The 54,368-nt window shown below is 64.2% G+C and carries 61 protein-coding genes and 1 riboswitch (1 of these 62 running past the window's edge); of the genes, 29 read left to right on the top strand and 32 right to left on the bottom strand.

Annotated elements, in window-relative coordinates; translation table 11 throughout:
- The 8 genes from EH240_RS26445 to EH240_RS26410 form a co-directional block, all read right to left on the bottom strand.
- Positions 1 to 992, bottom strand: the 5' portion of a protein-coding gene (locus EH240_RS26445) for an HlyD family type I secretion periplasmic adaptor subunit (RefSeq protein ID WP_125004128.1). The gene continues 328 nt to the left of window position 1, outside the view; only the first 992 of its 1,320 coding nucleotides appear in the window; its start codon is at positions 990 to 992; its stop codon lies beyond the left edge, outside the window.
- A gap of 3 nt (positions 993 to 995) precedes the next feature.
- A complete protein-coding gene (locus tag EH240_RS26440; protein WP_125004126.1) occupies positions 996 to 2,765 on the bottom strand; it encodes a type I secretion system permease/ATPase in 1,770 nt (589 codons plus the stop codon).
- Between the two features lie 53 nt (positions 2,766 to 2,818).
- Positions 2,819 to 4,246, bottom strand: a complete 1,428-nt coding sequence (eglC, locus tag EH240_RS26435) for an endo-1,3-1,4-beta-glycanase EglC (protein WP_125004124.1) — start codon at positions 4,244 to 4,246, stop codon at positions 2,819 to 2,821.
- Between the two features lie 343 nt (positions 4,247 to 4,589).
- Positions 4,590 to 5,381 carry a pyrroline-5-carboxylate reductase family protein gene (locus EH240_RS26430; protein WP_125004122.1) on the bottom strand — a complete coding sequence of 264 codons (792 nt, stop codon included), beginning with the start codon at positions 5,379 to 5,381 and terminating at the stop codon, positions 4,590 to 4,592.
- Between the two features lie 67 nt (positions 5,382 to 5,448).
- Positions 5,449 to 6,153: an SDR family oxidoreductase gene (locus EH240_RS26425; RefSeq protein ID WP_125004120.1), complete on the bottom strand. Its 705-nt coding sequence runs from the start codon at positions 6,151 to 6,153 to the stop codon at positions 5,449 to 5,451.
- A gap of 267 nt (positions 6,154 to 6,420) precedes the next feature.
- Complete coding sequence (locus EH240_RS26420) at positions 6,421 to 7,650, bottom strand: patatin-like phospholipase family protein (RefSeq protein WP_125004118.1); 1,230 nt, start codon at positions 7,648 to 7,650, stop codon at positions 6,421 to 6,423.
- 180 nt (positions 7,651 to 7,830) lie between these two features.
- Positions 7,831 to 8,274: an SRPBCC family protein gene (locus EH240_RS26415; RefSeq protein WP_125004116.1), complete on the bottom strand. Its 444-nt coding sequence runs from the start codon at positions 8,272 to 8,274 to the stop codon at positions 7,831 to 7,833.
- Positions 8,275 to 8,389: 115 nt separating this feature from the next.
- A complete protein-coding gene (locus EH240_RS26410) occupies positions 8,390 to 9,289 on the bottom strand; it encodes an SMP-30/gluconolactonase/LRE family protein (RefSeq protein ID WP_125004114.1) in 900 nt (299 codons plus the stop codon).
- Positions 9,290 to 9,396: 107 nt separating this feature from the next.
- Between EH240_RS26410 and EH240_RS26405 the strand changes: the two genes are divergently transcribed.
- The 7 genes from EH240_RS26405 to EH240_RS26375 all read left to right on the top strand — a co-directional run bounded on the left by EH240_RS26405 (position 9,397) and on the right by EH240_RS26375 (position 15,939).
- Positions 9,397 to 10,116, top strand: a complete 720-nt coding sequence (locus tag EH240_RS26405; protein ID WP_125004112.1) for a FadR/GntR family transcriptional regulator — start codon at positions 9,397 to 9,399, stop codon at positions 10,114 to 10,116.
- 1 nt (position 10,117) lies between these two features.
- A complete protein-coding gene (locus tag EH240_RS26400) occupies positions 10,118 to 11,320 on the top strand; it encodes a mandelate racemase/muconate lactonizing enzyme family protein (protein WP_125004110.1) in 1,203 nt (400 codons plus the stop codon).
- Between the two features lie 24 nt (positions 11,321 to 11,344).
- The gene (locus EH240_RS26395) at positions 11,345 to 12,322 is read left to right on the top strand and encodes a sugar ABC transporter substrate-binding protein (RefSeq protein WP_125004108.1); all 978 of its coding nucleotides are present in this window, start codon (positions 11,345 to 11,347) and stop codon (positions 12,320 to 12,322) included.
- A 269-nt stretch (positions 12,323 to 12,591) separates the two neighbouring features.
- Positions 12,592 to 13,569 carry an ABC transporter permease gene (locus EH240_RS26390; protein WP_125004106.1) on the top strand — a complete coding sequence of 326 codons (978 nt, stop codon included), beginning with the start codon at positions 12,592 to 12,594 and terminating at the stop codon, positions 13,567 to 13,569.
- A gap of 3 nt (positions 13,570 to 13,572) precedes the next feature.
- Entirely contained in the window at positions 13,573 to 14,304 is a 732-nt protein-coding gene (locus EH240_RS26385) for an ATP-binding cassette domain-containing protein (protein WP_125004104.1), read from the top strand.
- Positions 14,305 to 14,314: 10 nt separating this feature from the next.
- Entirely contained in the window at positions 14,315 to 15,070 is a 756-nt protein-coding gene (locus tag EH240_RS26380) for an SDR family oxidoreductase (RefSeq protein WP_125004102.1), read from the top strand.
- Positions 15,071 to 15,072: 2 nt separating this feature from the next.
- Positions 15,073 to 15,939 carry an aldose 1-epimerase gene (locus EH240_RS26375; RefSeq protein WP_125004100.1) on the top strand — a complete coding sequence of 289 codons (867 nt, stop codon included), beginning with the start codon at positions 15,073 to 15,075 and terminating at the stop codon, positions 15,937 to 15,939.
- Between the two features lie 81 nt (positions 15,940 to 16,020).
- On the opposite strand, the gene dinB is transcribed toward EH240_RS26375, so the two are convergent.
- Positions 16,021 to 17,283: a DNA polymerase IV gene (gene dinB / locus EH240_RS26370; RefSeq protein WP_125004098.1), complete on the bottom strand. Its 1,263-nt coding sequence runs from the start codon at positions 17,281 to 17,283 to the stop codon at positions 16,021 to 16,023.
- Between the two features lie 204 nt (positions 17,284 to 17,487).
- On the bottom strand, positions 17,488 to 17,868 hold the full coding sequence (locus EH240_RS26365; protein WP_125004096.1) for a cupin domain-containing protein: 381 nt from the start codon (positions 17,866 to 17,868) through the stop codon (positions 17,488 to 17,490).
- Between the two features lie 966 nt (positions 17,869 to 18,834).
- Between EH240_RS26365 and EH240_RS26360 the strand changes: the two genes are divergently transcribed.
- Positions 18,835 to 19,104: a polymerase gene (locus EH240_RS26360; protein WP_245436396.1), complete on the top strand. Its 270-nt coding sequence runs from the start codon at positions 18,835 to 18,837 to the stop codon at positions 19,102 to 19,104.
- A 79-nt stretch (positions 19,105 to 19,183) separates the two neighbouring features.
- Positions 19,184 to 19,420: a hypothetical protein gene (locus tag EH240_RS26355; protein ID WP_125004094.1), complete on the top strand. Its 237-nt coding sequence runs from the start codon at positions 19,184 to 19,186 to the stop codon at positions 19,418 to 19,420.
- A gap of 162 nt (positions 19,421 to 19,582) precedes the next feature.
- On the opposite strand, the gene EH240_RS26350 is transcribed toward EH240_RS26355, so the two are convergent.
- Positions 19,583 to 20,800, bottom strand: coding sequence for a TadE/TadG family type IV pilus assembly protein (locus EH240_RS26350; protein WP_125004092.1), 1,218 nt, complete (start codon positions 20,798 to 20,800; stop codon positions 19,583 to 19,585).
- A 280-nt stretch (positions 20,801 to 21,080) separates the two neighbouring features.
- Between EH240_RS26350 and EH240_RS26345 the strand changes: the two genes are divergently transcribed.
- From EH240_RS26345 to EH240_RS26325, 4 genes are all read left to right on the top strand, one after another.
- Positions 21,081 to 22,319 carry a TadE/TadG family type IV pilus assembly protein gene (locus tag EH240_RS26345; protein WP_125004090.1) on the top strand — a complete coding sequence of 413 codons (1,239 nt, stop codon included), beginning with the start codon at positions 21,081 to 21,083 and terminating at the stop codon, positions 22,317 to 22,319.
- Positions 22,320 to 22,323: 4 nt separating this feature from the next.
- Entirely contained in the window at positions 22,324 to 22,764 is a 441-nt protein-coding gene (locus EH240_RS26340; RefSeq protein WP_125004088.1) for a TadE/TadG family type IV pilus assembly protein, read from the top strand.
- Positions 22,754 to 23,164, top strand: coding sequence for a TadE/TadG family type IV pilus assembly protein (locus EH240_RS26335; protein WP_125004086.1), 411 nt, complete (start codon positions 22,754 to 22,756; stop codon positions 23,162 to 23,164). Before EH240_RS26340 ends, EH240_RS26335 begins: the two co-directional genes overlap by 11 nt.
- An 883-nt stretch (positions 23,165 to 24,047) precedes the next feature.
- Complete coding sequence (locus EH240_RS26325) at positions 24,048 to 24,842, top strand: hypothetical protein (RefSeq protein ID WP_206075323.1); 795 nt, start codon at positions 24,048 to 24,050, stop codon at positions 24,840 to 24,842.
- Positions 24,843 to 24,938: 96 nt separating this feature from the next.
- Here the strand turns inward: EH240_RS26325 and EH240_RS26320 are convergent, their stop codons facing one another.
- The gene (locus tag EH240_RS26320) at positions 24,939 to 25,133 is read right to left on the bottom strand and encodes a hypothetical protein (protein ID WP_125004082.1); all 195 of its coding nucleotides are present in this window, start codon (positions 25,131 to 25,133) and stop codon (positions 24,939 to 24,941) included.
- Positions 25,134 to 25,405: 272 nt separating this feature from the next.
- On the opposite strand from EH240_RS26320, the gene EH240_RS26315 reads away from it, so the two are divergent.
- Positions 25,406 to 25,813, top strand: a complete 408-nt coding sequence (locus EH240_RS26315; RefSeq protein ID WP_125004080.1) for a hypothetical protein — start codon at positions 25,406 to 25,408, stop codon at positions 25,811 to 25,813.
- Positions 25,814 to 26,122: 309 nt separating this feature from the next.
- Here EH240_RS26315 and EH240_RS26310 read toward each other — a convergent pair whose 3' ends face one another.
- Positions 26,123 to 26,470 (bottom strand): hypothetical protein, encoded by a 348-nt coding sequence (locus tag EH240_RS26310; RefSeq protein ID WP_245436394.1) that lies wholly within the window; start codon positions 26,468 to 26,470, stop codon positions 26,123 to 26,125.
- Between the two features lie 428 nt (positions 26,471 to 26,898).
- Positions 26,899 to 27,786 carry a DUF1236 domain-containing protein gene (locus EH240_RS26305; RefSeq protein ID WP_125004078.1) on the bottom strand — a complete coding sequence of 296 codons (888 nt, stop codon included), beginning with the start codon at positions 27,784 to 27,786 and terminating at the stop codon, positions 26,899 to 26,901.
- Positions 27,787 to 28,009: 223 nt separating this feature from the next.
- On the opposite strand from EH240_RS26305, the gene EH240_RS26300 reads away from it, so the two are divergent.
- Positions 28,010 to 28,309: a DUF1236 domain-containing protein gene (locus EH240_RS26300; RefSeq protein WP_125004076.1), complete on the top strand. Its 300-nt coding sequence runs from the start codon at positions 28,010 to 28,012 to the stop codon at positions 28,307 to 28,309.
- Positions 28,310 to 28,529: 220 nt separating this feature from the next.
- Entirely contained in the window at positions 28,530 to 28,751 is a 222-nt protein-coding gene (locus tag EH240_RS26295) for a hypothetical protein (protein WP_125004074.1), read from the top strand.
- Between the two features lie 123 nt (positions 28,752 to 28,874).
- On the opposite strand, the gene EH240_RS26290 is transcribed toward EH240_RS26295, so the two are convergent.
- Positions 28,875 to 29,186: a DUF982 domain-containing protein gene (locus EH240_RS26290; protein ID WP_167484169.1), complete on the bottom strand. Its 312-nt coding sequence runs from the start codon at positions 29,184 to 29,186 to the stop codon at positions 28,875 to 28,877.
- Between the two features lie 242 nt (positions 29,187 to 29,428).
- On the opposite strand from EH240_RS26290, the gene EH240_RS26285 reads away from it, so the two are divergent.
- From EH240_RS26285 to EH240_RS26275, 3 genes are all read left to right on the top strand, one after another.
- Entirely contained in the window at positions 29,429 to 29,728 is a 300-nt protein-coding gene (locus EH240_RS26285) for a DUF1236 domain-containing protein (protein WP_125004070.1), read from the top strand.
- 77 nt (positions 29,729 to 29,805) lie between these two features.
- Positions 29,806 to 30,015 (top strand): hypothetical protein, encoded by a 210-nt coding sequence (locus EH240_RS26280; RefSeq protein WP_125004068.1) that lies wholly within the window; start codon positions 29,806 to 29,808, stop codon positions 30,013 to 30,015.
- Positions 30,016 to 30,123: 108 nt separating this feature from the next.
- Positions 30,124 to 30,372 carry a DUF2934 domain-containing protein gene (locus EH240_RS26275; protein WP_125004066.1) on the top strand — a complete coding sequence of 83 codons (249 nt, stop codon included), beginning with the start codon at positions 30,124 to 30,126 and terminating at the stop codon, positions 30,370 to 30,372.
- 235 nt (positions 30,373 to 30,607) lie between these two features.
- On the opposite strand, the gene EH240_RS26270 is transcribed toward EH240_RS26275, so the two are convergent.
- The 3 genes from EH240_RS26270 to EH240_RS26260 all read right to left on the bottom strand — a co-directional run bounded on the left by EH240_RS26270 (position 30,608) and on the right by EH240_RS26260 (position 32,570).
- On the bottom strand, positions 30,608 to 30,811 hold the full coding sequence (locus EH240_RS26270) for a hypothetical protein (RefSeq protein WP_125004064.1): 204 nt from the start codon (positions 30,809 to 30,811) through the stop codon (positions 30,608 to 30,610).
- Between the two features lie 245 nt (positions 30,812 to 31,056).
- Positions 31,057 to 31,398: a hypothetical protein gene (locus EH240_RS26265; RefSeq protein ID WP_125004062.1), complete on the bottom strand. Its 342-nt coding sequence runs from the start codon at positions 31,396 to 31,398 to the stop codon at positions 31,057 to 31,059.
- An 86-nt stretch (positions 31,399 to 31,484) separates the two neighbouring features.
- Positions 31,485 to 32,570: a nucleotidyltransferase family protein gene (locus EH240_RS26260; protein WP_125004060.1), complete on the bottom strand. Its 1,086-nt coding sequence runs from the start codon at positions 32,568 to 32,570 to the stop codon at positions 31,485 to 31,487.
- A gap of 210 nt (positions 32,571 to 32,780) precedes the next feature.
- Positions 32,781 to 32,893, top strand: a riboswitch (TPP riboswitch).
- On the opposite strand from EH240_RS26260, the gene EH240_RS26255 reads away from it, so the two are divergent.
- The 4 genes from EH240_RS26255 (at position 32,884) to EH240_RS26240 (ending at position 36,407) form a co-directional block, all read left to right on the top strand.
- Complete coding sequence (locus EH240_RS26255) at positions 32,884 to 33,492, top strand: YkoF family thiamine/hydroxymethylpyrimidine-binding protein (RefSeq protein WP_125004058.1); 609 nt, start codon at positions 32,884 to 32,886, stop codon at positions 33,490 to 33,492. Its footprint overlaps the riboswitch before it by 10 nt.
- Positions 33,493 to 33,865: 373 nt before the next feature.
- Complete coding sequence (locus tag EH240_RS26250; protein WP_125004056.1) at positions 33,866 to 34,627, top strand: ABC transporter permease; 762 nt, start codon at positions 33,866 to 33,868, stop codon at positions 34,625 to 34,627.
- A complete protein-coding gene (locus EH240_RS26245; protein WP_125004054.1) occupies positions 34,624 to 35,397 on the top strand; it encodes an ABC transporter ATP-binding protein in 774 nt (257 codons plus the stop codon). The genes EH240_RS26250 and EH240_RS26245 overlap by 4 nt, the downstream gene beginning before the upstream one ends.
- Complete coding sequence (locus tag EH240_RS26240) at positions 35,394 to 36,407, top strand: ABC transporter substrate-binding protein (protein WP_125004052.1); 1,014 nt, start codon at positions 35,394 to 35,396, stop codon at positions 36,405 to 36,407. The genes EH240_RS26245 and EH240_RS26240 overlap by 4 nt, the downstream gene beginning before the upstream one ends.
- 75 nt (positions 36,408 to 36,482) lie before the next feature.
- On the opposite strand, the gene EH240_RS40170 is transcribed toward EH240_RS26240, so the two are convergent.
- The 5 genes from EH240_RS40170 to EH240_RS26220 all read right to left on the bottom strand — a co-directional run bounded on the left by EH240_RS40170 (position 36,483) and on the right by EH240_RS26220 (position 38,847).
- The gene (locus EH240_RS40170) at positions 36,483 to 36,707 is read right to left on the bottom strand and encodes a tetratricopeptide repeat protein (RefSeq protein WP_167484168.1); all 225 of its coding nucleotides are present in this window, start codon (positions 36,705 to 36,707) and stop codon (positions 36,483 to 36,485) included.
- Positions 36,602 to 37,363: a tetratricopeptide repeat protein gene (locus EH240_RS26230; RefSeq protein ID WP_167484167.1), complete on the bottom strand. Its 762-nt coding sequence runs from the start codon at positions 37,361 to 37,363 to the stop codon at positions 36,602 to 36,604. Before EH240_RS26230 ends, EH240_RS40170 begins: the two co-directional genes overlap by 106 nt.
- A 73-nt stretch (positions 37,364 to 37,436) precedes the next feature.
- On the bottom strand, positions 37,437 to 37,883 hold the full coding sequence (locus EH240_RS26225; RefSeq protein ID WP_125004046.1) for a DUF2167 domain-containing protein: 447 nt from the start codon (positions 37,881 to 37,883) through the stop codon (positions 37,437 to 37,439).
- 51 nt (positions 37,884 to 37,934) lie between these two features.
- Positions 37,935 to 38,060, bottom strand: a complete 126-nt coding sequence (locus EH240_RS39710) for a hypothetical protein (RefSeq protein ID WP_281035162.1) — start codon at positions 38,058 to 38,060, stop codon at positions 37,935 to 37,937.
- A 154-nt stretch (positions 38,061 to 38,214) separates the two neighbouring features.
- Positions 38,215 to 38,847 (bottom strand): LexA family transcriptional regulator, encoded by a 633-nt coding sequence (locus EH240_RS26220; RefSeq protein WP_125004044.1) that lies wholly within the window; start codon positions 38,845 to 38,847, stop codon positions 38,215 to 38,217.
- 80 nt (positions 38,848 to 38,927) lie between these two features.
- Here EH240_RS26220 and EH240_RS26215 point away from each other — a divergent pair, with 80 nt between their 5' ends.
- Both EH240_RS26215 and EH240_RS38160 read left to right on the top strand, forming a co-directional pair.
- Positions 38,928 to 39,242, top strand: a complete 315-nt coding sequence (locus tag EH240_RS26215) for a hypothetical protein (RefSeq protein ID WP_245436392.1) — start codon at positions 38,928 to 38,930, stop codon at positions 39,240 to 39,242.
- The gene (locus EH240_RS38160) at positions 39,239 to 39,520 is read left to right on the top strand and encodes a hypothetical protein (RefSeq protein ID WP_167484166.1); all 282 of its coding nucleotides are present in this window, start codon (positions 39,239 to 39,241) and stop codon (positions 39,518 to 39,520) included. The genes EH240_RS26215 and EH240_RS38160 overlap by 4 nt, the downstream gene beginning before the upstream one ends.
- Before the next feature lie 148 nt (positions 39,521 to 39,668).
- On the opposite strand, the gene EH240_RS38155 is transcribed toward EH240_RS38160, so the two are convergent.
- The 8 genes from EH240_RS38155 to EH240_RS26170 form a co-directional block, all read right to left on the bottom strand.
- Positions 39,669 to 39,824 carry a hypothetical protein gene (locus EH240_RS38155; RefSeq protein ID WP_167484165.1) on the bottom strand — a complete coding sequence of 52 codons (156 nt, stop codon included), beginning with the start codon at positions 39,822 to 39,824 and terminating at the stop codon, positions 39,669 to 39,671.
- Positions 39,825 to 40,559: 735 nt separating this feature from the next.
- Entirely contained in the window at positions 40,560 to 40,913 is a 354-nt protein-coding gene (locus EH240_RS26200) for a hypothetical protein (protein WP_125004042.1), read from the bottom strand.
- 348 nt (positions 40,914 to 41,261) lie between these two features.
- Positions 41,262 to 41,579, bottom strand: coding sequence for a hypothetical protein (locus tag EH240_RS26195; RefSeq protein ID WP_125004040.1), 318 nt, complete (start codon positions 41,577 to 41,579; stop codon positions 41,262 to 41,264).
- A gap of 271 nt (positions 41,580 to 41,850) precedes the next feature.
- The gene (locus EH240_RS26190) at positions 41,851 to 43,809 is read right to left on the bottom strand and encodes an acyltransferase family protein (RefSeq protein WP_125004038.1); all 1,959 of its coding nucleotides are present in this window, start codon (positions 43,807 to 43,809) and stop codon (positions 41,851 to 41,853) included.
- Positions 43,810 to 44,211: 402 nt separating this feature from the next.
- Positions 44,212 to 44,433 carry an alkylphosphonate utilization protein gene (locus tag EH240_RS26185; RefSeq protein ID WP_125004036.1) on the bottom strand — a complete coding sequence of 74 codons (222 nt, stop codon included), beginning with the start codon at positions 44,431 to 44,433 and terminating at the stop codon, positions 44,212 to 44,214.
- 491 nt (positions 44,434 to 44,924) lie between these two features.
- The gene (locus EH240_RS26180) at positions 44,925 to 45,410 is read right to left on the bottom strand and encodes a RidA family protein (RefSeq protein WP_125004034.1); all 486 of its coding nucleotides are present in this window, start codon (positions 45,408 to 45,410) and stop codon (positions 44,925 to 44,927) included.
- A gap of 413 nt (positions 45,411 to 45,823) precedes the next feature.
- Positions 45,824 to 46,054: a hypothetical protein gene (locus EH240_RS26175; RefSeq protein ID WP_125004032.1), complete on the bottom strand. Its 231-nt coding sequence runs from the start codon at positions 46,052 to 46,054 to the stop codon at positions 45,824 to 45,826.
- 30 nt (positions 46,055 to 46,084) lie between these two features.
- Positions 46,085 to 46,324, bottom strand: coding sequence for a hypothetical protein (locus EH240_RS26170; RefSeq protein WP_125004030.1), 240 nt, complete (start codon positions 46,322 to 46,324; stop codon positions 46,085 to 46,087).
- A 403-nt stretch (positions 46,325 to 46,727) separates the two neighbouring features.
- On the opposite strand from EH240_RS26170, the gene EH240_RS26165 reads away from it, so the two are divergent.
- Complete coding sequence (locus EH240_RS26165; protein ID WP_125004028.1) at positions 46,728 to 47,660, top strand: hypothetical protein; 933 nt, start codon at positions 46,728 to 46,730, stop codon at positions 47,658 to 47,660.
- 922 nt (positions 47,661 to 48,582) lie between these two features.
- Here EH240_RS26165 and EH240_RS26160 read toward each other — a convergent pair.
- Positions 48,583 to 49,488: a LysR family transcriptional regulator gene (locus tag EH240_RS26160; protein ID WP_125004026.1), complete on the bottom strand. Its 906-nt coding sequence runs from the start codon at positions 49,486 to 49,488 to the stop codon at positions 48,583 to 48,585.
- 134 nt (positions 49,489 to 49,622) lie between these two features.
- On the opposite strand from EH240_RS26160, the gene EH240_RS26155 reads away from it, so the two are divergent.
- The 3 genes from EH240_RS26155 to EH240_RS26140 all read left to right on the top strand — a co-directional run bounded on the left by EH240_RS26155 (position 49,623) and on the right by EH240_RS26140 (position 54,245).
- Positions 49,623 to 51,119 (top strand): MFS transporter, encoded by a 1,497-nt coding sequence (locus EH240_RS26155; protein ID WP_245436390.1) that lies wholly within the window; start codon positions 49,623 to 49,625, stop codon positions 51,117 to 51,119.
- A gap of 267 nt (positions 51,120 to 51,386) precedes the next feature.
- A complete protein-coding gene (locus tag EH240_RS26150; protein ID WP_125004022.1) occupies positions 51,387 to 52,283 on the top strand; it encodes an ankyrin repeat domain-containing protein in 897 nt (298 codons plus the stop codon).
- Between the two features lie 966 nt (positions 52,284 to 53,249).
- Positions 53,250 to 54,245: a group II intron reverse transcriptase/maturase gene (locus tag EH240_RS26140; RefSeq protein ID WP_425374836.1), complete on the top strand. Its 996-nt coding sequence runs from the start codon at positions 53,250 to 53,252 to the stop codon at positions 54,243 to 54,245.
- Positions 54,246 to 54,368: the final 123 nt, after the last annotated feature.

The following is a 54,368-nucleotide window of genomic DNA, read 5'->3' as shown; positions in this document are numbered from 1 at the left end:
GCATCGACGTTGAGGCCCGACGCCGTCGGCAGGATCTCCATGATCTTCTCGCCCGGCGCGATCACGCTGCCCCTGGAATTGTAGGTCGACGACACCACGATGCCGGCGGCCGGCGCCTTGATCGTCGTGCGCTGAAGCACCGCTTCGGCCGCCCGCATCTGCTCCTCGATGTCGGCGAGGTTGGTGCGGACCTCGTCGAGCTTGGTCAGCGCTTCCTCCACGCGCTGCGTGGTCAGCCGCTCGACTTGCACCTGGGCTTCGACGATCTGGGAGTTAGCCGCGGCGAGATTGGCCTCCAGCGCGCCGGCCTGGCCGACGAGGTCGGCCTCGCTGCGCAAAAGCTGCGAATATTCGGTGCGGTTGGTGAGGCCTTTGTCCAAAAGGCCGGTCTTGATGCCGAGCTCCTTTTTCACCACCTCGGACTGCTGCTCGATGGCAAGCTTCTGGGCGTTCAATCCCACGACCGACTCGCGATGCATGGCGACCCGCTGCGCCATGATCGATTGCTCCGACCGGAACCGGGCAAGCCTGGCGTCGAACTCCTTCTGCTGTTCGCGAAGCAGATTCTGGAAATCCTGCTGAAACGGCGCGGGTGCCGCCTCGGCGATCGGCGCCAGCCTGTCCAGTCCGTCGCGTTCGGCCTCCAGTCGCGCCGTCGTGGCCCTGAGCGCGATCGACTGCCTCGTCAGCCGGTTGAGGTCGGCCTGCGCGGCCGTCCGGTCAAGAAGGATGAGGTCCTCGCCCTGCCGCACGCGGTCGCCCTCGTGGACCAGCAGCTGCTGGACGATGCCGCCCTCGGGCTGCTGGATCAGGATGTTGCCGCCGGTCGCCGAGATCGTGCCTTGCGTGATCACCGCGCCGGACAGTGGCGCGCTCATCGCCCAATAGCCGAAGCCGCCCGCGAAGACTGCGATTGCCGCATATCCCGCAAAGGCCACGCGCCGGAAATCGGTGCGTGGCTGGCCGTTCCAGGCGAGGCTCTCGACTGTCATCGTCTATGATCCGAAGCGGATGCCGTGCGCGCGGATCGTCGGCGCGAACGAGCCTGTCACCACCGTGCCCTGCTGTGCGGGCACACTTTTGCCGGCGCCCTTGCCGGTGCCTTTGTCGGGTGCCGGCTGCCGCAGCACCTCGCTGCTTGGGCCGAAGGCTTCGATCACGCCGCCGCGCAAAAGCATCACGCGGTCGCAGGCGGCGGCGATGGAAGGACGATGCGTGATCACGATCGTCGTGACGCCCGCGGCCCGCGCGGCGGCAAGCACCGCCTCGAGCGCCGTTTCGCCGCTGCCGTCGAGATGGGCGCTCGGCTCGTCGAGGACGAGGATGCGCGGATTGCCGTAGAAGGCGCGCGCCAGCCCGATCCGCTGGCGCTCGCCGCCCGACAGCGTCCTGTCCGACGGGCCGATCCTGGTCTGGTAGCCGTCGCGCTGCGCCAGGATCAGCTCATGCGCCTGTGCGCGCCTAGCGGCCTCGATGATCGCGGCATCGTCTGCTTCCGCCTCGAAGCGGGCGACATTTTCCGCGATCGATCCGGGAAAAAGTTCCACCTCCTGCGCCAGGTAGCCGATCTTTCTTCCGAGCTGGCTTTCGTCCCAGCTCCTGAGGTCGGCGCCGTCGATCCTGACCGAGCCGCCGGTCGGCTGGGCGGCACCCACGAGCAGCCGCACCAGCGTCGATTTGCCGGCGCCGCTCGGACCGATGATCGCCACCGCTTCGCCGGCGCCGATTTGGAAATTCAGCCGCTTGAGGATGGGTTCGGTGCCGGGCTGGGCATTCGGCGCCATGAAGAAGACGTCCAGCACGGAAATCGCGCCCGACGGATCGGGCAGGGCCAGTTTCCGCGCCTGTGCCGGCTGCGCCGCAAGCGCCTTTTCCAACCTTGTCCACGCTTGGCGAGCGTCGACGATCTGCCGCCAGGAACCGATCAGCTGGTCGAGCGGCTGCAGCGCGCGCGACGACACCAGCGAGGAGGCGAAGATCATGCCGGCCGTCATCTGCCCTTCGACCACCAGCCATGCGCCGGCGCCGAGGATCGCGAGCTGTAGCATCATGCGCAGCGCCCGCGAGGCGCCGCTGAAGATCGCGTTGGCGCTCGCGGAGCGGTCGTGCAGGGCGAGCGCTTCGGCGACGTGCCGCCCCCAGGCCCGCGCGGCGTTCTCGACCATGCCCATGGCGCGCAGCGTGTCGGCATTGCGGGCGAAGGCCTGCTCCGCCTGGCTGGCGACGGCCGAGCGTTCCGCGGACAAGGCATCGTTCCTGCCGATGGCAAGCTGGTTCGCTGCCACCAGGAGAACGAGCAGCACCGTGCCGGCGAGCGTCACCCAGAACAGCACCGGATGGATGAGATAGAGCAAAGCGAGGAAGACGGGAGCGAAGGGCAGGTCGAACAGCACCGCCACGCCGCGCGACCGGATGAAGGCGCAGACCGAGGCGAGGTCGCGCAGCGGCGACAGGCCGCCGGCACGTTTGGGCGCGAGGGACGCGGCGAATGTCGTCGCGCCCAGCTTCTCATCGACGGTCGCCGCGACGCGCTGGGTGTAGACGGCGCGCACCGCGTCGAGGAAGCCGAGAAAGGCGAGCGCCATCACCGCGATGGCCGAGAGGTAGAGCAGCGTCTCGACGCTGGAGGAGGGCAGCACGCGGTCATAGACCTGCAGCAGATAGAGCGGGATTACCAAGAGCAGGATGTTGATCAGCAACGAGAAGACGCCGACATCGGCAATGGCGCGCCTGAACACCGGCCGCAAGCTCGACTGCCTGGTCATTCCCGCATTCCCGCCCGTATTCCCGCGAAGTGATCCTGAAGCATGGGCGGCTGCTATGCCGTGTGCTCGCCCGTGACGTTCAGGTGGCTCTGCTGCAGATCGTTCAGCGTGTAGGCGTGGATGTAGTCGATCTTCATCTGAGCCGGCGTCGCGAGATGGTCCGGCGGCGCGCCGGCCTGACCGCCGATCGCAAGATCGACCAGCATGTACATAGGCTTGTTCATGTCGGAGGGCGTCGCCGCTTCCGCGACCTGCACGCCGTCATAGGTCCACACCAGCTTATCGGGCGTCCACAGCAGGCCATAGGTGTGGAAGCCGGCGGTGTCCGAGACGTTCACCGTCGACCCGACCTTGGTGTGCGTTCCCGTCTCATTCGTGTGCGCGGTCATCAGAAGCGAGTTCGGGCTCTGGCCGTACATTTCCACGACGTCCAGCTCCGGCGGCCAGGAGCCGTCTTCGGGCAGCAGCCAGAAGGCCGGCCAGGCGCCGGTATTTTCGGGCAGGTCGGCTTTCATTTCGAAATAGCCATAGGTCTGCGAGAAGCTATCGTGCGTCGTCAGGATGCCCGACGTGTACTCGTAATTGTTGATCAGCGGCTTGATGTCCGCCGGCGCCTGCGCCGCGGTGATGGTGAGCACGCCGTTGTTGACGCTGAACGGATGGACGGAACTTGTCGGGCCGTAATTGGCGTCGATATACCATTGCAGCTCGTTGTTCTGGGTCAAGGTGCTGCCGTTTGGCGCCCCCCACCAGAAGTTCGTATCCCAGGTGCCGCCTTGGGCGTTGTGAAGGTTCAGCGTGTTGAACTCGTCTGAGAAGGACAGCGTCATTCCGGACTTGTCGATCGGCAGCTCGAACTGGCTGGGCTGCAGCTTGTCGATGGTTGTGTCCTTGAACTCGAGGATCTCGCCGGATCCGAGGTTCAGCATGACGTTGGGTCCCGCCTGGATCATGTTCGAGTGGATGGCGTCGAACGATGCGAACCCATAGCCGTTAAGGCGCACGGTATCCGTCGCCGCAAAATTGGCGATCAGGTCGCTTCCGTTGCCCTTTGAGACGATGAAAGTGTCGTAACCGCCGCCGCCGTCGATCAGAACGTCATTTCCCGCGCCGCCGTCCAGCGTCTGGTGCCCGGCCTTGGCGGTGATGATGTTGTCCAACCCATTTCCGAAAGCATAGTTACCGGCCTTGGTGACGACGAGATTCTCGACGTTGTCGGGGAGCTTGTAGCTCATCCATGTGCTGATTGTGTCGATACCTGCACTGCCGGCCTCCGCCACCTTGTTGCTCGCCGCATAGAGGTAATAGATGTCGTCGCCGTAGCCACCGTGCATGGTGACGTTCACACCGGATGCTCCGTAGAAGGAGTCATTTCCGGAGCTGCCGTACAAGTCCGGTCCGGAGCCTGACGCCGAGTACCAATGGGTGGAAGCGCCGCTATAGGGAAGAGCAACGCCTACTGCGTTGACGATGGTGGTCATCGGTCACTCCCTCCGTGCTGCCTGGCTCCTGGAACACGCTATGCGCGTTCCGTCGACCAGTTCCAACCAACTTCTAATTCAAGTGATAGTTCCAAGGAATAACCAAATAGTACAGAGGAAAAATTTTCCTTTATCGATTAATTCTTCAGAATAGATAGAATAAGACAGCGCTAATGCAATTTTAACGTGAAGCCTAGTCAATTTTATACAATATTGCTGAATTCTGCCGAATTGTTAGGCAGACCGTTGCGGACGAATGCATTTGCTGCGGGCTCGGCCGTCTCATCTGAGCAACGGTTCGAAATCGGCGGATGGATGGCTGACGTGGCGGACCGTCACCCGCTCACGCCTTGCCCATCGCGATCGACTTCAGGAGCGCCGCCGCCAGCCCCTTCGCCACCGCCTCGTCGAAGCCCGCCTCCCGCATCGTCTCGATCGCGGCCGCTGTCGTGCCGCGATAGCCGAGGAAGGCTTCCACCGTGTCGGCGGGAGAGGTGTCGTTGAGCTCGAGCAGCCGGCCGGTTCCGGCAAGCACGGTGTTGACGGCGCGCCGCGCGACGTCGGCCGACAGGCCGAAGGCAATCGCGTCGCGCATCATGGCGTCCGCCAAGAGGGCGGGGAAGGCGGGGCCGGAGCCCGTGAGGCCGGTGAGGTAGTCGATGTCGCGCTCGGTCGCCACCTCGTCCTGCACCCCGCAGGCGTCGAAGATCGCGCGCAAGATGGCGCGGTCCGCTTCGGTCGCATCGCTGCTCGCGATCCACGGCGTGTAGGATTTTGCGACCTCGGCCGCCGCGTTTGGCAGCGTGCGCGCGACGCGGCTTGTGCCGTGCTTCTCGCCGATCTCGGCCATACGGATGCCGGCCATCACCGAGATGACCAACTTGCCTGTTGCGTCCAGCCCGAGCGACGGCCAGTCCTGCGGCCGCACCGAAAGCATGATGACGTCCGAGCGGTCGGCGAGCGCCTGGTTGTCGTCGGTCAAGAATGCGCCGGAGAAGCGGCCGGGCTTGGCGCTGCGATAGGACAGGGTAAGGTCTTCCGCCCGCACCACCCCGGCCGAAAGCGCAGCACCCGCGATGGCGCCGCCCAGCCAGCCCGCGCCGCCGACAATGCCCAGCTTGAATGAAGCGTTCATGTCGCTGCTTCCCGGTGTTCTTCTCGCCGAACCTCAGGGTAGTAGAGGCAGGCCGCCATTCAAGCGCTCAGAACCCCCGCATCAGGCCGCCGTCGACGCGGATGTTCTCGCCGGTGATGTAGGCCGCACCTTCTGAAGCGAGGAAGGAGATCGTCGCCGCCACTTCTTCTGAAGTGCCGTAGCGCTTCATCGGCACGCTCCGGCGACGCTCCTCGGTCGCCGGCAGGCTGTCGATCCATCCCGGCAGCACATTGTTGATGCGGATGTTGTCGGCCGCATAGGTGTCGGCGAAGATCTTGGTGAAGGCGGCGAGCCCGGCGCGCGCCACCGCCGAGGTCGGGAAGGCCACGCTCGGCTCGAACGCCCACGCGGTCGAGATGTTGATGATCGCGCCGCCCTTTTGCTTCTGCATCACCGGCGTCACCAGCCGCGCCGGGCGCACGACGTTCAGGAAATAGGTGTCGATGCCCTTGTGCCAGTCCTCGTCGCTGATCTCGATGATTTGCGCGCGCGGCCCGTGGCCTGCGCTGTTGACCAAGACGTCGATGCGGCCCCAGCGCGCAATCGCGCCGTCGGTGAGGCGCTTCAGGTCCTCGTTCGACTGGTTGGAGCCGGTGACGCCGAAGCCGCCGAGCTCTTTCCCCAGCGCCTCGCCCTTGCCGGAGGAGGAGAGCACGCCGACCTTGAAGCCGTCCGCCGCCAGCCGCTTCGCCGCCGCCGCCCCCATGCCGCTGCCGCCCGCCGTCACCAGAGCTACCTTTTCCGCTGCCATGTCGCAATCCATTCGTTGGGGCGGGGAGGCCGCCTGTTGATGAATGCGCCTCTGTTAGCACGGACCGCTGCGAGGCACGAACCCGTTTGGATTGCGCCACGACGGTGATTTGGTGAAAGCGGCGGAGCGCGTGATCTCCCCCCTTTGTGGGCCCGTGTGGGGGAGATGCCCGGCAGGGCAGAGGGGGGCGCTGTCCCGCCAGCGAATGCGCACCTGGGTTCCTCTCCCCACTTTGTGCGGGCGAGGAAACCAAGTCTCCCAATGCCCTCAAATCTTGAAAACACTCATCAGCGCCTTCGACACCACCGCGCAGCGGCCGGGCTTCACATCGCCTGTTTTCAGCAGCACGCCTTTGCCCGCCGGCGGCGCCGGCGCGTACCAGCTCCGCAGCGCCTGGTCGCTGGCGCAATAGCCCCAGTTCACCAGGTCGACCGTTTCCTTGGCCCCGAGGAAATGCAGCGACGTGCCGATATCGGCGGGCGCGATTGCCGCGCTCTGCACGAATGTCGGCTCCGCAGTGTCCGGCTTGCTGGTGATCGACCAGTAGACGCCGCGGGTGGCGGCATAGTCGGGCCGGGCCGCGTCATTGGGCAGGGCCTCGGCATCCTTCGCCGCCTGGAAGCGGGCGACGAGATCACGCCGCCGCAGCGAGCGCACCTGGTTGTCTGTGGTGTCGAGCACCCGCTTCAACTGCGAGAACCAGTTCCAGTAGCCAGAGCCCGACGCCTGCCAGGGCGCGCCGGCGTCGCTGACCAGCAGCCAGCGGCAGCGCTTCAGCGCCGGCTCGATGCCGTGATTGTCGTAGACGCCGCCATCGGTGAGCACGGCGCGCCCGGCCGGGATCGGCGGGCCGACGCTCGCGTCGAGCCTGTCGTTCTCCCACTCGAATTGCGTGAGATCGAGCCTGAGCGGCGACAGGAACGGCGGGAAGGCGGATGACGCCGCGACCGCGGTCGCGACGGGCAAGTCCGCATGCTTGGCCACGCCGATCCGATAATCGGCGATGTAGCGGTTGGACATGCGAAACAGCGAGCCGGTGCTGAGATTGCTGGAGCAGAACACGAACCAGGGACGTCCGATCAGGCTCTTCAGCGTCGGCCCCGAGCCGTCGAACAGGTGGCGCTCGTAGGAGGCCGCGACTTCGCGCGCCGCGCTCGAAAACGGGTTGAGCACGCCCTTGAGGATCGAAGGCGCGTCGAGGAAGACCTGCGAGAAAGCGAGGATCTTCGTGAGGTAAAGCTCGTGGAAATTGCTGGCGACGCCATTGGCGAAGGTGAGGCGCGGCCAGAGAACCGCCAGCAACCCGGCGGCGATCGAGCCGCCGGAGACCGAGCTCACCATGTCGATTTTCGCAAGCAGGCCTGCCTCGTTCAGCCGGCAGAGCACGCCGGCATGGAACAGCATGGCGCGATAGCCGCCGCCCGACAGGCAGAGGCCGAGATCGTAATGCTCGATCTTGTCGTCGCTCGGTGATGATCCGGCCGGATTCGGCTCCATCGCGGCCCCCCTGCCTGTCCGTTCGGCGCATTCGAGCTCGGCTTTGCTCAATCCAGCCCAACGCAGCCATTCTGGCAAGCGGGGGAAACGCGTAACTTCACAAATTGGAAATCGGGCCGCGTGCCGGCCGGGACATACTTCGATGTCGCGGCCGGCCGCAATAGGCATCGCAACCGGTTGTTACTGATTGATCTCCGGCTCGACGAGCCTTGCCAGGTTCTTGAGCGATTCCTGCCAGCCGAGATAGCAGGCCTCGGCCGGAATGGCGTCCGGTATGCCGGCCTGGGTGATCTCCATCTCCGTGCCGACCGAGACCTTCTTCAGGCTCACGGTCACCTGCATCTCGCCGGGCAGGTTGGGATCGTCGAACTTGTCCGTGTAACGGACGAGCTCGCCCGGAACCAGCTCGACATAGTCGCCGCCGAAGGCGTGGCTGTCGCCCGTGGTGAAGTTGCGGAAGGACATCCTGAACGTGCCGCCGACCTTTGCTTCCAGGTGATGTACCGTGCAGGTGAAGCCGTTCGGCGGCAGCCATTTCGCCAGCGCGTCCGCCTCGATGAAGGCGCGATAGACTTTCTCGGGCTTGGTTGCCAGGACGCGGTGCAGGCGGACGGTGCTGGGCATATCGTTTCTCCTCTGATTGCCGGTCTATGTTCCTATGACGAACGAGGCTTGGCCAGTCCGACAGCGATGGAGAACTTTTTTGAACGCTGCTGCCGATCTCCCTCTCGCGGCAAGATTACCCAAACCGATTGCCCGGCACGCCCCGCACTCCCGGACGTAGCGCGAACAGGCCGCCCTCGTGCGGGTTTGCGCCGAGATGCTCCGCGCTCATCGTGAAGCGGGCGGAGGTGACGAACAGCGTATCGAGGTTTGGGCCGCCGAAGGCGCAGCTCGTCGGCCAGCTGCAGGGCAGCTCGACAATCCGGTCCAGCCTGCCGTCGGGCGCGATGCGGGCAAGGCAGCGTCCGCCCACCACCCGGCAGTTCCAGACATAACCCTCGGCGTCGAGGCAGGAGCCGTCCGGCAGGCCGCGCTCGAAACCGGCGAAGAAGGGGCGCGTTTCGCCGAGCCGTTCCGCCTCCCTGTCCCAGTCATAACTATAGAGCGCGTTTTTCATCGTGTCGGCGGTGATAAAGCGCCCGTCAGGCAGCCACACCATGGTATTGGTGATGCCGAACCGGTCTTCACTCAGGCTTCTCACATTGCCGTCCGGATCGACCCGGTAGAGCCGGCCCTCATCGCTTGTGATCGCCATCGGCGCGTCGTCCGGACCAATGTTGTTGGCCATCGTGCCGATCCAGAACGAGCCGTCCGGCGCGACCACGCCCTCGTTGAGCCGTGTTCCCGGCCGGTCGGGCTCGATCGCCGCGATCGTCTGGAACGGCCCGCCGAAATCCCACAGTGCAATGTCCTTGCGCAGGCCGACAATCGCGCCGCCGTCCTTGCGCAGGCCGACCGAGGTGACAAGGTCGCTCGTCGCCCAGCTTTCATGTGCTCGGCTCGACGGGTCCAGCTGATGGACCCTGCGGCCGATGATGTCGACCCAGACCAGCCTTTCACGGCGCTCGTCCCACACCAGACTTTCGCCGACAACGTCGCGCGCGTCGAAGATCAGGCTGGCTTTCATTTCGAGCATGAGGGTGCCTCCGGGCACACATCCAGAAATCGGCTTGACATATATCTTTTGCCTGAACTATGAGCAATTCAATAACAACCTGTCATACAGGTTTTCGAGGGAGCGGAATGCAAGAGCAGACGGACCCACCGGGTGAGCCGAGTCCTGGCCTGGTCAGCACGGCGATCCAGGCGATCACCCAGCACATCCGCTCGGAAGGCTTGGCGCCGGGCGATCCGCTGCCCAGCGAGGCTGCCATGACGCGCCAGCTCAACGTCTCCCGCACCGTCGTGCGCGAGGCCTTCCGCTCGCTTTCGGCCATGCGCCTGATCGACCTGAGCGCCGGTCGCCGCGCCACCGTCGCCAAGCTCGACACCGGCGCCATGTCGATGGTCATCGAGCACGGCATCACCACCCAGCAGATCAGCGTCCAGCAGGTCTATGACGTCAGGCGTACCATCGAGATGCGCACCGTCGCGCTGGCGGCGCTCCGCCGCACCAAAACGGAGGCCGCTGCTATCGCCGACGCAGCTCGGCTGATGCGCGAGAATTTCAAGAATCCCGAGACCGTCATGGAGCACGACATCGCCTTCCACGAGGCGATCGCGGCCGCCTCGCACAATCCGGTGTTTTCGCTGATCGTCACCGCCTTCAGCGGCGTGACGCGACGCACCTGGGTCATCGGCTGGCGCACCCGCTCGTCCGACGAGGACCAGCTCAAGATGATCAAGGGCCACGAGGACATCGCCGACGCTATCCTCAAGGGCGATCCGCGGCTGGCGGCCGAGCACATGGCGCAACATTTCGACAAGAGCGTCAAGGCGCTGCTCGATGCGGGGATTGCCTGACATGAAGATCCGCGCCATCGAGACCGTCCGCATCGAGGAGCGGCCCAACCTGCTCTGGGTCGAGGTCCATACCGACGCTGACATCACCGGCCTCGGCGAGACCTTCTACCTGTCGCGCACTGTCGAGGAATATCTGCACGAATATGTCGCGCCCAGGGTGATCGGCCGCGATCCGCTTGCTATCGACCTTTTGGCCGCTGATCTGGTCGGCTATCTCGGCTTCCGTTCCAGCGGCGCCGAGGTGCGCGGCAATTCCGCTTTCGACATCGCGCTGTGGGACATTTTCGGCAAGGCCACCGGCCAGCCGATTGCCCAGCTTCTGGGCGGCTTCAGCCGTCGCTCGATCCGCACCTACAACACCTGCGCCGGCACCGAATACATCAAGGACGCCAAGGGCCAGACCACCGCCAATTACGGCATCGGCGCGAAACGGGACTACGACGACCTCAACGCCTTCCTCACCCGCGCCGGCGAACTGGCCGAGGAGTTGCTCGAGGACGGCATCACCGCCATGAAGATCTGGCCGTTCGACCACGCAGCCGAAAAGACGCGAGGCAACGACATCTCGGCGGCCGACCTGAAGGCGGCGCTCGAACCCTTTGAGAAGATTCGCAAAGCCGTCGGCGACCGGATGGACGTCATGGTCGAGTTCCACTCGATGTGGCAGCTCCTGCCGGCCATGCGGATCGCCGAGGCGCTGAGGCCCTACGCCACCTACTGGCACGAGGACCCCATCCGCATGGACAGCCTCGGCGACCTGAAGCGCTATGCCGCGGCGAGCCCCGCGCCGATCTCGGCCTCGGAGACGCTGGGCAGCCGCTGGGCTTTTCGCGACCTTCTGGAAACCGGTGCTGCCGGCATCGTCATGCTCGACATCTCCTGGTGCGGCGGCCTGTCAGAGGCGCGCAAGATCGCCGCCATGGCCGAGGCCTGGCGGCTGCCGGTGGCGCCGCATGACTGCACCGGTCCGGTCGTGCTCGCCGCCTCGACGCATCTGTCGCTGAACGCGCCCAACGCGCTCGTCCAGGAAAGCGTGCGCGCCTTCTACCGCACTTGGTACCGCGACCTGGTGACGGCACTGCCCGAGGTGAAGGACGGCATGATCACCGTGCCGCCGGGGCCGGGGCTGGGGCTGGCGCTCAGTCCCGATCTTGGCAAGGCCTACACCGTCCACCGCCGCGTCAGCGACAAGGCGGACATCTAGAAAGATCCAAAGGGAGGAACAGACATGAGAAAACTGACTGCAATGCTTCTGCTCGGCGCAGCCCTTGTCGGCGGGCAATCCGTGGCCAGAGCCGACGGCCTCAACATCGTCTTCACGCATCATTCGTCGGCCTCGAATACTTTTTGGCAGGCGGTGAAGAAAGGTTTCGACGATGGCTGCGCCAAGGTCGAGGCGACCTGCAACATGGTCTTCACCCAGACCGAGGGCTCCATCGAGCAGCAGGTCGCCAACATGCGCGCCGCCCTTGCCGCCAAGCCCGACGCGCTGCTCACCTCCATCGTCGACGACCATGCCTTCGACGACGTCATCAAGGAGGCGCGCGACGCCGGCGTGCTGGTCATCGCGGTCAATGTCGACGACACCGAAGGCGCCAAGGGCAATGCGCGCCTGGCCTTCGTCGGCCAAGGCTTCAAGCCCGCCGGTTATTCGCTCGCCAAGGCGATTTCCGAGAACTTCCCGAAGGACGGCCCGATCAAAGTGCTGGTCGGCATTTCGGCTCCCGGCCAGAACTGGTCGGAAACCCGCGGCGCCGGCGTCATGCAGTTCCTCGAGGAATACAAGGCCGCCCATGCCGACCGCGATGTATCGTGGGAGCGCATCGACAGCGGCACCGACCTCGCCATCACCTCCGACCGCGTCGGTGCCTATCTCAACGCGCATCCCGACACCACGGCCTATTTCGACACCGGCTTCTGGTGCGCCGGCGTGGCGCGGGTGCTGGCTGATCGCGGCGTGGCGCCCGGCAAGGTCCTGCTCGGCGGCTTCGACCTCGTGCCCGAAGTGCTGCAGCAGATGCAGAAGGGCTATGTCCAGGCGCTGGTCGACCAGCAGCCCTACATGCAGGGCTTCATGCCGGTGATGGAGGCCTATCTCAACAAGAAGGTCGGTCTGGCTCCTTCCGACATCGATACCGGCCAGGGCATCGTGCGGCAGAAGGACGCCGACGCCATCATGGCGCTTTCCGCGCAAGGCATGCGCTGAGACCGTTTGGAAACTCCACTCCTGCGGCCATCTGAAGGCGTTTCTGCGCTTCCGGTGCTCACGTACTCAAATGTACGCTCCGCTCCGGTTCTCGAAAACACCTTCATATGACTCGCAGGAGCGAGTTTCGAAACGGTCTCCGAGCGTGAGAGCAATTCCAGGAAAAGTGCGCAGCGGTTTCCCGTCCGGAATTGCGTAGAACAAGAACCTCAAGCCTTTGATCGGCGTTGCCGGTCATCTTGGAAATCTCGAACCGCCGGAGCCCCTCGTTGAAGCGCCTGTTCAAGACCTATCTCGAAAAGCCGGAGCTGGCCGGGCTGATCCTTCTGGTGCTGCTCATCGCCCTGTTCCAGGTACGCTCGCACGGCGTGTTCCTCAACCAGGACAACCTGCGCGGCATCCTCGGCATCCTGCCGGAGGCCGGCCTCGTCGCCATCGGCGTCACCATCCTGATGATCAGCGGCGAGTTCGACCTCTCCGTCGGCTCGGTCTTCGCGCTGATGCCGATGACGATGGCGGTGCTGATGGTGCACGGCGCACCGTTCCCGCTGGCGCTGCTCGCCGGGCTGCTCGTCTGCGCGGCCATTGGCTTGATCAACGGCTACGTCACCATCCGCTTTGCCATACCGAGCTTCATCACCACGCTCGGCATGCTGTTCATGGCGCGCTCGCTCACCGTCGTCGTCTCCGGCGGCTTTCCGCCGCTGCTGCCTGCCGACCTGCCCAACTGGCTGTTCACCTCCTTCGTCGGGCCGGGCAACATGTTCCGCATGTCGTTCCTGTGGTTCGCGGCGGTTGCCGTGCTCACCTCGCTGATGCTGTCGCGCACCAATTTCGGCAACTGGATAAAGGCCACGGGCGGCTTCCTGCCTGCGGCCGCCGCCATGGGCATCCCGACCGCCAGGGTCAAAGTCGTCTGCTTCATGCTCTGCTCTGTGCTCTCCGGCTTCGCCGGCATGTTGCAGGTGCTGCGGCTTGGCTCGCCGCTGCCCTCGATCGGCGAGGGGATGGAACTGCAGGCGGTGGCGTCCGCCGTCATCGGCGGCGCCTCGCTCGCCGGGGGCATCGGCACCGTCATGGGCGGCATCATCGGCACCACGCTGATCCGCGTCATCGACAACGGCCTTGTGCTGAGCCACGTCGATGCCAACTGGTTCAAGTTCGCCATCGGGTTCCTCACCATCTTCGCCGTCGTTGCCAACGCCTGGATGCGCAAGCGCGCCAAGGCCATCAAGATGGAGGGCTGAAGCATGAGCGACGCCATCATCTCCGTGCGCAACCTCCACAAATGGTATTCCGGCGTGCATGCCCTCAAAGGCGTCACGCTCGACTTCCGGCGCGGCGAGGCGCTTGGCCTCGTCGGCGACAACGGCGCCGGCAAGTCGACCCTCATCAACATCCTGTCCGGCGTCCACCGCGCCGACAAGGGCGAAATCCAGGTCGAGGGCAGGCCGGTCAGCATCGCGACGCCGCGCGATGCGATGGCTCTCGGCATCGAGACCATCTACCAGTACAACTCCATGGTCCCCACCATGTCGATCGCCAGGAACCTGTTCATCGGCCGCGAGCCGACGCGCTTCTCGGTCCTCGGCGTCGGCATCCTCGACCAGAAGAAGATGGCCGAGGAGAGCGTACGCGCGATCGCCAATGTCGATCTGCATCTGCGCTCGCCCGACGCGCTCGTCGGCGAGCTCTCCGGCGGCCAGCGCCAAGGTGTTGCGATTGCGCGCGCCATGCATTTCAAGTCGAAGGTGATGATCCTCGACGAGCCGACCAACCACCTTTCGGTCAAGGAGACGAACAAGGTGATCGGCTTCGTGCGCGGCCTGAAGGAGCAGGGGGTGACGGGCGTCTTCATCAGCCACAACATGCACCACGTCTTCGAATGCTGCGACCGCATCGTGGCGATGGCGCGCGGCGAGATCGTGCTGGATAAGCGCATCGAGGACACCTCGATCGACGAAGTCCACGGCGTATTGTGAGGTGGCGGCGATGAAGGTGCTTGGCGATCGTATCGTGCTGTTGACGGGCGGGCTGGGCTCGCTCGGCCGGGCGCAGGCGGTGACGCTGGCGCGGGCCGGCGCGCGCGTCCTGGTGCTCGATCGACCGGACATCGGAGACGCCGCGCAGATTGTGGCCGCGCTTGCCGGGCAGGCCAAGGGCGATATCGCCTTCGTCGGCTGCGATCTCAACCGCCTTGCCGAAGCGGAAGCGACTGTTGCGGCGCTGGCGGCGAAGGAAGGCGGCATCGACATCCTGATCAACAACGCGGCGCTCATCATCAATCGGCCCTTCGAGGAGTTTTCGCTCACCGAGTATGAGGAACAGATCCGCGTCAATTCCTCGGCCGCCTTCGCGCTTGTGCGCGCCTGCGCGCCGGGCATGAAGGCCAAGGCCTACGGCAAGATCGTCAACTTCTGCTCGATCACGCTCAACGGCCGCTGGGACGGTTACGTGCCCTATGTCGCTTCGAAGGGCGCCATGCTCGGCCTCACCAAATCGCTGGCGCGCGAGCTCGGCCCGCATGGCATCAGGGTCAACGCCGTGTCGCCGGGCGCGGTGGTCTCGGAGGCCGAGGAGCGCGTCTTCGGCGACCGGTTGAAGCAGTACAATGACTGGATCCTCGAGAACCAAAGCCTGAAGAAGCGCATCGAGCCTGAGAATGTCGCCGAACTCGTGCTGTTCCTGGTCTCGCCGGTCTCCGACATGATCAGCGGCCAGAACATCGCCATCGACGGCGGCTGGTGAGCATGGCCGGCGCGATCGAGCTGAATGACGGGCAGTCAAGGCTGGTTTTGGCGCCGGAGAACGGCGCGGCGATCGCCCGTTATGACGCGCTGGTGATTGGCAGCGCGCCGGTTCCGCTGCTCAAGCCAGGCGACGGCACCGGCACGTCCGGCTGCCAGCTGTTGGTGCCGTGGTCGAACCGCATTTCCGGCGGCGGCTTTTTCTTCGAAGGCCGTTTCCATGCCGTCGAGCCGAACGTGCCGGGCGAGACCTTCCCGATCCATGGCGACGGTTTCCAGAAACCGTGGCGGCTTGCCCACCGCACCGACACCGAGGCGGAGCTGGTGCTCGAAGACGGCGCGATCGGTCCTTACCGCTACAGGGCCACCGTCACCTACGCGCTGCGCGACGGCGCGCTCGACGCGTGGCTGACGGTGGAGAACCGCGCCGGCATGCGCCTGCCTTACGGCCTCGGCTTCCATCCCTGGTTCCCACGCGGCGACACAACCCTGCTGGAGGCGAAGGCCAGGCGCGTCTGGCTGGAGGACGAGCGCCATTTGCCTGTCGGCGTCGTGCCGGTGAGCGAGCATCCGGCTTGGGATTTCGAGCGCCCTATCCCGCTGCCGCCGGATTGGGTGAACAACGCCTTCGACGGATGGAATGGCCACGCCAGGATCGTGCAAATGGAAGAGGGGATCGCGATCACGCTCACCGCCCCGCCGGAGCTTGATGTCTACATCCTCTATTCGCCGTCGCCCGATGCCGGCTTCTTTTGCTTCGAGCCGGTATCGCATCCCGTCGATGCGCATCACGGAGAGGGGCTGACGGAGCTCGACCATGGGCAAACGATGAGCGCGGCGATGCGGCTGGATTGGGCGGTGATGGGATGAGCGCGCTCTGAGGACGCAGGGCGGCGGAGCGTAATCTCCCCCTCAAAGGGGGAGATTACGCGCGCCCGCCGCCTTCGCCAATTACAACTCCTTCTCCGCCAACTCCCGGAATGCATCCGGCACCGAGCGCGCCGCTTCCAGCGCCACGGTGCCGTAGCCGACCGCCTCCTTGCCGAAGCGCCGGCGGATCTTGTCGACGGCGCGGTCGGCGCCGAAGCGGGCCAGCCCCCGGCGGCTGCCCGGCTTCAGCTTTTCGTCCGCGAGCCCGAGCGGCAGCTCGAGCTGCAGCTCGGCATGCTCCTCCAGATGCGAGACCGAGATCGCCAGCAGCGAGATTTCCCTCTCGCCCGGATGGGCGGCGAGCACTCCGCGCACCAGCTCCTCGGCGATTTCGGCGAGCATCGTGGTGGCCTGGATCGGCTGTTCCAGCGTCACCGAGCGTGTGACCGCGCGCATATCGGCAAAGCGCACGCGCACCGTCACCGTGCGGCCGGGCCGGTCCTTAGTGCGCAGGCGGCTGGCGACGTGGTCAGCCAGATGCAAGAGCGTCGGCACGAAGACGCCGGGCAACGCGGGCTTGCGGCCGAGCGCCGATTGCGCGCCGGCGGAAATCGCGCGGCGATGCGTCTCCAGCCGGCGCGGGTCGCGGTTCCAGGCGAGCGCTGCAAGTTTTTGGCCGGCGGCGTGGCCGATCAGCCGCTCCAGCACGCCGCTATGCGTGCGCGCCAATTGCCCGATCGTCTCGACGCCGATCTCGGCGAGCCTAGCCTTGGTCGCCGGCCCGACGCCCCACATCAGCGACACCGGCAGGTCATGCAGGAAGGCGAGCTCGGTGCCGAGTTCGACCACCACCAGCCCGTCGGGCTTGGCCACCTGCGAGGCGATCTTGGCGAGATGCTTCGTCCGCGCCACGCCGATCGAGATCGGCAGGCCGAGCTCGGCCTTCACGCGACGGCGGATGGTTTTGGCGATCTCCTCCGGCGGCCCGAACAGATGCGTGCAGCCGGCGACATCGGCAAAAGCCTCGTCGATCGAGATGCGCTCGACCACCGGCGTGAAATCGTCGAGCACCTTGATCGCGGCATCGCCGAGGCGCTGGTATTCGCCGAAGCGCCCGCCAACGAAGATCAGTTGAGGGCAAAGCTCGCGCGCCTTGCGGCCGGGCATGCCGCCGCGCACGCCGAAGATCTTGGCCTCATAGGAGGCGGCAAGCACCACGCCGCCGCCGACCGCGATCGGCTTGCCGCGCAGTGACGGATCGAGAAGCTGCTCGACCGAGGCGTAGAAGGCGTCGAGATCGGCATGCAGGATGGTGGCGGCAAAAGCAGCGTCCGTTGCGAGCATCCCGCGCTCCCGTCTCCGGCCCGATACCGCGCCGCAGCATTAGTAAAGGCTTTTGTAAGAGGTGTTTGCCGGAACATAAAGAGAACAAAACCAGTCTCTTGTCAACCCGCCGCACTGGGCGTGAGAACGGTTGCAACCGCACGCAACCGGCGCGTTTTGAGCGGTTGCGTCGCCGATCTCCCCTCGAGGGGGAGATTAGCTTGGCTACGCCGGCTTGGCATACTGCTCGGCGCTGAGCACCTCGATGCACTGGAACGGCTGATTGCCTTCCACCCAGGCGTCATGGCCGGGCGGAATGGTGTAGGACGTGCCGGCCTCGATGGTCTTCTGCGTCCCGTCATCCATGCGCACGGTGATCGTCCCGGACACGCAATAGCCGACATGCGAGACCTGGCAGCTCTCGGTCTTGACCACCGGCTTCACGCATTCGGACCATCTCCAGCCCGGCTCCATGTTCATCCGCCCGAGCGTGAAGCCCGGCAGCCGCACGATTTCGACACGCGTCTTGGCGGGCGAGCGGACCTCGTCGGGATTGTTGTGCGACTTGGATTCGAGTTTGGTGACGTTCATTGCAGCTTCGGCCATGACATCCTCCCTTGCTTCAAGCGGAGCCCGACGCTGCGATCGTCGGCGACCGCTGCCGGATTCATACGCCTTTCAATGAGGGATTGCTAATGTGATTGCCGGGCGCAGCAGGAAATCGATTTTGTCGGGTGACCGGTATTGCAAGCATATCCTGCCGGTGATTTGCTGTTTTTTGCGCTGGCACGACGGTGACTGAGGGGTCACCCCGTTTCTCGCCCCATTGGGGAGAATCCTATGAACCCTCGGCAACTTGTCTGGACGATCTCGTCATCGCCGTCGCGATACCCAACCGGAACAATCTCGAGTTCGCTCACGTGCGCGCCGCACGCCGGGCGGGCCGGGACGTAGCCGCGGCGCGGGAGGGCTATCGGGCGGAGGCAATCAACTAAAAAAGGGAGGAAACCGATGCTTCATCAGGGTGTAAGAACGCAAACCCGTCCCCCGGTCGGGGCAGTGCGCGGCACGCCGCCGTCGCTTCGTCCGTGCTGCGACAGCTATGTCTGTCCGGTCTGCGAGCAAGTCGTCGAACTGACGGATTTTCGCCAGGTCGTCTGGCATCAAAGGCCGGGCCATCAGCCGATGGAAATGAACGACTGAGCGGCCCTGCCGGCGAGAAAAAGAGCCCGCGCCTTTCTGAAAAAATGCGCGGGCAGTGTTGGAGTAGCCACTCAGTCAACGCGCTCCCGGGCAACTGGTTGCGCCTCGCCGAAGCGATCGGCCGTCGCCGGCGTGCAGGGCCAAAGGCGATCGTTTCGCCACTGGGGCTACGGTCCCATGGCGCAGGTGGGACTGAGGTCTCACCCTGCGACGCAGAGGCCCGAACCGTCAGATTTCTGGAAACAAGCACGGCGGGCAATTCATTGCTTCACAGGCCGTCGAGCAAAGTCCCTTCATCGGCGGTCGACAACGGGGTGACCCGCCATCTCCTGCGATGTGGCGGGCGCCTCCCGAGCAATTCCAGGAAAAGTGCGCAGCGAACCGCTCTGGGAGACATCCATCAAGCCCGGCGAATTCATCGCGAACCTGTTCGCTGCTCTATTGCTGGCAGGATTGATCGCCGGCGTCTTCCTCGTCTTCGGCAGGCCGCTCTGGCCGGAACGCCAAGCCTCGATGGTGGTCCTTTTCCCGGTCGATGCGACCACGACCGGCTCGGTGCGCGGCGCCTGCTTCGAGCCTTGCCTGCCGCTCCGCTTCGATCTCAAGCGGGCGCCGCCCAGGCCGTCGTCGAAATCGTGACCGCGACGACGCCGGGCGGAACCCGGCCGCCCGTCACGTCGTTGATTCCCGCGAAGGGATGCCGCGGGCGGAGGCCGTTATGGACAGCTTCGAACTCATCGATCTTCTCTGCGTCGTCGATGCCTGCGTGAGCGATCGCGCGGCCGGGCACCTCATCTCGATGTCGAAAGCCGTCGAGGAACTGCGCGTTCTGACCGGCGACTTCGTCTCATCGGACGAAGCGGCGGCGAACGCCCTGAGCCAGGTGGCGCTGGAGCGCGGCTGCGCGGTGCTCTTCGACGAGCAGCCGGGCGCCGATATCGTCGGCGAGTTGTGATCTCCCCCCTTGAGGGGGAGATGTCGCCGAAGGCGACAGAGAGGGGCGCCGCGCGTGAAGCGCCTACCTCTTCTGCGACGAGAGATGGCGCCGGCGCTCCATGCGAGACGACCCCTCTGGCCGCTTCGCGGCCATCTCCCCTGCGAGGTCCCGCGAGTGGCGCTATTTCACCAGGGTGATCATCCTGCCGGCATACATCTCGCGATTGCCGAGTTCGGCCGTGCAGTCCGATTTGACGGCCGAATTCCCCGTCATCTCCACGGTTTTGCCGACCAGCCGCAGGCAACTGCCTTGCGCATTCATGTCGGAGTTGCCGGCGTAGGAGATGGGCGCGTCGGGGGCGTAGATGAAGCCGCTCACCACCGAGCCGGATCCGCCGTTGATCGTCAGCGCGGACGTGTTGCCGTGGTCCTGGAAGATGGTGATGCCCGCATAAGGGCCGCTGGTCGGCGGCGAGAGATCCACCTGATCATTGGCGTTGATGTAGAGCTGCGAGCCTTCCATCAGGAAGATCGTCACGCCATGGCCGGTGAGGCTGCCATTGCCGCCGGGCTTTATGGTGACGTTGCGCATGAGGTAGACGCCCGGGTTGAGCGTGATCTTTCCCGACAAGGTCTTGTCGCAATAGGTACCCTGCGAGAGCGTGATCGTCTTGCCGTTGGGCATCGACTGGCAGAGCCCGTAGGCGGGCGGAGTGACGTTGGCCAGCGGATCGAAGGAGGCGTACTGGTTGGTGAGCGGTGCGTCGCATGAAAGCGTGGCGTTGGGTGGTGTGATCCCCGAGGTCGAGCCGACCGTCGAGACGCATCCGGCGCTGACGATCGCCGAGCCGCCGCGGTTGACGGCGTCGGCCGCGTCCGAGTTGGCCGCGATCACGCAGCCGTTCATCGAGACGTTGGTCGAGCCCTGCAGGTTGACGGCGGCACCCACATGCGGATCGAGCGCCAAGACGCATGCCTGCGCCCCGGGCTTGACCTGGATGGAGGCGGAGCGGATCGCTTGCCAGGCGGGCGCGCCGCTGACGAAAGCTGGGCGGGTGATGCTGGACGACAGCGAAATGGTGTAGGCGCTGGGATTACCGCTGGCCGTTGCCTGGAAGGCGGCGAGGCTGCCCGAATATTCCCCGGCGTCGGCGGCGCTCATATTGGCCGCGAAGAAAGTCAGGCCAAGCTGGCGCACGTCGCCGGCCGACATGCTCGGCTGGTATTTCGTGCCCACCGCGAGCCCGGCCGCGTCCAGCGAGTTCTGCAGTTGCGCGGCGTCGTCGCTCGTGCCCGCCACGTCGACGGCGCCGGCCACGACCAGCATCAGCGGCACCGCGGCGATCGCGGTCGCCAGCGCGAAGTTACCGCGCGTCGAAGCCCAGAACCGTCCAATCATAGCAGCACCCTCGCCGGAAATGGCAGAGAAATACCGCAGCCGTCTCTACGACCGATTTCCGAAAAAGATAAAATGCAGCAAATGCTAAAATGGCAGGCTTCTCCGCAGATTGCGCCTTAAGTCTGATGAGTATTGGGCCTTAAGTCTTAGCTCGGTCACCGCAGGAGGTGCGAAAGCGCTTTCTGGGGTCCGAAAATCGCAAGTCGAGCGAAAAAATTATCCATTCGTTTATCGGCGGGTGCTGAACGTGACGGCTGGGATAGCTTGGGTACGCTCCGCCATGGCCTTATTCGGTCGAATTTTCGGACAATTCGTCTCTCGTCGCCTGCGAAGCGGCGAGGGCGGCAATGTCGCCATCATCTTCGCGCTCGCCTTGCCCATTGTCGTCGGCGGCGCGGGGCTCGGCGTCGAGACGTCCTACTGGTATTATTCGAGCCTGAAGCTGCAGGCGACGGCTGACGCCGCCGCCTATGCCGGCGCGCTGGAGAAGATCGCGGGATCCGATACGGCGGCGATCACCACGGCCGCTACCCAGTCGGCGACCGAGAATGGGCTTGGCACTGGCACCATCGTTGTCCACACGCCGCCCACCTCGGGGCCGAACGTGGCCAACAAGGCGGTCGAGGTGATCCTCAACCAGAACCTGGACCGGATGTTCACCTCGATCTTCACGCAGACCAAGGTGCCCGAGCAGGCGCGGGCGGTGGCGCTCATCACCGATGGCGCCTATGCCTGCAACACGGCGTTCAATCTGTCGGCCGCGCAGGCGGTGAGCATTTCCGGCAACACCAGCCTCAAGCAGATCGGCTGCGTCATCAACGCGAATTCGAACGCCAACGATGCCATCAAGGTGCAGGGCTCGGCGACCCTCCAGACTGACTGCCTGATAGCGGTTGGTGGCGTTTCGCTTGGCACCACACCCACGATGGTCTGCAAGGCACCGATCACCCAGGCCCTGCCGGCGGCTGATCCTTACGCCGACCTGCCGTCGCCCGCGGCCTCGAGCCAGTGCTCGAAAGTCAACGGCAGCAAAACGTCGCAAACACTCCAGGCCGGCACCTACTGCAACGGCATGGACCTCAAGGGCAATGTCACGCTTTCTCCCGGCGTCTATGTCGTCCAGGGCAATTTGAAGATCAACGCAGGCGCGGTCGTTTCAGGAACCGGCGTGACCATCTTCATGGCCGGCAGCAACACCGTCAGCATGAACGGCAATGCCACGGTGACGCTGAGTGCGCAGACCTCGGGCACCTATTCCGGCGTGCTGTTCTACGGCGACAGGACCGGCACCAGCGCGCAGAGCACCTTCAACGGCACCGCGGACTCGCTTTTGACCGGCGCCATCTATTTCCCCAAGCAGCAGGTCAGCTATCTCGGCAACTTCTCGGGGACCGGCGGCTGCACGCAGGTCCTCGCGGACACGATCCAGTGGTCCGGCAGTACGACCATCAAGCAGGACTGCACCAGCCTTGGGATGAAGAATATTCCGGCTGCCCAAGCCGTGCGGATCGTCGAGTAGCGGCATGAGCCCATTCGTGATCCGCTTCCGCAAGAACCGCTCCGGCGCCGCCGCGGTGGAATTCGCGCTGGTGCTGCCGATACTGTGCACCGCTCTCTTCGGCATCGCTGATGGCTGGTCCTATGTCACCAGCTCGATGGCGATGCGGGCGGGCGTGAAGACGGCGGCAAACTTGCTGCTGGCCGGCGCCACCGACGACAGCGCCGTCCAGGCCGCGGCGGTGGCGAGTTGGGAAAAGAAACCTTCCGATGCGGCGATCGTGGTTACCCGCAGCTACAAGTGCGGGACGACCATGGTCACTTCGACGGACATATGCGCTGGTCCGAAGCTGCCTTCGATCTACGTTCAGGTCCAGGCGTCGGGCACCTGGGTTCCGCCCTTCACCTTCGGCGTCTTCCCGCATAACAGCGCCCTCGGCCATCAGCAGGTGGTCCGTGTTCGCTAAACAAGGACCTCGGGCTTTCGCCGGCAGTGCCTCGGGCGGAGCCGCGATTGAATTCGCGCTGATCGCGCCTTTCCTGATCATGCTCCTGTTCGGCATCTTCGCCTTCGGCTGGTCGATGAACAGCGAGTCCAGCGTGCGCTACGCGCTCGAGGCGTCCGCGCGCTCCCTGCAGCTCAACAACACGCTGACCCAGTCCCAGATCCAGGCGATCGCGACGCAGAAGCTGCAGGCGCTTGGCCTGCAGAACGTCAGCGTCACCATCACCACCGATCCGTCGAGCGGCGGCTTCAAGATGGCGCATGTCAACGCCAGCTACGCCTTCGTCATCGCCTTTCCCTACTTCAGCGATTTCCCGATCAATTATTCGACGACGGTGACGGTGCCGCTGGTCGGCAGCTAGTTCCTCGACACAGGGATTTTGACAGGTTGCAGGCTTGTCGGCGGGCAAGATTTTCACCGCTCTTTTTTCGTGAAATCATCGCAAGCGCAGGCTGAAGCCTCTCCAACCTCGTCATCCCAGGGCGAAGCAGGAGCGAAGCGACGCGCGCAGACCCTAGGATGCCATGCCGTGATCTCGACCGAAGGGTGCAGCGGGGGCAGAATTCTGCATCGCAGCGGCGCTCTGAAGTCACGGCATGGATCCTTGGGTCTACGCGGTACGCTTCGCTTCCCGCTCCGCCCAAGGATGACGACGGGTTGGGCCTTTCGGCCAATCACCAAGGCATGCGGTCTGCCAACGCAAGCATAGCCGACCGGTCAAAATTTCTGTGCTAGGGAACCAGAGCATTTCCAGGAAAAGTGCGGAGCGGTTTTCCGTCCGGCGTTGCGTAAGGCAAAGAGCAGTCCCAAGAAAGATATATAAAAGTATATATTGGTGTTCGTCCGGGATTGCCTGAAGACAAACCGTTTGTGCGCTCGATCGGCCAGAAGCTGACGGCTCCCATGCTCGACGCCCAAAAGCGGCTCAGTTCTTTGCAAAAACCAATGCATAAACAAGGATCTGAGTCCCTTCGGCCTCGCAGGCCGCACGGCGCTGGGCCCATGGTCCGATGAGGCATGGGCCTTCATTGTTCCAGAGGGCGGGCCCGGGCTTAGCCCTTTTATTTATGAAATGATTTCAATAAGTTAATGCGAGATTTCGGCCAAAACCGCAGCGGTATGCCCGGTTTGCTCCCTTGCCGCGACGGTATTTGTCTAAAAGTTACTCCAAGCCATTAGGAAATTCTCATAAGACGCGGCTTAGCGGTTGGGCAGTGATGGCGATTCACCTGCGGAGAAACACGATGACGATCCGAAAGACACTTCTGGCTTCACTTGCCATTCTGGCGCTCGCGGCTGCTCCAGCACTTGCCGATGCCGGCGGCAATGGCGGCGGCCACGGCAATGGCGGCAGCCATGGCGGCGGCAACGGCAATGGCGGCGGCAACGGTGGCGGCAATGGCGGCGGCAAGGGCAACGGCGGCGCCTCGCACGGCAAGTCGGCGTCGGCTAAAGGCCAGGTGGCCAAGGCGGACGACACGACCGACGAAACCACGGATGACACGGTCGCGGCCGCGACGCCTAAGGAAAAGAACATCCATGCCAAGCTCGGTCGGCTGAACTCGCTGCAGCGAAACATCAACGCCTACATGAACTCCAAGAGCAAGAAGTTCGCCTCCATCCAGGCCTATGTGACGCAGGCGGCCGCAGCCCAGAACGCGCAGGCCAAGCTCGACGCGGCGAACGCCCAGCTGGCCGCCGACCAGGCCACGCTCGCCGGCCTCACTACGCAGCTCGCCGACCTCAATGCGACTGACACAACCGGCTTCACGCCCGAACAGCAGGCGGCTCTCGACGCGCAGATCGCCGACGTTCAGTCGCAGATCGACGCCCAGAACACGACGATCACCGGAGACACCCAGGCAGTCGCGGATGCCCAGGCCGCGGCAGACGCCGCTGTCGCTCCCGATGACGCCTCGCTCGACGCCGCCCTGCAGGACATGGCCAACAAGCCGGTCGATCAGGAGGTGACGGACTGGGCCAAGGGCGTGCTGGCCGACAAGATCGACCAGGCCGCCGCGGCGACGTCCACGCCGTAAGGCGAGAGGGTGGACTGCCCTGCCGCCGGGCATCCGCTCGGCGGCATTTTGTTTGGACGGGATGGCAATCCGCGCGTGTGGCGCTTGCCGCCAGTTCTAGGCCTTCTTTCGTCTCAGGAGCGTTACCAGCACGGTTCGCATTGACGAATGCTCCGGGCTGTCAAGCTCCACGATCCAATCGTTATCGCGTTTGTGCCAGGGGAATTTCGCGCTCCGCAATGCTTGCCGAAACGCGTCAGGGTCAACGCCGATGGACCTGGCCATATCGGCGGCGTTTGTCAGCTTGGGCATGAAGCCTCCTGTGCTGTCCGTCAAGCATAGGCGCTTTCACCAACGGGTTCAAACGATGGCCGGCCGATCGGCAAAAGCTGCGCCTCCCTGGCTGCCACTCAAGGGTTTTTCAGAAACGTCGTATTACGATATAATTCGTTGCAAAGGGGCATGCGATATCTTTTGATATGCGGTCGCGCCTTGTTGGAGCCTCAATAGCGTCATGGCTAATATGCCTTGTTTCGTGTAGGCTTAGCAGAGTCGGGTAACAAGGGCATTGGGAGAACAACAACATGCCACGGGTTTCGGAGCTTTTCTTCAAGACGGCCATCGTCTTTCTCATCCTGGGCGTTGCGGCCGGGCTGCAGATGGCGATTTCGGGCGACCACGGCGCCTTCCCGGCGCATGCCCACATCAACCTTCTCGGCTGGGTCACCAGCGCGATCTTCGGCGGCTACTATGCGCTCAATCCGGCCAAGGCCGAGCGCCGCATCGCCGTGATCCATTACGGTCTCTATACGGTCGGCATCGTGATCATGCTGCCGGCGCTCTACTGGATGCTGGCGGCAGGCCATCCGGAGATCGAGCCGGTCGTGGCGATCGGCTCGCTGATCGTCGCCGCCGCGGTGCTGATCTTTGGCTTCGTCGTCTTCTCGTCTTCGGAGACGGTGCGCTCGGCCACGGCCGCTCCGGCGCGTTGACCCCGCACGGCAAGCGCGTCGCCCTGTTTCAGTGCGGCGCGCTAAATTGCTCTAACCGATCGCACGCGTTGGAGATTGGCCAAAACGCCTCTTCCGTCAATCCTGGGGCGGAGCAAGGAGCGAAGCGACGCGGCGCAGACCCCAGGATCCATGCCGTAACCTCAAGGCGTTGCAACGGCGCAGAATTCTGCTCCGCTGCATTCTTCGGTCGGGGTCACGGCATGGATCCTTGGGTCTTCGCTCCGCTTCGCGTCGCTACGCCCAAGGATGACGACGTTGGGGAGGCTTCCGCCGGATACCGGAACTGCTTTACGGCATCAGTGTCGGGAACAGCCGCGCAAGCAGCGCGTGGATGATGCCGTCGCGCTCGAACGGACCGGGCAGCTCGGCCGGCGCCGATGTGGTGCCGGCTTTGGCCTCGTCCGTCACGCGGGTCTCACCGTGCACAAGCCATAACACGGCCACGAAGTAGCCCGCTTGCAACGCCACGCCCGCCAGGAATGTCCAGCCCAGCGACTCCCAAACCGACCCGGTGGATGCGTAAGTCCAACCGAGAACCACCAGGAGCGTTGCCGTCATTCCCACAAGAAACTGCGGAAAATACATTTGCCCAACCGAGCGCCGCGACCGCATGCGATCATCGGCGATCTCGCCCATTTGTCTACCCGCCCCGACCCTTGCACCTTTTCCGGTGGGATCGCAAGACTGAACAATACTGCAAGGGAGCCTCCATCTTATGGGCCTTTCGGCCGATGCCGTACGGACCTGCGGCCCCCTGGCTACCGCTTGAGAAACCATGCCGGGACCGATCGGTTCCCGTCATCGCATTGATCAACGATTTGGACCACGGCGCCTGCAAGGCGCGCGCCCGAAGGTGGTGGGTTTCATGACCCGGGCTCCCGTGCATTTCGCCCGAGGCAAAAAGAGGCCGCCGAGCCTTGCGGCACGGCGGACTTTTTTTCTTCGCGATAAAGCATGTCTCCCGAAAGTGTGCAGCGGTTTCGGGACAAAGACATGCTTAAAATCGAAGACCTAAAGCAGGTCGCGTGAATCCTTTTTCACGTGACATGCTTTAGGGTCCGGGATCAGGCCTCCAGGATCACCACGATCTCGTAGCTGTCCGGATCGACGATGACGATGCGTCCGTCGGCCAGCACGAAATACAAGTAACCTTCGTAGGCCGGGACGATCTCGACGATGCGGTGCGGCAGTCGATGCAGGCGGATCTTGTGCCGCGGCACCTCGACGCCGATCGAGATGTTGAAGCTGACATCGCGAACCGGCTGCACGTTGGTCTCGTGGATGATCTGCGTGATCTGCGTCTTCTGCTCGACAGTCACGTTGTTGATCGAGGCCGTCTTGTCCTGGTCGGTCTGCACGTTGGTGTTGCCCTGGGCATTCTGCTCGGTAGTCTTACCGGTCTTGCCCTGGGCATTCTGCTGGGTCTGCATTTTAGTGGTGCCCTGGGCGTTCTGCTCAGTGCTGGTGCCGGTCTTGCTCTGGGCATTCTGCTCAGTGGTCTTCATCTTGGTCTTGCCCTGGGCCTGTTCGTTCATCTTGGAACCCTTCGGGCAGTTGGTCATACCAGTCGGGCACTTAGCCTTGCCCTGCACCTGTTCCTCGGTGCCGGCCTGACCCTGAGCCTGCTCGGTGGTCTTCATCTTGGCCTTGCCCTGCGCCTGTTCCTCGGTGCTGGTGCCGGCCTGACCCTGAGCCTGCTCGGTGGTCTTCATCTTGGCCTTACCCTGCGCCTGCTCCTCGGTGCTGGCGCCGGCCTTGCCCTGGGCATTCTGCTCGGTCTGCGACTTCATCTTGCCCTGGGCCCGCTCGCCTGCCTTGCCGCCCTTCTGGCAGTCGGCCTGGCCGGCAACACAGTTGTCGCCGCCGCTCGGCTGCGCGGACTCGGTCTGGGCCATCGCGGCGCCGCAACCGACGCCGAGCGCGATCATGCTTGTGATCAGAAGATGTTTCATCTGGTTTCTCCTCGGAAAGTCGGTCCCTTCGTTCCCGTAAACCCGAGGTGAAAAACATTGTTCCGAATTTTTGCCCCGCAAGCCCGGGTTACGTTTTGTGAAAATGCCGACGGCAATTTTGCAGGAACAAGGCTTGGCTGTCGGCGTTTGGCCAGTGCCGATTGCTGTGGAGATCGCAGGCGCAGCGTAGAACTACTCACGTCACCCACGAAAGGAAACGACCATGAAGATGCACATCACCACAGCCGCCGCGGCCCTTCTGCTTTTGGCCGGTGCTGGGGCCGTGGCCGCGCAGGACGTTGTCATCGAGCCCGAGCAGGAAACCGTCATCAAGGAGTATGTGCACAAGCAGCCGCTGGCCTCGGTGAAGATTCCCGGCGTTGAGCTCAGCATAGGCAGCACCCTTCCCGACACGGTCGAGCTGCACGAAGTGCCGAACGTCAAATACCGCTACGTCGTCGTCGACAACCAGACGGTCATCGTCGACCCCGGCACCCGCAAGATCGTGAAGGTGCTGCAGTAACCGTCTGGCAATTCCGCTAACCGAATGGTCCCGTCGCCCGGCTCGGCGGCGGGCCATGAGCAAGTATTATTTCGTTACTATACGCTAACGGAACCTTCCGTCCGGGTACGCGTTGCCGCCTCTGGGTTCGCGGTGCCTCATAAGCAACATAAGCCATTGGCAGGATGCGGATTCGGGCGGCGGCAAACAGGCATGGGCTGGGGGAGGAGGACTGACCAACATGTCGAATCGAGAAATCGGAACATCCCGCTCGCTCGGGATGCGTGTCGCCGATCTGAAAGCCAGGATGCGGGACGCCCGGATCACCGAACACGAGATGAAGACCTTCCAGAAGGTCGCGGCCATCATGGGGGGCGGCGATGGCTCCCTACGCATCGATGCGGACGACCTGATCGCCGCATCCTTCGTCACCGAGGCGCTCAGCGAAACGTCGCCTAACTGACGCAGCTTCCCCGCCATTCGATATCGACCGGCTGCCGTCCAGCGCGTGGACGGCAGCGCGCGCCGTTGCGCGCGAGCCACATCGGTGCCGCAAACTCTGGGATCCGACGCCTGCCGATCTTTCTCACGGCCGCGGCCGGTTCTCGCGCCTGGCCCTGACGCGCCTGATCTTGGCTTCGCGCAGCGCCGTCACCGGATCGATGCCGGTCCACAAGATGCCGGCTTTCTCTGCGAATGACAGGAAAGCCTGCCGTGTTTCCGCGAGTTTCATCTCTCCGGTTCGCGCCGCCTCGCAGGCCTGCACCGCCGCGACATAGCACTCGCCGCGCATTGCCGGCGGCCATTCCATGAGGAAATTCTCCATCGCGGCCAACGAAGCGATCTCACGCTTGAAACCGGCGCCGACGGCGATCGCAACCGGGCGGCGAAGGGGCATGTCGCTTCTGACGAGACCTCCACTCATGGCGGCCTTCAGCTTGTCAAATCGTGCAATGCAAATAATGCGAAAGCCGCCGCAACAGTTCCCGTCGATTCCGCGCGCAGGATCGATTAGCGTCTGCTGTCGGAACAAGAGCGTTGCGCACGCGTTTGTTCCGGGAGCTCCTATTTTCGATACGCCGATGTTTCCGCTCTTCGCGGAGGCACTGCGGAGCTCGCCAACGCAACAGGAGATTTACGATGAAAACCACCCTTATTCCTGCTGTCGCCGGCCTAGCTCTGGTGGCCGGCATCGGCTTCGCGGCTGCGGACGAGATCATCGTCACCCCTGAGCAGCAGACAGTCGTCAAGGAGTACGTCCACAAGCACCCGATCGCCTCGGTCAATGTGCTGGGGCTGGAGCTTGGCGTCGGCTCGACGGTGCCTGACACCGTCGAATTGCAGACGGTACCGGACGTTCAGTACAGATATACTATCGTCAACGACCACACGGTTCTTGTCGACCCGGGCACACGCAGAGTGATACAGGTTATCGAGTAGCCTTATGTGCTTACGAGCCCCCGATCCTCCCGCCATGCCGGCGGGGGGATGCCGGCTCCTTGAAAGGAGTCGCAGCCATGCACTATCCCCATGTCGAATTAGTCGATTGCGCAAAAGCCGTAGACAAGCTTCTGGCCGAACATCGCACAGGTCTGCTGTCGATGAAGGAGGCGGTCACCATCCTGCGCGAGCGCACCGGAACTGAACGCTCTGACGCCGATTTGGCCGCATTGATTACAAAAAAGGCAGCGCATCTGGGCATCGCCGTCGTCGTCGACGAGCACTGAAGAAATCACTGCAGAAGTTCAGGCACCCATGCGTCGATGCGCAAGACGCCACCGGAAAATTCGGCTAATGTTTCCGTCGGGGCAGGGCCCTATGCAAAGGAGGCGACAGTGACGGACGACAGGCAGGAACGCATTCGCCGGCGGGCGCATGAGATTTGGGAACAGGCAGGCCGGCCGGAAGGCTCGCATATCGAGCACTGGGAGCAAGCGATCGCCGAGATCGATGGCGAGAAGCCGAAACCCGAGGCCGCGCCGAAGAAGGCGGCTGCCGCCAAGGCAGACAAGCCGAAAGCGGTGAAGGCGGAAAAACCCAAGGCCCCCGCCAAGACAGCCGCCAAGCCTAAAGCCAAAACCTGATTTCCGGCGGCCCGGGCGGCCGCTGGCTCACCCGACAACCAGGTGAAAGAGCGCGGAGAGCCGCACCCTTTCCTTCCCTTGTGGGAGAAGGTGGATCGGCGCGAAGCGCCGAGACGGATGAGGGTGCTCCAGCTTGGCAATTATGCTTGAAATTGCCCCAGCCTCATTCCTCCCAAACCCTCATCCGTCGCCTTCGGCCACACCTTCTCCCACAAGAAAGAGAGAAGGGGAGATTCTAGCGCACCCCTTGCTTCCTGGCGAATTGCGAGACCGCGCAGAGGAAGGCCAGCGCTGCGGTATCGCAGGCAGCGCGCGACGGACCCTTGGCGAACAGGACCGCATCCGCGACCGGGATCGGCAGGCCATGTTTCCTGGCGAATGAGGCTACTTCGTAAGGCTGATCGTCGGGCTGTATGCCGATGTCGATTTGCTGGTCCATCAAACGAGTTCCTCCCTGGAATGCGACTATGCCTCCTTACCCGAGCGGAATTTAACTACCGGCCGCTCGCCCACGTCCACCAATTGGCAATTGTGTGAAACGATGCATTTTTCGAGCCACCGAGCCGAGGGTTGCAGAGGGTATGATTATTCGCGTTTTGGGAGCGGCGACTGTGTTTCGCCGCGTTCCTTCGCGCCCTGTCCTGCCGGCGTTCGGTCTTACCTTCTCTTGGAGAAAGGGAGCGCTCACTCCCAGGCATCGCTCGACGTTGCAAACCGCACGCCGGCCGCAATCATCGCGCACTCGCATTCGCTGATCAGCCTGAGGTTCCTCAGATACCGCGTTTCCGGCAGCCAGGCGGCGCATGCCTCGACATAGGCGCGGCCGTGCACCAGCGTGCCGGTCGACAGACGCTCCTCCTTCTCGGCGATCACCTTGAGATATTGCCGGATGAAGCGGATGTCGTCGGCGATGTCCTGGCTGGCCATGCGCCAGGCGCCGGCCAGGCGCTCGCGCTCGGCGGACGGCAATGGCGACACAATTGGACGGGAAAGGTCGGCGAAAGCGGCATGGTTCGCGGTGTCCAAGCAAGTCTCCTCAAGCAAGGGCAGTATCGTACTTTATGTACGAATGGCGGTCAAGCAGGACTCGTACAATTTGAACGATAACTCACTTAAAGCTGCACCGTGAAACCGTCGAGGTCGATTTGCGCTTCGTCGAGCGCCTTGCCTAGGACAAGGTCCACCATCTCGCGCCTGTCCGGCTGAAGCAGTTGCAACCCTTTACGCAGCGCCTCACGCCACGCCTCGCCCCGTTCCCACGCTTCCGCGAAGGCATGGGCGAGGTCGTCCCGCCGACGCGTAACGTCGAGCGCCTCGACCAGCAGGCTCGCCTGATGCAGGTCCTTCTCCCGCTTCGCAGCGGCGCTTCGCTCGCGTCGCGCCGCGACGATCAGCTTGTGGACGGCGAAGCGCTCGGGCGAGGGGACAAGCAAGGGCACGCCGGAGCGATGCAAGAGCACCGTCCTGACCGGATCGCGGATCAGGAAATCGAGGAAACGCAAGGGCTGCGCCGAGGCGCCGCCCAGCGACGGCATCGGGCTGGCATGGTCGGCATGGTCGTCGCTTCCGCGGTTCGGAGTCAGGAATTCTATCCGGTAGCGCGAGGCGTTCTCATACTGCGTCGTGCGCCCGGCATCTCTCCGGTGCGGGATTTCGCGGAAAGTCGGATCGACTGCCTTCAGCACATCGATGACCGGCGGCAGGCTGTCTTCCACTTCGCTCGAGACGGAATGGAATTTTGCGAAGTCGGCATCGCCCGTCTGCAGCGCGGCCCCGGGCAGTTTGACGCCGAGATGCCCGGCATAGGTCTGGAAGGCGACGGTGCCGATGAGCACCGTACGCAGGCGCAAGAGCCCGGCCTTTTCCAGCGCCTCGACGACATCGCCGGTGAACGTGTCGGGTGCCGTCAGGCCGGCGTCGCGCACCAGCGTGGAAACCAGCTTGCGGCGGCTCCTGAGATCGCTCTTGATGTCCTTGAAGGCCGCGACGCGCTTGGCGATTTCCGGGTCTTCGGCGGGGCCGACATAGCGCCTGGACTTCTGCGGGCGGGTCTCTTCGAAATACCAGTAGTCGCGGCCCTTGACCGGCACGCGCACGAAATTGCCCGCCGTCGAGAAATCGGTCTCGAAGGAAGCATCCAGGCTGCGCTGCACCAGTTCGGCATAGAGGGTGCGATAGGCGAGATCGATCGCCTTCATGACCTGCTCCCTGGGGAGATGGAATTATAAGATTTTCAATATTTTCTTATAACTATATTCTGTCAGGCTGATGCACAAGGGTGTTATAAGAAGATTGTGAAAGCCTTATAATGAGAATGCTCCACAAGGGGAGGGAGGCTGGCCCAATTCACATTTCCTGCCACACCGGCAAAAAAGACTTCCCCCTTCGCCCGAACAGTGGTTTAACGCGCCCATCCACAGGGGTGCTCCGTACGGTCGGGGCTGAGATGGAGGCGGCAAGCCTTCGGACCCTAAAGCTGATCTGGATAATACCAGCGGAGCGAGGCGGGCCATGTTTTCAGGCGCACAGATTTCCCTTTATCCCATGGCCGACGATTTCGTCGGCGTCATCCTTGGCGCGCTCGGCGCGCTCGATCCCTACCGCGACAGGCTGAGGATCGAGACCGACGACATCTCGACGCTTCTGGTTGGGCCGCCCGAAGTGCTGTTCCCGGCCATGCGCGACCTATTCGTGGCGGCGGCCAGGAACGGCAGGCACTGCGTGCTCTCGGCCGCCGTCTCGCGCGGCTGCCCTGGCGAGCCCGACGATCCGATCTGCCGCTCCGACGAGATCGCCGGCCCAGCGATCCCGCTGGACGAGCGCAAGGTCGCGGCGATCCGCGCCGTCCAGGCCACACCTTCGACCGGCCAGCCGGCGACGGCGCAGTTCTCGCTCTATGTGATGGGCGCCGGTGACCACATGGACGAGATCTACGGTTGCATCGATTTTCTAAAACAGTCCGGCGTCTTCGAGCGATCCAAGCATTTCTGCACCAAATTGCGCGGCGATGCCGGCGCGATCTTTGCCACGCTCGCCGAAGCCTTCTGCCGCTTCGGCCCCGGCGCCGGCCACGTGACCCTCGACATCACCATTTCGGCGAACAGCCCGACCGCGGTTTGAGCCGCGTTTAGGCGCCGTCGAGGATATTGTCGTGGCTGTTTCGTCTGAACCGTTGCGTGGGAGAGATATCGCTGGTCCCATCTCACAAGAGAAAGGGGAACCTTCGGCGATTGGCGAAAGCCGTGGTGACGGCCGATCTACCCCCTTGCGGGGGAGATGCCTGGCAAGGCAGAGGGGGGTGCTGTCCCGCCGGCTTGGCAGGTGGTTGCGTGCGCGGCGTTCGTCCATTGCTCCCCGCAAGTCTCGCAAGACGGCGTTCCTTCGCGCCCCCCTCTGTCCTGCCGGACATCTCCCCCGCAAGGGCCCGCAAGGGGGGAGATCGGCTGTCGCCACCGCCATCACCAAGCTGGCCCCCGCCGTCCTCTCCCTCGCGATGCTCCTCACCGCCTGGGAGCTCTACGCCCGCTTCGGCGATATCGCCCCGACCATCCTGCCGGCGCCGTCGCGCGTGCTGGCGCAGGCCTGGGAGAGCCGAGCGGCACTGGCCGAAAACACGCTGCCCACCATCAGCGCCACGCTCGCCGGCTTCGCTTGCTCGCTCCTCGCCGCCTTCGTGCTTTCGGCGCTGGTCGACTTCCTGCCGAGGCTGCGGCGCGCGTTGTTCCCGATCCTGATCGCCAGCCAGACCTTGCCACTGGTGGCGATCGCGCCGCTGGTGGTGCTGTGGTTCGGCTTCGGGCTCTTGCCGAAGATCCTGCTGATCGCGCTCGTCACCTTCTTCCCGATGATGGTCGCGCTGGTCGAGGGCTATGCGGCGACCGAAAAGGAGATCAGCCAGATGCTCGCCGCCATGGGGGCGGGGCGCTGGCGCATATTTTGGCTGGCGCGGCTGCCGTCGGCGCTGCCCTATTTCTTCGCCGGCTTGAGGATCTCCATCACCTATGCGGTGGTCGGCGCGATCTTCGCCGAATATGCCGGAGCGGCGAAGGGGCTGGGCATCTACATGCTCAGCGCCAAGAACAATTTCCGGCCCGACCTCGTGCTTGCCGCGGTCGCCGTCAGCTCGGCGCTGACGCTCGCACTGTTCGGCCTCGCCGTGCTGGTGCAGCGCCTCGCCATGCCCTGGGAAAACGCAAAGAGCGAGAGGGCGGGGCGCGACGATAAGGCCGAGCCTTCCGGGGAGGGCCGGCCATGACCCGGCTGGAACTCCGCGACGTGCGCAAAAACTTCGGCGCGCTCGAGGTGCTGGCCGGAATCTCGCTTGATGTCGCTGCGGGCGAGTTCGTCTCGATCCTCGGACCGTCGGGCGCCGGCAAGTCGACGCTGTTCCAGCTCCTCACCGGCGCGATCCGCGGCGAGGGCGAGATGCGCTTCGACGGCGCGCCGCTCGATGGCGCCCGTTTCGCCTTCATGCCGCAGCGCGATGCGCTGATGCCGTGGCGGCGCGTCATCGACAACGCCACGCTGGGGCTGGAGGTCCAGGGCATGAAGCGGCGGGCCGCGCGCGAGCGTGTCGCGCCTATGTTCGCCGAGTTTGGTCTTGCCGGCTTCGAGCGCGCCTGGCCGGCCGAGCTTTCCGGCGGCATGCGCCAGCGCGCCGCTTTGCTGCGCACCGTGGTGCAGCAGCGCGACATGCTGCTGCTCGACGAGCCGTTCGGCGCGCTCGATGCGCTGACCCGTGCGGCCATGCAGCGCTGGCTGGAGACGATGTGGCGAAGCCATCGCTGGACGGCGCTGCTCATCACCCATGACGTGCGCGAGGCGGTGCTTCTGTCCGACCGCATCTATGTGCTTTCGGCGCGCCCCGCCCGCGTCGTCAGCGAGGTCGCGGTGCCGCTGCCGCGCCCGCGCACCGAAAGTGCCGAGCTTGCCCGCGAGGCCGCCGCGATCGAGGCCGGCATCCTCGACACGCTGCTTGGCCTGGCCGATCCCAATTCCCGATCATCTGATGGAGAGACGAAATGACCGACTTCACCCGCCGCCAGGCGCTGCTTCTGGCTTTAGCCGCCGGCCTGCCGCTTCCCGCTCGCGCCAAGGCGGTCGCCGCGCAAAAGATCACGGTGGCGCTCGACTGGACCGCCAACACCAATCATGTCGGCCTGTTCGTCGCCCGCGACAAAGCGCTTTACCGGGATGCCGGGCTCGACGTCGAAATCCTGCCTTATGGCGACACCGGCTCCGGCACGCTGGTTGCCAGTGGCATTGCCGATTTCGGCATCTCCGGTTCGCTCGGCCTGTTCACGCAGAAGAGTGCCGGCGCCGACCTCAAAGCCGTCTACGCCGTCGTCCAGTCGGAGACCGGCCGCGTCGTCTTCAACGCCGACCGCGCCGCGATCAAGAGCCCAAAGAATCTCGACGGCCTGACCTATGGCGGCTTCGGCAGCGCCTGGGAGAACGCGCTGATCTCGACCATCATCCGCCACGACGGCGGCAAGGGCGTCTTCAACACGGTGACGCTCGGCACCTCGGCCTATGAGGCGCTGGCCAACGGCGCGGTCGACTTCACCCTCGAAGTCTCCACCTGGGAAGGCGTCGAGGCGGAGCTGAAAGGCCTCAAGCAGCGCAGCTTTCGCTATGCCGATTACGGCGTGCCGGACGAGCACACCACGCTGATCGTCTCCAGCAACGCCTTCCTTGGCGCCAACCCGAGGGTGGCCGCTGCTTTCGTCGAAGCGACGCGGCGCGGCTATGAGTTCGCCGTCGACAACGCGAAGGAGGCCGGCGACCTTTTGATCGCCGCCAACAAGGACACGCTCACCAACCCGGCGCTGGTGCACGCCTCGCTGAAGGCGCTGAACGACGGGCATTTCCTGAAGAGCGCCGCGGGCGCCATCGGCACGATGGACAAGGCCAAGATGGAGGCCATGGGAGGGTATCTGTTCGCTTCGGGGATACTGCTCGATGGCAACGGCAAGGCGCTGAAGGAGAAGCCGGATTTCTCTGGCTATTTCAGCAATGAGTTTTTGGTGGGGTAGGTGAGTCTAGGAAGCCATAGGTCGGCAGGACAGAGGGGGCGCGAAGGAACGCGAGCTTGCGGGCCTCGCGGCGCGCTACTTTCCTTGGAGGCCGACCGCCATCTTCCGGTCCGCCTCGGCGCGATCGCGGTTCCCCTTCGCCTTCCAGGACTCGCCTCGGGCGTTGTAGAAATCGGCGGATTTCTGGTTGAGCGCTATCGCCTGGTCGTAGTCGACGATGGCCTGGTCGTGGTCGCCCTTGTGCGCCCAGGCGCGGCCCAGCGCGTAATATGCATCGGCCAGATTCGGATCGAGGTCCACGGCGAGTCGTAGTCGGCGATCGCACGGTCGCCGTCGCCCTTGAAAGACCATGCAAGACCGCGACCGAAATACGCGTAGGCGGTACTCGGATCGAGGCTGACTGCCACGGTGAAATCGGCGATGGCGTGGTCGTAGTCGCCCTTGTGGAGCCAGCTCAGGCCACGATTTTCATAGACCCGGAAGAGCGTCGCATCGAGGTTGATGGCCTGGCTGTAGTCGGCGATAGCGCGCACGTAATTGCCCTCGGATGCCCAGGCAACGCCTCTGTTCTCGTAAACACCGGCGCCGTTGAAACCGAAGCTGATTGCCTGACCGAAATCGGCGATAGCCCGTCTATTGTCACCCTTGTCCGACCAGAAAATGCCGCGATTGTAGTAGGCGACGGCATATTTTGGATTGATGTTTATCGCAGCGTCGCTATCGCTGATGGCGCGGTCATAATCACCTTTTGCCGCCCAGGCATAGGCGCGCTTGAAGTAAGCGATTGCGCGTTTGTCGGGACTGTCAGCCCTGTCCTCGACAATACGTGTGCAGGCTTCTAGCCGGCGGGCCGGGTCGGCCGGATTGCCGATGCAGGCTGCATAGGTGAGATTGGCGGCGATCCCCATGGCGCCACGGACGTCGAGCGCGACAAGGCCGGCCAGCAGCAACAACAACGGCAGGCGCCATCTTCGCACAAGCCGTATCAGCGGGCTTTCATCCGCCCGGCTTGCCATTTGCCGGCCCAGATCAGCTGTCAGCCTTGTTGCGGCTGAACAGTTTTTTGAGCCAGATCAGCGGCAGCAACAGCAGCAAGGCACCCTTCTTCAACACCACCAGGACGAGCGCGATGAGGCCGATGCCGGCGGCCTTGCCGAATTTGACGCCGAGCATCGCCGCCAGAACGCCGAGCGCGCCGTAGCCGGCCACTTTGTCGCCGCTGGAATGTTCGAAATAGGAGGAGCCGGCCTTTGGCTTGTAGGCGGCGGCCGATGCCTCGACGATCTTGTGCACGGATTCCGCTGCTATGTTGCCGTTCACCGGCACGATCTTCATCGGGACATAGCCCTGCCTGTCGAAGATCGAGACGGAGATGTTGATCGTCCTGTCGCCGCCCCAGTTCAGGATGTTGGCGTAGTAGAGAATGTTCCTGGCCTTGTCGATTTGCGGATAGACCAGCCAGCCGTCGAAACGGATCTCCTGTCCGCTCCGCTCCGCCGGCCGGAGTGATCGTGCCCCTGGCGGCGCTCAGCGGCTGGCGAAATTCTGCGGATGATAGTCCGCATCCTCGGCATTGACGACGGCCGGCTCCGCCAGCAAACAGGCCTGCGCCAACAGGACGAAATGCAGATTTTCCCTGATCGATTTGTTCATAACCCCCTCCCGGCAAACGGAACCACATCCCACGCATCCGTGATCTAAGGGGATTTTGACAACAAGTACAAGTCCGAAAGTTCTTTTTTTGTTCTTCGCGGAAGCGGCGACGCTACTGCGAGGCGCTTTCTCCTCCTCGAGGGGATATTATCCCTCACATATCGATCATCGACCGCTTCACCCGCCCGATGATCGTGATCGCGCCCTCCAACTCCGGCGGCGGGATGTCGAGATAGGACGCCGGCTGGAAGGGCGGGATGTCGTTGGGGCGGTAGCGCTTGTAGGTGGCGCGGCCGGTCTCGTCCGAAATGACGTAGCAGCCATTGGTCACCAGCCGCTTGTCGCGCAGGTTGACGAAGATGATCGAATCCGGCGGCGAGATCTTGTTCATCGACGGCCCATCGACGCGCAGCGCGATCCACTCGCCTTCCTCGAGATCGGCGGTCGGAATGGTCGGATAGTCGGAGAGGTTGACGACGCTGTCCTGGCTGCCGAGCTCGCCGGCGCTGATCCATGAGACGATCGGCACGTCGATGGTGACGGGCGAGGGGGCAAGGTGCGCCGGGCTGGCCTCGGCGCTGTCGCCATCGAACAAGAGCCAGCCGGGGTCGACATTGAACAGCCGGCCGTATTTCTCCGCCGCCTTGCGCGACAGCGGCCGGTTGCCGTTCTCATGGCTGATGAGCGTGTTCTTGTTGATGTCGCGCAGCGCCCGCGCCGCATCGCTGGGCGAGGCATAGCCCGCCTGGGCGCGCGCCTGCTGCAATCTGTGCCGGGAATCCATCATCGTACAAAATGCCTGAAAATTTTGGTCCAAAGTGTACGATATTGCTTGCGCGCTTTTCGTACATAACGTACGCTTAGCGCATGAATGAGAATCCCGCAAGCATTTCCGCATTGCCAGTGATTCCGGCGCAGCCCACGAGCATCTCGGGACCGCCCACGAATATTTCGGGGCTGCCCACGAGCATCCCGGGGCTTATCGACCGCTGGCAGAGCATCGGCGCTTTCGCCGCCGATGTCGGCTGCGGCTACGAGGCGGCCCGCCAGATGCGCCGTCGCGGCCGCATCGCGCCGCAGCACTGGCCGAATGTTGTCGCGGCGAGCCGCAGGCTGGGCATAGCCGGCGTCAGCTACGAATGGCTGGCCGGCCATCGTGCATCGCTGGAGGAGGCGGCATGAACGCGCTTTCCTCGACTTTCGAATTTGAATCGTCCGGGCCGTCCTCCTCCCCGGTCCGGACGCATTCCGGGGCGCTTGCCCCGGATCCGGTCGAACCGCCCGCACCCCGGTTCACCGGAACGGCCGGAGCCGTTCCTCCCCCGGCTCCGGCCCCCAATTCGGGCGGCACAAGCGGCATCCGCACCGAGGACGGCACCGTCATCCTGTTCGATCGGGCGACGGGCCGGGCGGTGTCGGGCCTGACGCGGGCTGCGCCGAGGCCGCTCTTCTTCGACTGACCGGCGCGGCGCCCGGCGCCGCCTGACCTCAACCCTTTCCCTGACCTCAAGATGCGGCCTCGCGGCCGAACCCTCGCGCTTGGCGGAAGCCAAGCCCTTCGCAAGCCCAAGCCTTTCGCAAGCAACTGGAATGAGACATGGCCGCTGCCTACACTGAAAAGGAAATCGACGAGATCGCCGCCTGGCTGAAGGAGGGGCTTTCGGCCTCGCGCATCGCCGGCCGCTTCAGCGCGCTGCGCGGCAGCCCGGTCTCGCGCAACGCCATCATCGGCATCGTGCACCGCAACGCCGGCCTGCTCGCCATCGGCTTCGCCAACCCCAAGGGCGGCCGTGCCGGCGGCCGGCCGCGGAAGCACGCTGCGCGGCCGGATCGGCCGGGCCGGCGGGGCAGGGTGACGGCTGCAGGGATCACGCTTTCGGAACCGGCGGCGCTTTCCAGACACGCCGAGCTGATGGAAGGCGCCGGCGCCGCAGCCGCCAATCTCCCCCGCAATCTTACGCGAGAAAGTGGGGGAGATGCCCGGAAGGGCAGAGGGGGCGCTGTCCCGCCGGCCTGCCGGTCAATGGAGCCTCAGCGAAGGCGGATGACACCATCGAGGCCCGCGTCGCGCTCAAACCCAAAAAGCCACGCAAACCCGCGCGCACGCTGCCGCCGGCTTGGCTCACACCGGGCAACCGCGAAAAATCCGAGGCCCAGCTCTACAAGCTGCCTGCACCGCCGCCCCCGGTTGCGCCCGGCCGTCAGCCGCATGTCGCGGCGATGCGCTTCCTCGATTGCCTCTTCGGCCGCTGCCGCGCGCCGGTCGACCTCGCTCTGCGGGATCCGGAGCATGATCCGCCGGGCGCGCGGCCCGGCCCAGACATGCTCTGCTGCGGCCTACCGACATCGGCCACGCGGAGTTATTGCGCGCATCATCATGCGCGGTTCCACGGCCATCGCGGGAGGGGGATGTGAGAGGCGGGGCGATGAACGCGCCGTCGGCGAAGTTGCCAATCTCCCCCCTTGCGGGTCCCTCGTGGGGGAGATCGCCGAGCCTCGTCAATAGCGGCAAACCCGCACGCGTTCCAGCACGCGGTGGTGATGGTGCCAGTGCCTCACCCACCTCACATGGCAATGGCGGTAGTGGTGGTGCCGGTAGTAGCGGTACGGATAACGCATCATGTAGCGGGGATAGTGGCCGCCGTAATAGCGCGGGCCGTAGTAGCGCGAGCCGTAATAGCGGCCGCCATAGTCGTAGAACGGATCGCCGTAATACGGGCCGTAAAAGGGGCCGAAGCCGCCGAACGGACCGAAAAAGCCGCCGCCAAGACCGAAGAACTGTGCATCAGCAGGCGCGACCGTGGCTGCCGCGGAGGCGATGGCAATCACCGTAGCGAGTAGCAGTTTTCTCATGGCAACCTCCTCCTAAGGCTGATCATCGGATAAACGCCCCGCAGGAAGCCTATGTTCCCGATCGCTAATATTCCCGCCCGGCGTAACTTCCCACTTAGGGAAGATGGCCGTGAAGCGGTTGCCAGTAGAGAGCCAACCGAGGGCTAATGCATGTCGCGCAAAAGTGTGCAACGGTTTTGCGAAAACGACATGCATAAAAAACAAAGGCCTAAATCGCGTCGCCTGAATCCGTTCCGTGCTTTAGAGCGCCAGGGTTGCACCGATAAGCGGTTCGGGCGTGTGGAATGCACCTCGCGCACGGCGACATCTCCCCTGCAGGGGAGATGAGCCGGTCACAGCGCTAGTCGGTCAGCGCTCGCAGATGCGGATTTTCTCGATAACGCGGCGGTGATGGCGCCAGTGCTTCACGATCCTGATCCGGCAATTATCGCCATAATACCGGTTATGATAGCGAACCACATAACGCTCGCGATAGGGAGTGTAGTAGTCGTCATCATAGACGTCCCGGTAATAGCGGTGAGGGTAATACCCGCCATAGTAGTCTCCGTAATAAGGATCGTAGGACGGGCCGACGCCAATGCCGAACTCGACACTACCGGCACTCGCCGGCGCGATCGCAAACGCCGAGGCGATGGCGATCATCGAAGCAAGCAGAAGCTTTTTCATCGCTGCCTCCTTTTCGATGCATGCCCCTTCAGCGTATTAACGGTTTCGGGGCAGGCGATGTTCCCGGGAAAAGGTGCGCGGGTTATCTCCCCGTAGGGGGAGATGTCGCCGAAGGTGACAGAGGGGGCGCCGCGCGTGAAGCGCCAGCGCCTTGCGGCGCGTGAAAACGCCAGCGCCTTCCGCGACGACGAGAGAGGGCGTCGGCGATCTACGTGAGACGACCCTCTGGCCGCTTCACGGCCATCTCCCCTCGATGGGGGAGATCAGGCGCCTACCTCCCCACCTTCGAAATCACCCTTTTCTCTACCTCCGGCTCCAGCGATTCCGCGAACGGCGTCGCCAGGTGGTGCTGGTCGCGGAAGGCGAGCTTGCCGTCGATGAAGACGTGGCAGGTGGTGGTGTTGCAGAAGCGGTCGGTGAGGTCGACGTAAGATGCATTAGGCACGCTGGTGACGATCTCGCGCTCGACCGCGGCCATCGCGTCGTTGGCGGCATAGCTGCGCGTCTGGTCGCAAAGCGAAGGCGCCTTGTCGCGCCACAGCGCGCGCGCCACGCAGGTGTCGACGTTCTCGTCGTTGAACGGCACGTCGCGGATGAAGGCGATCTTGAGTCCGGCCTTGCTCAAGGTCGTCAGTGTCGAGCGCAGGCCGGCCCGCCACACGGCGTCCGGCGTGTCCGGCTCGCCCTTGCCGGCCGCCATCTTGCGCGAGGAGGTCAGCGACAGCTCCGAGATCACCACCAGCGAAGGCTTCGCGGCGATGATCTCCTTGATCGCCTGCTCGCGCCATTGGTCGCATTCGCGGTAGTTGCGGTTGAGCTTGGTGACATAGAAGGAGAAGCGCGAGGGCCGGCACGAGCTCTTCAGCCAGGTCTCGACGCGGTAGCCGTTCTTCTTTCCGGCCTCGATCAGCGGGGTCGACCAGTGATCGGCATGGGAATCGCCGAACAGCGCGATCATGCGCCGGCCGTTGCCGAACACGCAGGGCTTCGGCGTCACCGTGTCATAGCCCTCCACGCAGGCCTTGGCGCGCGCGGTGGCGGGTTGGGCCGCGCTAGCCGCGATGCTGCGCTGCTCGGGGTCGAGGTCGCGCACGGCGAACGCTGCGTTGCCGTAGGCGGCTGCGACGCCGGTGCCGGTCAGGAGGAGGGCCGGCACCAGCGCCCGCGCCGCATTGGCCATAAGCCAGCCGTTGCGGCGGATCGGATTCTCGATGAGATGGTAGGTGAGCGCCGAAAGCGCCAGCGTCAGCCCGAGGCAGACGAGGCGTTGGGGAAAAGTCAGCTCCTCCACCAGCATGCCGGCATAGACGATGACCGGCCAGTGCCACAGATAGAGCGAATAGGAAAGTTTTCCGATCCATTGCAAGGGCGGCAGCGCCAGGGCGGCATTCACGCCGTCCCTGACGCCGGCCGCGCCCGCCAGCAAGAGGAGGACAGTGCCGGCAACCGGTATGAGCGCCAGGAAGCCGGGGAAGGGAGCCTCCTCGCTGAAGGTGAGGTAAGCGAAGCCGATCAGGGCCAGCCCGCAGAGGCTGAGCGCCAGGGCAAGCCGCGGGTGCTTCTGGAGCAGCCACGCCGGGGCCATCGCAGCCAGCCCGCCGGCGGCGAACTCCCAGGCGCGCAGCGGCGCGAAATAAAAGGCCCAGGGCTGCGACACGGTCGTCAGCCAGGCGCAGACCGCGAAGGAAACGAGGCCGGCAATGCCGATCGCAAGCATGATTGCCCGCTTGCCGGGCCTCAGCCAGGTCGCCAGCATCAGGAGCGCCGGCCAGGCGAGATAGAACTGCTCCTCCACCGACAGCGACCAGTAATGGATGAAGGGGTTGTTGGCGGCGTCGTTGGCAAAATAGTCGAACGACCAGCGGATCAGCCACAGATTGATCACATAGGCCGACGCCCACATCGCGCCCTTGGAATAGAGCGCCTGCTCCTCCGGCGAGAGGATGATCGCGCCCGCAGCAAGCGTCGCGGCGATGACGAAGAGCGCCGCCGGCAAGAGCCTGCGCGCTCGCCGGGCATAGAAGCGCAGGAGGTCGAGCCGGCCGGTCCCGGAGATCTCGCCGACCAGATGGCGGGTGATCAGGTAGCCGGAAATGACGAAGAAGATGTCGACGCCGGCAAAGCCGCCGGGCAGCGCGGTGAGGCCGAAGTGGAAGGCGACGACACCCGCCACGGCCAGCGCGCGCAACCCTTCGATGTCGGGCCGAAAATCCGGCGATGGTGCTGACACGGAAGACGAACCTCGCAATGGTCGTTCGTATCCCGCCTTGCGTAAAGAGTTGCCGCTATGCCTCCATATCGCAATGCAACAAATCTAACGCAGTGCAACATAAGGGGAGGTGGTGAGGGCGACGAGAAAGGGTGGCGCGGCGCCGAAGCTGCCGATCTCCCCCCTTGCGGGGGAGATGCCCGGCAGGGCAGAGGGGGGTGCGAAGGAACGCCAGCTTTCCTGCTCTGCCTGACAAGATCCCATGTCTCAGGAAGGTATGTCGAATGCCGGTAGGCTGGCGGGACAGCACCCCCCTCTGTCCTGCCGGACATCTCCCCCGCAAGGGGGAGATTGCCCGTCGCCCGCGCCGCGCCAATCGCCAGCGCTGCGCTGGAAAATCACCACCTCGGTCCCGGCCCGCAATCACGCCTTCTTCAAAAACTCCGTCTTCAGCACCAGGCCCTTCACCTGCTTGGTGTTGCATTCGATCTCGCCGGGGTTGCCGTTGAGGCGGATGTTCTTCACCAGCGTGCCGCGCTTGATCGTCTCGGACGTGCCCTTGACCTTGAGGTCCTTGATCAGGGTCACGGAGTCGCCATCCTTCAGCGGCGTGCCGTTGCTGTCTCTTACGATGGCGTCTGTCATGGCGGGTCCTTCATCGGTTGGATGGCCTGCGCCCGCCTATCGCGCCGGCGATGGCCTGGTCAAGCCGCTCTTATGGATCGCGCTTTCTTCAAAGACCGGTGGGTCGGACGAGGAAGACGCCCGCGTTCCTTCGCACCCCTCTGTCCTGCCGGACATCTCGCCCTCAAGGATCAATGCCTTGTCTGGCCGGGCGTAGAGCTTGTCAACAAGCAGACCGTACCCCTTGGGCCGAAAGCACAGGAAGGATCGCCATCAGCGAGATGCGATCCGATGAAGCGACCGTACCAGGCCAAGAACGCGACGAAGACCAGCATAAAGGCAACTGCCAGCGCGATGCCACAAGCATCTCCGCGTTGCAGACGTGGCCAGATAAACCTTCGATAACGCTGCACGGCAAGATCCCTCTCGCCGAACATGTAGGTACAGGCTTGGTGGCCGCAAGCGGAGCAGAGCGACACGGTTTCGGGATCATTGCACCGAGATATGGCGCATCACCCCTCGATCATCACCTCGGCCTCGATCTCGACCGGAAGATCGAAGGGCAGGGCAGCAACACCGATTGCCGTGCGGGCGTGGCGGCCGACTTCAGGTCCGAAGACTTCGAGGATGAGGTCCGAAAAGCCGTTCATCACCGCGGGCGTCTGGGTGAAGCCCGGCGCCGAATTGACCATGCCGTGCACGCGGCACCAGCCTGTGATCCGGTCGAGGCTGCCGAGTTCGCGCCTGAGGCTGGAGAGCATCGACAGCCCGACCTTGCGGGCCGATGCCTGCGCCTCTTCCAGCGACACGCTGTCGCCGACGGCACCGAACGGGCCGGCGAGCGAGCCGTCCGGTTCCTGCGGCCCGTGGCCGGAGATGTAGGCGCGGTTGCCGCGCACATTCACCCAGGGAAAGGGCAGCACCATGCCCGGCGGCAGTTTCAGCGGCGGCGGCAAGGCGATACCGAGCGCAGTAAGCTTTTCCTCGGCACCCGGCATGGCACGGCCTCCCTCAGAGCCTTGTCGCGCGTCGCGCCCGGCCGCGACCGCGCCGACCTTTCCGGGTCACCGTCCTTTCGTCAAGAGTGACTTGGCCCGAGACATTGGAGCTTGGCCCGAAAAACTTGGCCCGCGCGGGCCGCAGCTTTGCGATCCGCGCGAGCGGGCGCCGGCCCCCGCCGGCGGCGCCAAGCCACCCGACCCTCAGGCTGGCCGGTGCGGCTCGACCAGGTCGGCCTTTGCCGGCCGTGTCTTTTTCCTCGCATCCTCTTCGCGGATGACCGCGATGCGGCATGCTGGAATCACCCCGAGAGCATGTCTGCCGAAAGTGCGCAGCGGTTTCGGGACAAAGACATGCTTAAAAATCAAAGACCTAAAGCAGGTCGCGTGAATCCTTTTTCACGCGACCTGCTTTAGAAATGCAGGTCCAATGGCGGCGGATAGGCCTGACCCGGTTCGGCGGCATTTGCCGTCCGGCCGGCCAAAGGCACGATGCCGCCGGTGGCCTTTTCATCGAGCAGCGGCCGGTGTTTCTCGGTGCTGGACTTTGTCGTGGTCACCAGGATCTTCGTCTCGGCCTCCGCGGCTTGCGACAGCCCAATTGTGAGGAGAAGCGCCGATAGCGCTGACAGGGTGATTTTCATGACAGTGTTCCCCTTGGTTCTGTGGCCTCCTCATCGCTTGAAACCGGACGCGTCGAGCAGGGCGACCTGCTTGCCGTCGATATAGAAGCGTATCGCGTGCGCCTCGTTGTCTATGGCGATGCGCGTGGGCTCGAGGGCCTGCGGCGCGGGCGCCTTGACATATCTCGACGGCGATCCTCCGGCCGGCGCATATGCGAAGAGCAGCGCCAATGCGATGCATCCCGCGGTAAATACAATGAAGGTGAGTCTGGAAGAGGCGGTTGAGGTCATCTGATGATTCCTTCTTGATGAGGTGGCATTACGGTTCGGTTGTTCCCGTCTTTCGAAGCCGGGTTTCGCCGTTGCTCGGCATCGAGCGTGTCACTGCTCTACGAAGGAAGGGGAGCTCAAGCCCCACATTCAGCGCGTTTTCCTGACGGTCTGCCCCTTGCCCATGGCGAGCTTAGCGCTGGTCGATGGCGCGAAAAGGGGCTACATGCGGAACGGCATGGAATTCTCTGGAATTCCTGGAATATTAGTCGGTAGAAATAAAGCGACAAGGCGCGGACCCGGCGAGATGGCTTGCCTGGTCAGGTTGCAGCCCACAGCGAGCTTGCGGCGGCCATGAAAGCATGATCTTCGCTCGAACAAGAGGCCGATCCCGATTCCATCGGGATGGAACAGGTGCAGCCGGATGGCACTGAACATCGCGCAGAAGTTACGACTGACTTCGGTCGTGCTGGGAACCGCCAGCCGCAAGGACCTGGCGGCGGCGTTCCGTGCCGTCAACCCGAAGACGGCTTTCGATGTCGGCCGCGCCGACAAATGGCTGCAAGGCCGCGCGCAGCCTCGCGAGCACAGCGTCTATGACGATTGGGCGAAAGTGCTGCGCCTCGAGCAGCCCGGCGCCTGGATCGCCGAGAGCGATCTGCCGAGCTTCGCGGCCGCGATCGCCGCCCGCCACGGCATCGAAGCGGCGGAGCTCGAACGCCGCGCCCACGCGCAGTCCGAGGCGTCGCCCGGGCATGACGACAAGGGCATCGGACTGGCGCTCGCCGGGACCTATGCCTGCTATTCGCGCGCCTGGTCGCCCTATTATCGCGGCCAGCTCATCAGGGGCCGCCTGTCGATCGAGGCGGGGCCCGGCGCGCATGCCTTCACCGCCACATATCGCGAGACCTTGCCGACCGGGCAGTTGCAGCTCGGCGGACCGGTCACGCCGGCAAAGCGCAGCCTCTATCTGCACCTGAAGGAGGTGGGCGGCGAGTCGCAGTTCTTCCTTTGCCTGTTTCCGCATACGCAGCCGGTGAGCGTGCTCGGCGGCTATATGGTCGGCACCGCCATCATCGGCCCGGAGGCACAGCCCTCGCTCACCAGGATCCTGTTGGTGCGTCTGCGCGATGCGCCCGCCGCCGAACAATGGGGCGGGTACCTGCCGCCCGGCACCTCGATCGCCGCCGACCTTGCAAGCCTCGGCATCGTCATGGAGCATCCGGAAGCGATCGACAGCCAGCTCGGACAGTTCCTCAATGCCGACAGCGACGGCGGCGTCAACCAGATCCCGCCGTCCGAGTACCGCGCCATCCTCGACGTGTTCGACCGCCATTGGCTGCAGCACGCGGGCTAAGAGCGTGGAGGTTGACAGCGCGGCCGGATCGCGCTCACCTCGACCGATCGTTGGGCCACACAGGAACGGACGATGAAGAAGCGTTACGAGAAGCCCAGGCTGCGAAAGCGCTACAAGCTCTCGGCGGCGACTGCAGCGGTGCCGGCATCAGGCTTCACTTTTTGAGGCTTCGTCGGGTGCTGGCTTAGGTGACGTAGACCCGGCCTTCTTCTCGCGTCGCGCCCGGCCAGGAGCGGGCGGCACACCACGCAGGTGCCCGCCCGTCCGGCGCCGCCGCCAAGCTGCTGAAACCCCGTCCCGTCCCCAACAGCAACGGTCATGGCGTGACCAGTGCTTTGCGAAGTGCCATTGGCGGGCCTTGCTGTCAACGCCGCCCGGGGCGCCTCGCGCAGTGGCGTCTTTGCCGTTGCGCTAGGCCCGAAATCGGCCTGCCGCGATCACACCATTTGCCTTTGGAGGAAGCCCGAAAATGGCGGATTTCCGGGCTTTTCGGCCCTTGCGGAAGGCGACGCCGGCTTTGCCGCCTATGCATTTGAATAGGCTCGTTTTTCACCGGTTGAGGCTTTTTGAGGTTCCCCTTTTACCCCTGACTTTTTTTGGGTGTATTTCCGTAGCGCAACGTCGGCGTCAAATCGCCCCTTCGAGGACCCCTCTGTGAACCGCTTCGTGATACCCTGAAGCCGGCATGCTATGATGCGCCATGCCAGCGGAGGAGGGTGCGATGGGCGATCGGTTGCTCGAAGTGCTTGCCAGGCGCAAGTCCTGGCTGGACAGGGTGGCGCTCGGGCTTCTCATCTTTGTCGCGACGCTGATTGCCGGTCTTATGGGCGGCGCCGGCGCGCAAGAGGTGACGGTGCGCAACCTCGAGCCCTTGTGCGATGCTCCGCGATTTCATTTGTCGATAGGAGCGGATCGCGACGGGTCAAAGTTTCCAGTGCCGCCCGCCGCAGACCTCGCGCACAACACCCCGCAGCCAGCGATGCGCGGGGTCGGCGTCGAGGCGCGGGTGCCATAGCAGCGAGATGGTGAGCTCGGCGAGCTTCACCGGCAGGGCGAAGGTAAACAGGCCTTCGCGCAGCTTGCCCGTATAGCGCTCGGGCACGGTGGCGATGAGGTCGGAGCCGCGCGCCAGCGCCAGCGCCTCCGAAAAGCCCCCGACCACGGTCGCGATTGTCCGCGTCAGCCCGGCGGGCTCCAGCGCGTCGTCCACCGGCCCGCGGTCGAGGCCGCGGCGCGAGATCAATATGTGCCGGCCGGCGGCGAAGCGGGCGGCGGTGATCTTGCCTTCGCTTATAGGGTGGCCCATGCGCACCACGCCGACGAAACGGTCGCGGAACAAAGCCTGCGCCCGCACCTCCGGGCCGGTCGAGCCGCCGATCACGCCGGTCTCGAGGTCGGCGCCGCCCTCGCGCATCGGCGCGCTGTCCTTGTCGGGTTTCGGCACGAAGCGGATCTGCACGCCGGGCGCTTCTTCGGCGACGCGCGCGATAAGGGCAGGGCCGAAATTCTCGACGAAACCGTCGCTGTTGCGCAGCGTGAAGCAGCGCGCAAGGCGTTTCAGGTCGAGCCCCTCGGCGGGACGCAGCACGGCTTCCGCTTCCTTCACCAGCCGGCCGGCTTGCATACTGAGCTCGATGGCGCGCGGCGTCGGCACCAGGCCGCGCCCGGCGCGCACCAGCAGCGGATCGCCTGTCGCCTCGCGCAGTTTTGCGAGCGCCCGGCTCGTCGCCGAAGGGCTGAGCTTCAGCCGCCGCGCTGCCTTGGCGACGCTGCCTTCGGCAAGCAGCACATCCAGCGTGACGAGCAGGTTGAGATCGGGTCGGGACATGGCGCGACCATAGCACGGTCCAGGCTTTGTGACATGGCGTTTGATGCACCGATGAAGTGCAAATGCTGCGCGTTCCGCCATATCAGGCAGGCGCCTATCTTCCCGGCAGGTTTCACCCGCGCCGGAGAACGACCATGGCCGACATCGCAGACCCACGCATCGCATCGGCGAGCCGCTCGGCAACCGGCGCGCTGGCCAGCCTGTCGCTTGCCATGCTCTTGTCCTCGCTCAGCACCAGCATCGCCAATGTCGCGCTGCCGACGCTGAGCACCGCCTTCGCTGCGTCCTTCCCGGCGGTGCAATGGGTGGTGCTTGCCTATCTGCTCGCCATCACCGCGCTCATTGTCAGCGTCGGGCGGCTGGGCGATCTCGTCGGGCGCCGACAGCTGCTGGCGGCGGGTCTCGCGCTGTTCAGCGCCGCTTCGCTGGCAGCGGCGCTCGCGCCGACCCTGCCGCTGCTGATCGCCGCGCGCGCCGCGCAAGGCCTCGGCGCGGCGGTGATGATGGCGCTGACCATTGCCTTCGTCGGCGAGACGGTGCCGAAAGAGCGCACCGGCAGCGCCATGGGCCTGCTCGGCACCATGTCGGCGATCGGCACCGCGCTCGGGCCGTCGCTCGGCGGCGTGCTGATCGCTTCCCTCGGCTGGCGTTCGATCTTCCTCGTCAACGCCGCGCTCGGCGTCGTAGCTGCATTTGCCGCCCAGCGCTTTCTGCCAGCGGGCGAGGCGAGAGAAGATCGCGGCGCGATGAGGGCCGGCGCTCGCTTCGATACGCTCGGCACGGCACTGCTTTCGCTGACGCTCGCCGCCTACGCGCTGGCGATGACTTTTGCGCGCGGCCATTTCGGCGGCCTGAACACCGCGTTGCTTGGGATGGCCGTCCTCGGCGCCGGCCTGTTCCTCTATGCCGAGGGCAAGGTGGCCTCGCCTCTGGTCAAGCCAGCGCTGTTCCGCGACCCGGTGCTGGCGCCGAGCCTTGCCATGAACGTGCTGGTCTCGACGGTGATGATGGCGACCCTTGTGGTCGGACCGTTCTTCCTGTCGCGCGCGCTGGGCCTGGGCGAGGCGCTGGTCGGCGCCGTCCTGTCGATCGGCCCGGTCGTGTCGGCGCTCTGCGGCGTGGCGGCGGGCCGCGCCGTCGACCGGTTGGGCGCATCCGCGATGGTCGTCGCCGGATTGGCGCTGATGGTGATCGGCTGCATTGCCCTGTCGGTGCTGCCCGCGCTGTTCGGCGTCGCCGGTTACGCCACAGCGATCGTGCTGCTGACGCCTGGCTACCAGCTCTTCCAGGCGGCCAACAACACCGCCGTCATGGCCGATGTCGACAGCAACGAGCGCGGCGTGGTCTCGGGCATGCTGAGCCTGTCGCGCAATCTCGGCCTGATCACCGGCACGGCGGTGATGGGCGCGGTGTTCGCCTTTGCGGTGGGCACCGGCGAGGTCGGCGGGGCGGCGCCTGAAGCAGTCGCCGGCGGCATGCGGGTTACATTCGCCGTGGCGGCGGGATTGGTCATGGCGGCGGTGGCCGTTGCGTTGGTCGGCGCGCGTAATCTCCCCCCTCGAGGGGAGATGGCCGGCAGGCCAGAGGGGGTCGTCTCACGTAGATCGCCAGCGGGCAGTGCATCAGTTTGAGCAGAGTAGCGATTCGCCCCTAGATCGCGAACGGGCGATTGAGGCTGCAGCGGGCATTTGCGGAAAGCCGCCGGGAGGCCATGCTAGCGGTTGAAGCGGCTTTCGAGCGGCATATGGCTTGTAATCCCATCCATATATGAGACAATGCTAATATAGAGCCGTGCGTTTTGCACTCCTTTCGGGTCACACGCTATGGCGCGGTACTCCGCGCGGTAATGTCGCAATGGCATAGCCGCCACGCTCGCCCAGCAGCAGGAGGCAACTTCGATGCGCGCAGGGATGCTGTTATTGATATGTTTCTGTTTGATCCCGCTGACATCGCAGGCGGGAGCCATTCATGACGCTGCCAAGAAGGGCGACACGGTTGCCATTACGGCGGCCCTTGATGCGGGCGCGAACGTCAACGACCCTGATGGCTATGCAACGCCGCTCTACTATGCAGTCAGCAGGCAGCATCTCGATGCAGCCAAACTGCTGATCGAGCGCGGTGCAGACGTCAACGCCGGATCGAAGATAGGGGGGGCCCCCTTGATGGCGGCCGTTGCAAAAAACAAGCTCGAATTCATCACGCTGCTGTTGGCGCATGGCGCCGATCCCAACTCAACTCAAGGAGATCAGGCTGCCATACACGTGGCCGTCAAGCATGGCTGCCTGGACTGTGTCAAGGCACTGGTCACAGCGGGGGCTGATGTCAACGCCCGAGGCACGGACCTCGTCGCACGGACACCAATCCATCTTGCCAGGTTCTTCGACTATTCCGAGATATCTGAATATCTCATGGCGAATGGTGTCGTGCTGCCGAAGCCCGGACCGATTGCTCCAAAGTTGGCTTCCGCCGATGTCGAGAAGGGCCGGGCATACTTCGGCAGAAATTGTGACGGGTGCCACAGCAGCGAACCAGGCCAGGGTGCCAAGCAGGGTCCAAACTTGTGGGAGGTCGTCGGCCGCGACAAGGCATCCTCGCCCGAAGCCAAATACTCCAAAACGCTACTGGCTTGGGCGGGCGTGTGGACCTACGAGGACCTGAACACCTACCTTTACGGCCCCACGCTCACCACGCCTGGCGTGTTCATGGAAATATCCGGTGTTCCCGACGAGACCGAGCGCGTTGATCTGATTGCCTACTTGCGAACGCTCAGTGACAAGCCGCTCCCTCTGCCCTAAAGTCTCATGCAAATCCGCTCCGTCAACCAGATAATCGCCACCAAAGAGGAAGCGCTCAAGATCATCAAGGATGCCCAGCCTGTTAAACTGCCGGCCCGTTCCAGTGATCGCTTGAAGCGCCGCTAGGCTCAGATTTCAAACTGATGCATTACGTGTGCCGCGAACACACCAACAGAGAAGGAGGTGTGGAGCTGCAAGAGAGATGAGGGCAGGCCCCTCGGAGCCGGCGATCGGGCGCAGGCTCCAAACCACTGTGAGCTGCTGGCGTTAAGAGCGCTGGTGGTGAGCGTCGCAGGAAAAGGCGGGGGTAAATCCCGTCAGGTGAGATCCGGAGAGACGAGCGCAAGCGAACCGCTGATGACGTGCCGAAATTCACAGGGCGATGTCGAAACCAGAGGGAAGGTAGTGGCCTCTGGGACCAGTTTGGGCGGCGCCCTGGAGCCCGGCCCGAGCGGCATCCGGCTTGGAGGCGGCGTGAACCCGGATCAGGCTCTTTTGTGGAACGCGGGAACCTGTCGCCCCGATGTTAAGGGAGAAGCTCAAGCGGGAAATCCCCACAAGGGCGAGAGTACCGATGCGGGGCACAGGGACGGAGCAGTCCGTAGTAGGGGTGAAGGCTCTGTAATGGGGCTGGACCGAAGGGGCTGCAGTATCCCGCCAAGGTCAGGCGGCCAACCGGCGACGGGAGGAGCCGCATGACCAAGGCAAAGCCGTTTGACATCCCGAAGCGGGAAGTCTGGGAGGCTTTCAAGAAGGTGAAGGCCAACCAAGGAGCGGCTGGAGTAGACGGACAGTCGATTGCTGACTTTGAGGTTGATCTAACTGGCAACCTCTACAAGCTCTGGAACCGGCTGTCCTCGGGAAGCTATCTCCCCCAACCGGTGCGGCGGGTGGACATTCCGAAGGCGGCGGGCGGAACGCGGCCGTTGGGCATACCAACGGTGTCGGATCGCATCGCGCAAGAAGTTGTCCGACGGTATCTGGAGCCTCGACTGGTACCCGTTGTTCCATGTCGACTCCTACGGCTACCGGCCCGGCCGCTCGGCGATCGACGCCGTGCGCACGGCCCGTCAGCGCTGCTGGCGACACGACTGGGTGCTCGACCTCGACATAAAGGCGTTCTTCGACACGATTCCACACGATCTGCTCCTCAAGGCTGTGCGGGCACATACCGACTGCCGCTGGGTACTGCTCTATGTGGAGCGCTGGTTGATGGCGCCGGTGCAAAGGGAAGATGGCTGCATCGAGCCACGGGAGGCTGGAACCCCGCAGGGATCGGTCGTGAGTCCGATCCTGGCGAATCTGTTCCTGCATTACGCGTTCGACCTGTGGATGACACGGACCCATCCGGCTGTTCCATTTGAGCGGTACGCGGATGACGTGATCTGCCACTGCCGAACCCAATCCGCGGCCGAAGCCTTGCGCGCCGCTCTAGTGGAGCGGTTCGCGACGTGTGGGTTGGCGCTCCACCCGCAGAAGACAAAAATCGTCTACTGCGCAGACACCAACCGCAGCGAGCGCTATCCCACGGTCCAGTTCGACTTCCTCGGCTACTCGTTCCGGCCGCGGTTTACGGCATGGCCCAATGGGACATACGGCGTCTCATTCTTGCCAGCGGCGTCCCCAGGGGCGCTAAAGGCGATGCGTCGGGAAGTTCGGCAATGGGGTCTCCAAAACCGGACCGACACAGCCCTTGAGGATCTCGCCCGGCGGATCAATCCCTACGTCCGTGGATGGATCAACTACTACAGTCACTTCTACAAATCGGCGCTGTACGACAGTCTGCGCCGGATTGACTTCCATCTGAGAAAATGGGCCCGCCGCAAGTTCAAGCGCTTCAAGCAAAAGCCGAAAGGCGCGCGCGAGTGGCTCGCCCGTATCATCAGGACCAAGCCAGGGCTCTTCGCGCACTGGCCGCTTCTACATGCCCAATGGCCGGATACCGGGAGCCGTGTGAGCTGAGAGGTTCACGCACGGTTCTAGGAGAGCACGGCGGTGAAATTCCGCCGTGCCACTCGACCCGCCAGCGTCGTCTCTCGCAACCGAAGACGCCGGCGCTTCACGCGCGGCGACCCCCTTTGGCGA

Source organism: Mesorhizobium tamadayense, from assembly GCF_003863365.1.
In the GTDB taxonomy this organism is placed as follows: domain Bacteria; phylum Pseudomonadota; class Alphaproteobacteria; order Rhizobiales; family Rhizobiaceae; genus Mesorhizobium; species Mesorhizobium tamadayense.
This window is presented reverse-complemented; position numbering and strand designations above follow the sequence as displayed.

Coding starts and splice junctions, on each gene's coding strand:
- EH240_RS26415 (WP_125004116.1), bottom strand. CDS start 8,274: ATGCCCAGCACCGTCCGCCTGCACCGCGTCCTGGCAACCAAGCCCGAG.
- EH240_RS26195 (WP_125004040.1), bottom strand. CDS start 41,579: ATGAAAAAGCTTCTGCTTGCTTCGATGATCGCCATCGCCTCGGCGTTT.
- eglC (WP_125004124.1), bottom strand. CDS start 4,246: ATGACCACCATCGTCAACGCAGTAGGCGTTGCTCTTCCCTATAGCGGC.
- EH240_RS26170 (WP_125004030.1), bottom strand. CDS start 46,324: ATGACCTCAACCGCCTCTTCCAGACTCACCTTCATTGTATTTACCGCG.
- EH240_RS26285 (WP_125004070.1), top strand. CDS start 29,429: ATGAAAACCACCCTTATTCCTGCTGTCGCCGGCCTAGCTCTGGTGGCC.
- EH240_RS26315 (WP_125004080.1), top strand. CDS start 25,406: ATGCCACGGGTTTCGGAGCTTTTCTTCAAGACGGCCATCGTCTTTCTC.
- EH240_RS26295 (WP_125004074.1), top strand. CDS start 28,530: ATGTCGAATCGAGAAATCGGAACATCCCGCTCGCTCGGGATGCGTGTC.
- EH240_RS26215 (WP_245436392.1), top strand. CDS start 38,928: ATGAATGAGAATCCCGCAAGCATTTCCGCATTGCCAGTGATTCCGGCG.
- EH240_RS26200 (WP_125004042.1), bottom strand. CDS start 40,913: ATGAGAAAACTGCTACTCGCTACGGTGATTGCCATCGCCTCCGCGGCA.
- EH240_RS26325 (WP_206075323.1), top strand. CDS start 24,048: ATGACGATCCGAAAGACACTTCTGGCTTCACTTGCCATTCTGGCGCTC.
- EH240_RS26440 (WP_125004126.1), bottom strand. CDS start 2,765: ATGACCAGGCAGTCGAGCTTGCGGCCGGTGTTCAGGCGCGCCATTGCC.
- EH240_RS26365 (WP_125004096.1), bottom strand. CDS start 17,868: ATGGCCGAAGCTGCAATGAACGTCACCAAACTCGAATCCAAGTCGCAC.
- EH240_RS26250 (WP_125004056.1), top strand. CDS start 33,866: ATGCTCCTCACCGCCTGGGAGCTCTACGCCCGCTTCGGCGATATCGCC.
- EH240_RS26400 (WP_125004110.1), top strand. CDS start 10,118: ATGAAGATCCGCGCCATCGAGACCGTCCGCATCGAGGAGCGGCCCAAC.
- EH240_RS26410 (WP_125004114.1), bottom strand. CDS start 9,289: ATGCTCGAAATGAAAGCCAGCCTGATCTTCGACGCGCGCGACGTTGTC.
- EH240_RS26165 (WP_125004028.1), top strand. CDS start 46,728: ATGGCACTGAACATCGCGCAGAAGTTACGACTGACTTCGGTCGTGCTG.
- EH240_RS26245 (WP_125004054.1), top strand. CDS start 34,624: ATGACCCGGCTGGAACTCCGCGACGTGCGCAAAAACTTCGGCGCGCTC.
- EH240_RS26350 (WP_125004092.1), bottom strand. CDS start 20,800: ATGATTGGACGGTTCTGGGCTTCGACGCGCGGTAACTTCGCGCTGGCG.
- EH240_RS26355 (WP_125004094.1), top strand. CDS start 19,184: ATGGACAGCTTCGAACTCATCGATCTTCTCTGCGTCGTCGATGCCTGC.
- EH240_RS26220 (WP_125004044.1), bottom strand. CDS start 38,847: ATGATGGATTCCCGGCACAGATTGCAGCAGGCGCGCGCCCAGGCGGGC.
- EH240_RS26150 (WP_125004022.1), top strand. CDS start 51,387: ATGCGCGCAGGGATGCTGTTATTGATATGTTTCTGTTTGATCCCGCTG.
- EH240_RS26310 (WP_245436394.1), bottom strand. CDS start 26,470: ATGGGCGAGATCGCCGATGATCGCATGCGGTCGCGGCGCTCGGTTGGG.
- EH240_RS26260 (WP_125004060.1), bottom strand. CDS start 32,570: ATGAAGGCGATCGATCTCGCCTATCGCACCCTCTATGCCGAACTGGTG.
- EH240_RS38155 (WP_167484165.1), bottom strand. CDS start 39,824: ATGGCGAGCAGGCCGGCGTTGCGGTGCACGATGCCGATGATGGCGTTG.
- EH240_RS26175 (WP_125004032.1), bottom strand. CDS start 46,054: ATGAAAATCACCCTGTCAGCGCTATCGGCGCTTCTCCTCACAATTGGG.
- EH240_RS26160 (WP_125004026.1), bottom strand. CDS start 49,488: ATGTCCCGACCCGATCTCAACCTGCTCGTCACGCTGGATGTGCTGCTT.
- EH240_RS26430 (WP_125004122.1), bottom strand. CDS start 5,381: ATGAACGCTTCATTCAAGCTGGGCATTGTCGGCGGCGCGGGCTGGCTG.
- EH240_RS26300 (WP_125004076.1), top strand. CDS start 28,010: ATGAAGATGCACATCACCACAGCCGCCGCGGCCCTTCTGCTTTTGGCC.
- EH240_RS26340 (WP_125004088.1), top strand. CDS start 22,324: ATGAGCCCATTCGTGATCCGCTTCCGCAAGAACCGCTCCGGCGCCGCC.
- EH240_RS26380 (WP_125004102.1), top strand. CDS start 14,315: ATGAAGGTGCTTGGCGATCGTATCGTGCTGTTGACGGGCGGGCTGGGC.
- EH240_RS26345 (WP_125004090.1), top strand. CDS start 21,081: ATGGCCTTATTCGGTCGAATTTTCGGACAATTCGTCTCTCGTCGCCTG.
- EH240_RS26305 (WP_125004078.1), bottom strand. CDS start 27,786: ATGAAACATCTTCTGATCACAAGCATGATCGCGCTCGGCGTCGGTTGC.
- EH240_RS26290 (WP_167484169.1), bottom strand. CDS start 29,186: ATGCCCCTTCGCCGCCCGGTTGCGATCGCCGTCGGCGCCGGTTTCAAG.
- EH240_RS38160 (WP_167484166.1), top strand. CDS start 39,239: ATGAACGCGCTTTCCTCGACTTTCGAATTTGAATCGTCCGGGCCGTCC.
- EH240_RS26180 (WP_125004034.1), bottom strand. CDS start 45,410: ATGCCGGGTGCCGAGGAAAAGCTTACTGCGCTCGGTATCGCCTTGCCG.
- EH240_RS39710 (WP_281035162.1), bottom strand. CDS start 38,060: ATGAACAAATCGATCAGGGAAAATCTGCATTTCGTCCTGTTGGCGCAG.
- EH240_RS26395 (WP_125004108.1), top strand. CDS start 11,345: ATGAGAAAACTGACTGCAATGCTTCTGCTCGGCGCAGCCCTTGTCGGC.
- EH240_RS26240 (WP_125004052.1), top strand. CDS start 35,394: ATGACCGACTTCACCCGCCGCCAGGCGCTGCTTCTGGCTTTAGCCGCC.
- EH240_RS26425 (WP_125004120.1), bottom strand. CDS start 6,153: ATGGCAGCGGAAAAGGTAGCTCTGGTGACGGCGGGCGGCAGCGGCATG.
- EH240_RS26385 (WP_125004104.1), top strand. CDS start 13,573: ATGAGCGACGCCATCATCTCCGTGCGCAACCTCCACAAATGGTATTCC.
- EH240_RS26405 (WP_125004112.1), top strand. CDS start 9,397: ATGCAAGAGCAGACGGACCCACCGGGTGAGCCGAGTCCTGGCCTGGTC.
- EH240_RS26270 (WP_125004064.1), bottom strand. CDS start 30,811: ATGGACCAGCAAATCGACATCGGCATACAGCCCGACGATCAGCCTTAC.
- EH240_RS26280 (WP_125004068.1), top strand. CDS start 29,806: ATGCACTATCCCCATGTCGAATTAGTCGATTGCGCAAAAGCCGTAGAC.
- EH240_RS26420 (WP_125004118.1), bottom strand. CDS start 7,650: ATGGAGCCGAATCCGGCCGGATCATCACCGAGCGACGACAAGATCGAG.
- EH240_RS26155 (WP_245436390.1), top strand. CDS start 49,623: ATGGCCGACATCGCAGACCCACGCATCGCATCGGCGAGCCGCTCGGCA.
- EH240_RS26255 (WP_125004058.1), top strand. CDS start 32,884: ATGTTTTCAGGCGCACAGATTTCCCTTTATCCCATGGCCGACGATTTC.
- EH240_RS26185 (WP_125004036.1), bottom strand. CDS start 44,433: ATGACAGACGCCATCGTAAGAGACAGCAACGGCACGCCGCTGAAGGAT.
- EH240_RS26320 (WP_125004082.1), bottom strand. CDS start 25,133: ATGCCCAAGCTGACAAACGCCGCCGATATGGCCAGGTCCATCGGCGTT.
- EH240_RS26375 (WP_125004100.1), top strand. CDS start 15,073: ATGGCCGGCGCGATCGAGCTGAATGACGGGCAGTCAAGGCTGGTTTTG.
- dinB (WP_125004098.1), bottom strand. CDS start 17,283: ATGCTCGCAACGGACGCTGCTTTTGCCGCCACCATCCTGCATGCCGAT.